Genomic DNA, 55044 nt, shown 5'->3' with positions numbered 1-55044 from the left:
TGTGACCACGTGGCGGTGATCACTCGGGGTCGGGTGGTGGCCAGTGGTCCGGTGGCGCAGGTGCGGGGGGATCAGTCGTTGGAGCAGGCGTTCGTGCATCTGGTGGGTGGGCGGACCGGTGGTGGGGAAGGGTTGTCGTGGTTGGCGTCCTGATCCGCATGAAACTGCGGGTGCTCTCACACTCGCTGACCGGTCCGAGGGTCTCCAGCCTGGTCATGGGCGCCCTCGTCGGCCTCGTCGCCGGCGTCTTCTCGCTGCGGTTCATCGCCACCGGCGGTCCGGCCGTCGCGGCCGCGCTGATTCTCGTGTGGACGGTCGGCTGGCTGGTCGGCCCCATCCTCATGGGCGGCGGCGACGAGACCCTGCGCCCCGAGAACTTCGCCCTGCTGCCCCTGTCTCCCACCAAACTGGCCTTCGGGCTGCTGGGCGCGTCCCTCGCCGGCGTGGCCCCCGTGGCCACGGCGATCGCTTTCCTCGGCCTGGTCTTCGGCACGACCGGAGTGCTGCCCGCTGTCATCGCGGTGATCGCCGTGGTGCTGGCGTTGGCGTTCACGGTGTTGCTGTCCCGGGTGGTCATCAGCATGATCGGCGCGGCCCTGGGATCCCGGCGCGGCAAGGACCTCGGCGTCCTGCTCGCGGCGATGGCCGGCCTGTCCTACCTACCGCTGCGCTACGCCGGGCAGGCCTTGCTTCCCACGCTGTCGCAGAACATTTCCGACCTGGCCTCCCCGTTGCTCTGGCTGCCGACCGGATGGGGCCCGGCGGCCGTCGACGCGGCCCTCAGCGGAAACTGGCTGATCGTGGCCGGCTCGCTACTCGGACTGACCATTGTGGATGGTGTTCTGCTGTGGCTCTGGGGACGGCTGCTCACCCGCCGCCTCACCACGCCGCCGACCAACATCGCGCCGTCCCGTCGTGCCAAGGCCGGCGGCCGGTCGGCGAAAACGCCGGTGGGCGCGGTGATCAGCAAGGAACTCCACATGTGGTGGCGGGACGCCCGCCGCCGGGCCATCCTGCTCACGTCCATCCTCATCGGACTGATCATTCCGGCCTTCACCGGCAGCGGAGCCCTGCTGCCGTTCGCCGGACTCTGGGTGGTCGGACTCTCCGTGCTCCAGCTCAGCAATCTCTACGGCTACGACGGCACCTCGGTCTGGCACACCATCGTCACCCCCGGCGCGGCCCGAGCCGACATCCGGGGCCGGCAGTGGGCGTGGGCGCTGATCGTCGGACCGGTCGCCATCCTGGCCGCGGTCATCCTGCCCGGCGTGACCGGCCGGGACTGGGCTTATCCGTGGGTGCTGGGCGTGCTGCCGGCGATGCTCGGCGCCGCGGCCGGCTTCATCGTCCTGCTCTCGGTCTACTGGCCTTTCCCGGTGCCCCAAGGCGAAAACCCGTTTGCCCTGGGCAACAACCGACCGGGGTTCTCGCGGGCCGCGGTGCGCTTCGCGGCCATCCTGACCCTGGCGGCCGTCGCGGCGCCGTCGCTGATCCTGCTGTTCGTCGGCGCCGGCTGGTTCGCCGTGCCGGTCGGCGTGCTCACCGGGGCGCTCGCCGCGTGGCAGCTGGGCCGGCTCGCCGAGCAGCGGCTGCTCGACCGGGGCCCGGAACTCCTGGCGCAGCTGGGTTCCTAGAGCACGCCGGCGCGCAGCGCGAAGGCGACGGCGTGCACCCGGTTGCGGAACTTGAAGCGGGTGGACAGCGTGTGCAGGACGTGCTTGATCGTGCTCTCGGAATAGGTCAGCTGCCGGGCGATCTCCGCGGTCTCCGCACCGTCGGCCAGCAGCCGCAGCACCTCGACCTCCCGTTCGGTCAACCCGACAGCGTTCAGGCCGAGCGGCGCCAGCGTCTCGCGCTGCATCGTGCGCACCAGCCCGATCAGCTTGCCCATCAACTCCTTGGGCAGCACGCTTTCCCGTGCGGCCGCGGCCAGCACGGCGTCGGTGAGCTCGACGCCGCTGGCCGTGCCGCGGTCGACGATCCCGACCACACCGCACTCGATCAGCGCCAGCAGCGAAGCCTCGCTGACCGTGTCGGCCAGCAGCACGATCGGCACGTCCGACCGGCCGAGGTCGCGCAGGCGCCGGATGGTGTCGGCGTCGACCCGCGTGGCCGAGAACACCACCACGTCGGGCCGGTCGGCGTCGACGATCCGGGGATGGCTCCGCAACAACAGGCTCAGCCCGGACGCGCCGATGGCGTCCGGGGCCACGACCCGCACGGCGATCTGGCCGGCGATCGGCTCCGGCCCGACGACACGGAGGGCGACCGGTTCCATGGCTCGACTCCCTGACTGTTCGCCGGCGATCGGCGGATTCCTGAGCACGGATCTTGGGCTACTGGCCACGGCGGCGGTGGGCGGCGGCCTTGCTGGTGTTGCCGCAGCGGGCCATCGAGCACCAGCGGCGGGGCCGGCCGCCGGCGCCATCGAGGAAGACCATGCGGCAGACCGCCGAGTCGCAGGTCCGCAACCGGGTCCGGCGGGCCGGGTCCAGCAGCAGGTCGATCGCGTCCCGGGCCAGCGCTCCGGTCAGCGCCGGGGCGGTCCATCGCAAGTTGTCGAGGTCTGGCACCAGTCGGGGCCTCGCGGCAGCGGCGTTGATCGCATCGACGTCGAGGGGCCGGCCGGCCATCGCGTCCGTGACGACGGTGAAGATCACATCCCGCAGGCGGCGCAGCTCGGCCAGCGTGTCGCCGGTCGCCTCGCCCTCGGCCAGCGGGTAGCCGATGCCCTCGGCCCAGGTCTTCAGCCGGGTGACGTCGGTGAGCCGCTCGATGCCCGCGCTGGGCCGGCGGCCGATCGTGGCCAGCAGGTTCAGCGCCGGCGAGCCCGCGTCGAAACGCAGTTCCCGCAGCTGGGCCGTTACCCGAACGCGCGGTAGCGTGTCACTCATAGTAACCTACTCTACGGTTACTCGATGCGGTGACGGTCACCAGCACCGCGACGACGCCAGCCGCCAGCACAAACACCAGCGCCGCCGGGGCGACGCTGGTGACCGCCGTGAACAGGTAGGGAGCGGCGAACCCGACGTAGGCCAGGCAGTAGAAGACCGCCGTCACGCCGGCCAGTTCCTCGGCCTCGGCCAGTGCCTCCACCCGGCTGAGGCCGCCGACCAGCAGCATGCCGTAACCCGAGCCGAACACGATCGCCGTCGGCGCCAGCAGGATCACCGCGGTCAGGGTCACCGACAGTGCCGACAGCAGGAATCCCAGGCCCGCCAACACCAGCCCATACGTCAACACCGAGCCCGCCCGTCGCCGTTCGAGCCGACGGGCCAACGGCTGGACCAGCAGGCCGCTGCCGAGCGTGAGGCCCGCGATCGCACCACTGCTGGCGATCGGCGCGCCCGGCACCGGCAGCACGCTCGGCAGCACCGCGAAGCTTGTCGTCGCCGCCCCGAACACCAACGGGGCGCTCGGCACCACTCGGCGTAGGAAATCCGGATGCCGCAACGCTTTCCTCAGCCTGACCGGCCCGGTTTTCGGCGGGCTCGTCTCCGGCGCATGCCAGGCCAACACCGCCGCTACCGCCACCACCACGAGGTGCGCCAGGTACGGCACCACCGCCGGCGCCGGCAGCCACTGCGCCAGCGCACCCGCAACCAGCGGCCCTCCCCCGAAGCCCGCCGACAACGCCCCCGCCGCCCTTCGGGCCCCCGCTCCGTCCTCCGACAGCTCCTTGATCCAAGCCGTTCCTGGCCCGAACGCCGCCCCCGAGGCCACCCCCGCCACCAGCCGCCCCGCCGCCAACGCCCACGTCGACTCCCCCGCGAAGATCAGGATCACGGTGGCCAGCGCCGACAACACCAGCACCGGCCGCATCACCCCTCGCCGCCCCAGCCGCGCCGACAGCCTCGCCCCCACCATCAGCGCCGGGAGTAGGCCCACCACATACGCCCCGAACACCGCCGTCACCAGCGCCGACGGGAGATGGTCCTGGTCCCGGTACACGATCAGCAGCGGCGAGAACTGGTTGGCGCCCCACCCCACCGCCACCACCGCCGACGCCGCCCGCACCCAGCTCCGCACCGCCCACCTCCTTAGTAACCGAATTCATGGTTACTCTGGGCAGAGGCCGTGGCAACCGTCATGCGGGATATCGATGGATGGCGACGGAAGACCGCATACCCCGGAGCCCGGCCCAACGCTGGGAAGGGGGCTTTCCCTGCGTTGAACGCGGGAAAGCCCCCTTCCCAGCAGCAGTTGTCAGGGGGTGAGGCCGGCTAGGGCGGCGTCGGCGATGGACTGGAGCACCGGTCGCCCGGGCTGGTTCTTGGCCAGCACGTTCATGCCCTGCACGACCGCCACCAGCAGGTCCGGCGAGGAGCCCGGGCGGATCTCGGCGGCGGCCTCGGCGCGGGAGAGGGCGGCGGCGAAGGCGGCACGGAGGTTGGCCAGGTGGAGCTGCATCAGACCGGCGAGCTCGGCGTCCCGGCCGGCGAACTCGACGAGGGAGTTGGTGATGAGGCAGCCCCAGCGGCGATCGCCGTCGACCATGGCGTCGACAAGGTGGGAGAAGTAGTCCCGAAGGCCGAGCAGGCCGGTGGGGGCGGCGGTGATGCGGCCGATGGCCTCGCTGGAGACGGTCTGCACATAGCGGCGAAGAGCGGCGCCGAACAGCTCCCGCTTGGTGCCGAAGGCGGCGTAGACGCTGCCGGGCTGAACGTCCATGGCCCGACAGAGATCCTGGATGGAGCTGGCCTCATATCCATGCTCCCAGAAGGTCCGCAGCGCGGCGTCGAGCGCGCGGTCGGTGTCGAAGCCCCTGGTCCGGCCCATCAGGCAATTCTAGGCGGCCCGTTCAAGAACGGTAATGGTTCGGTCATGGACAACCGGTCGACAGCGCCCGCATAGTTGTACGGGTATTCATCTATTGGAGGATGCATGCGGATCGCGGTGATGGGCACAGGCGGTGTCGGCGGCTACTTCGGCGCACGGCTGGCCGCGGGCGGGCACGACGTGGCGTTCATCGCTCGCGGTTCGCAGCTGGATGCCTTGCGCACCAAAGGGTTGCACGTGGAGAGCCCGCGGGGTGACCTGCATCTGCCCGAGGTGACCGCCACCGATGACCCCGGCACCCTCGACCCGGTGGACCTGGTGCTGTTCGGGGTCAAGCTCTGGGACACCGAGGCCGCCGCGGAGCAGATCCGCCCGCTGCTGCGAGCCGGGACGGCGGTGGTGTCGTTCCAGAACGGCGTGGTCAAGGACGAGATCCTGAGCCGCGTTCTCGGTCCCGAGCACGTGTTGGGTGGCGTCTGCTACATCGCGGCCACCATCGCCGAGCCGGGCGTGATCCAGCACTCGGGTCCGATGCAGAAGCTGGTGTTCGGCGAGTACGGCGGCAAGTCGACGCCGCGGGTCGAGGCTTTTCGGGACGCCTGCGTGGAAAGCGGCATCGACGTCGAGGTCAGCCCGCGCATCGAGCGCGCGGTCTGGGAGAAGTTCGTCTTCCTGGTCGGCCTGTCCGGCACCACCAGCCTGGCCCGCACGCCGATCGGCCCGATCCGCGCCAACGACAAGTCCCGGGCGTTCCTGCACGACGTGATGGAGGAGGTCGTCGAGGTGGCCCGCGCGTCAGGTGTGCCGCTGCCGGGCAGCTATGCCGACGACCGAATGGCCTTTGTGGACACCGTGCCGGCGACCATGACCTCCTCCATGCACCACGACCTGGAACGCGGCAATCGGCTGGAAGTGGCCTGGTTGAGCGGAGACGTCGTCGCCCGCGCCCGCAAGCTCGGCGTGCCGGCCCCGGCCAACCGGGCGATCGCCGACCTGCTGTCCGTGCACGCCGCCGGCCGGCCATGAGGGAGTGTCACCGATGAAGCAGATCGTCGAGATCGATGGCGTCGCGCAGGCGTACGAGGTGAGTGGGCAGGGACCGGTGGCGATCGTCCACTCCGGAGGGCCGGGCATCGACTCCGCGTACCTGCGAATGCCCTTGCTGGAACAGCATCTGACGATGGTGTACGTCGACCCGATCGGCACCGGGCAGAGCGGTCTCCTGCCCGGCGGCGGCTACAGCGTGGCCACCTACGCGGAGTTCTCCCGCAAGCTGATCGAACACCTGGGCGCCACCAAGCCGTACTTCATCGGGCACTCCCACGGCGGCTTCGTCGGACTGGAGCTGGCGATGGCCAATCCCGGACTGCTGGGCGGACTCATCGCCTACAGCACGGCCACCGTGTACGGGCCCGAGCTGTTCGTGGAGGCCGGCCGCCAGATGGCCGCCTTCGTGCGCCGCTGGCCGGACGAGCCGGACGCGGTGCGCGCCGGACAGGCGTGGACCGAGAACCAGGCCACCGGCGGCGAGTCGTCCGAGGGCGAGGCGGCGCACACCCGGTTCCTCCAGAACATCCTGCCGGCCTACTTCGCCAACTACTGGGCGACGGTCGCGGCCCGGGGCCCGTTGACGCTGCAGGTGCGCGACGATCCGGCGCGCAAGCCGGACAGCTGGGACGGGCGCGACCGGCTGGGCCGGATCGACGTGCCCACGCTGGTGGTGTCCGGCCGGTACGACTTCATCTGCCCGCGCCAGTGGTCCGACCAGCTCGTCGCCGGCATCCCCGACACCACCTATCTGCGGCTGGACGAGAGCGGCCACTTCGGTTACCTGGAGCAGCAGGACCTGTTCGTGTCGACGGTGGCGGAATTCGTCAAATGACGACCCTGCGGGCGCTGGAGTGCCTGGTGGCGCTGGTGGACGCCGGCTCGGTGACCGCCGCGGCGGCCTCGCTGCAGATGTCGCAGCCGGCGCTCTCGCACCAGATCGCGGCGCTGGAACGGGAACTGGAGACGCCGGTGATGCACCGGCTCGGCCGCGGCATCCGGGTCACCGCCGCCGGCCTGGCCGCCGCCGAGGAAGCCCGCAAGGCCCTACGGGCCGCGGCCGACGCCGTCCACATTGGACGCCAGGTCGGCGCGGGCGAGCACGGCCGGCTGCGGATCGCTTGCGCCGAGACGATGACCGCGTGGCTGCTGCCGGTGCTGCGGCAGTGGCGGATCCGGCGACCCGAGGTGACCCTGGAGTTGGCCGAGCACAGCAGCGCCGACCGGATGGTCGCGGCGATCGCCGCCGGCACGGTGGATCTGGCCGTCGGCCCACGGCCGACCGCGACCGACGAACACCTCGAACTGCTCGGCGAAGAGGAGATCGTGGTGGTGGCGCCGGAAGGGCACGCCTTCGCCGGCGCCGCCGTGACGATGGCCGACCTGGCCACCCAGCCGTTTGTCCACTACACCAGGGACAACGGCCTGTCAGCCTGGATCGACCAGCTCGCCGCGCACCACCGAGTCCAGCTGAAACCCGTGCTGCGCACCAGAAGCCCGCGCACGGCGGCCCAGCTGGCCGCGGCCGGCATCGGGGTGGCCATCGTGCCGTCCTCGGCGCTGACGTCCCGGGGATCGGGCGTGGTGTGCCGCCTCACGCCGCCGATCCGCCGGGACATCGTCGTGGTCGTCGCCTCGCCGTCCGACACGCTGGCCGCCCGCTTCGCCGCGGACCTCCGCCAGCGGGGCCGGCCGACCGAGCAGGGCCAGGGCGTGCCGGTCTAGAGCGCGCCGATCGCCTCGCACGCCTTGCGCACGCCGTCGCCGTAAGCGGGATCGGCCTTGGCGCAGTTGGCGATGTGCTTCTCGACCGTCTCCGGCCGGGCGCCCTTGATGGCCCGGGCAGTGTTGTCGAACAGGGCCTGCTGCTGGTCGCCGGTCATCAGCCGGAACAGGTCGCCGGGCTGCTGGTAGTAGTTGTCGTCGTCGGCCCGGAAGTCGAACCGGTCGGCGGTGGCGCCAACGGCCTGCGCCGGGTCGGCGTACGCCGGCTGCTCGGCCCAGCGGCCGAAGTTGTTCGGTTCGATGCCCGGCACGCCGCCCTGGTTGCCGTCCACGCGCATCGCGCCGTCCCGGTGGTAGGTGTTCACCAGGCCGGCGGCCCGCGGATAGTTCACCGGGATCTGGTGGTGGTTCACGCCCAGCCGGTAGCGGGCCGCATCGCCGTAGGAGAACAGGCGGCCCTGCAACATCTTGTCCGGGCTGAACGAGATGCCCGGCACCAGGTTGGCCGGGGTGAACGCGGCCTGCTCGACGTCGGCGAAGTAGTTGTCCGGGTTGCGGTTCAGGGTCAGCTCGCCGACCTCGATCAGCGGGTAGTCCCGCTTGCTCCACACCTTGGTCAGGTCGAACGGGTGGAACCGGTAGTCGTCGGCGTCCGCCTCGGGCATGACCTGCACGTGCAGCGTCCACTTGGGATGGTCGCCGCGCTCGATCGCCTCGTACAGGTCGCGCTGGTGCGACTCGCGGTCGCCGGCGATGACCCGGCCGGCCTCCTCGTCGGTGAGGTTCTGGATGCCCTGCCGGGTGCGGAAGTGGAACTTCACCCAGAACCGCTCGCCGTCGGCGTTGATCAGGCTGAACGTGTGCGAGCCGAAGCCGTGCATGTGCCGGTAGGACTTGGGGATGCCGCGGTCGCTCATCACGATGGTGACCTGGTGCAGGGCCTCGGGCAGGTTCACCCAGAAGCCCCAGTTGTTCTCCGGGTCACGGAGGTTGGTGCGCGGGTCGCGCTTGACCGCGCGGTTGAGGTCCGGGAACTTCAGCGGGTCCCGGAAGAAGAACACCGGGGTGTTGTTGCCGACGACGTCCCAGTTGCCCTCCTTGGTGTAGAAGCGGGTCGCGAAGCCGCGGATGTCCCGCTCCGCGTCGGCCGCGCCGCGCTCGCCGGCCACCGTGGAGAAGCGCATGAACAGGTCGCACTCGTTGCCGATCCGGTCGAACAGCGCCGCCTTGGTGTAGCGGGTGATGTCCCCGGTGACCCGGAACGTGCCGAACGCGCCCGAGCCCTTGGCGTGCATCCGCCGCTCCGGGATCACCTCGCGGTCGAAGTGCGCCAGTTTCTCCAGGAACCACAGGTCCTGCAACAGCATCGGGCCGCGCGGCCCGGCCGTCAGGCTGTTCTGGTTGTCGGCGACCGGCGCGCCGGCCGCGGTCGTCAGCGGCTTGGTGTTCTCTTCGAAAGCCATCACGCCTCCCTGGGGGTCACCGCCACCGAACCACGTACTCTGGAATGAGTCAAGAAAACGATCTGATCAAGACAGCGACCCCACGGATCGAGACACGGCCGCCCGGGCGAGGGCCACCCACGCCCGGACGGCAGGCCTCCCGGCACACCCCACGTCACGAAGGGTCCCTTCCTGACGTTGAACGAGAGGAAGGGGCCCTTCACAGCACAAGGGACACTTGAGGCGGGGCAGCCAGCTGGCTCACACTTGCCGAATTCCGCTCGCCCGGGTGACACTCGGGCGAGTATTCGCACCGCCGATCATGCCCGTTTCACCGCCGCCCGGAAACGGCTTTCACCCGATGGACCGCAATCCGTGTCCGTCGGCGCGAACAATGACCACGCGGCGTGAGCCGAGGGCCAGGATCAGCCGGCCGTCGGTGGCGCCGCACACCTCGAAGCCCTGCACCAGGTACTGATCGACCGCCTCGTTGACCTCGGCCGCCGACCGCAGCCGAATGACCCGCTCGTTGGACGGCGCACGCATGACGGGCTCGTTCACCGGGCTTTTCCTTCGTCTCGCATGGGTGTGCGCGGAAAGGTACCGCATCGCCGAAAGAATCGCTCGGTCCCATGCGGGGAACGAATGGCCGCCGACGGAACGGCGAATATGTGACGTCGATCCCGACAGCGGACCGACAGCCCACGCCCAGGAAACGCTCAAGATCACCGGCGACGGTGGAGGCATGAGCACCCGCGTCCGCACCCTGGGCATCGGCGCGCTGGCCGTCGGGGCCGCGCTGATCGCGCTGCTGGGCGTGCTGCCCTCGTCCGACGACGTCAGCGTGCTGCGGCAGACCATCAGCCAGTACGGGCTGACTGACAACAGTTGGCTCTTCAACCTCGCGGTGCTGCTGGTGGCGGCCGGGTCGGCGGCGATCGTCGCAGTGCTCCGCGCGCAGCGCCGGCTGCCGACAGCGTCGGTGGTGCTGGGCTCGCTGTGGACGGTGGGGCTGCTGGTGATCGTGGCGTTCCCCAAGACGAACTGGGCGGTCCAGGGCGCGGGCACGGTCGGCGGCACGCTGCACCGGAGCGCCAGCGTGATCGCCTTCGTGGCGTTGCCGATCGCCGTGTTGTGCGCGGCCGGCGCTGCTTTCCCGGACGCGCCGGGGCGGCGCACGCTGGCGCGCGTGCTGGGCTGGGCCTCGCTCGGGTGGTTCGTCGCCATCCTCGCCGCGGTGCCGGTGGGCATCGTGGTCGGCGGCAACTGGTGGGAGCTGATCCCGCTCGGGCTGATGGAACGCGGCCTTGCCTTCACCGAGGTGCTTGCCCTGGCGGCGCTGGCAGTGCCGGCCAACGCCGTCACAGTCCGGACGTGACCGCCAGGCCGGCCCGCACGTCCGCGATCCGTTGCCGCCACTCGTAAAGACAGCGGCTACCTGTCGCTGGGCGATTCGTCCTCACTTTCTGCTGGGAAAGGGGCTTTCCCTGCGTTCAATGCGGAGAAAGCCCCCTTCCCATCGAAACGGCGGCTAGGGGGCGACGAAGACGCAGAACGGGTGGCCGGACGGGTCGGCGTAGACGTACAGGGGCTCCCGCGGATCCGCCGATCGGTCCTCCAGCATCCGCGCCCCCAACGCCAGGGTCCGCTCGTGCACGGCATTGAGCTCGTCGATGGTCGACACGATCAGGTCGAGGTGCAGCTGCTGAGGCTGCTCGCCGTCCGGCCATGTCGCCGCCGGCAGCACGTCGACCTGCTGAAACGCGATCTGGGTGCCGCCCGGGTTGCGCAGCACCAGCCAGTCGTGGCCGTTCGGGTCGGGTTCGCCGGGGGCGGGCGGCTCGTCGCCCTGGCGGTAGTGCAACCCGAGCAGCTGGCGGTAGAACTCGGCCAGCCCGCGGGCGTCGGTGGTGTCGAGCACAACCTGACGGAGAATCGGCACGGTTTCCACACCACGCAGCCTGGCACGGTTCTACGCTGGCCAGGTGCCAGTCACCGAAGATGTCCGTGCCGCGGCGCGCCGGTTCCTCGATCCCGACGACGAGATCCGCTTCATCTTCCCCGCCTCCCTGGTGCTGAGCTCGCGGCCGTACGTGCTGGTCGTGGTCAGCCGCAAGGCGCTGAAAGTGCTGACCACCGGGCGCTGGAGCCGGCACATGCCCAAGGCGGTGGAGGCGGAGTACCCGCGGCAGACCCGGCTCGGCCCGGTCACCCTGCACCTGGGCGCGACGTTCCGGCTCGGCGGGCTCGAGTACGAGCTGGACGAGGAGTACGTCGCCGTGCTCAACGCCGCCGACCTGGAGCGCGGGGCCGGCGAGCTGCCGCCGGACCCGCTGCCCGACCTGTGACGGGGTTCGCCGGGCACGGCTAGATCCGCATCGCCGACACCGGGCTCTCCCGTGCGGCGCGGCGGGCCGGCAGCAGACCGGCGAGCATCGTCAGCGCGACCAGGCCGGCGGCCGCGGCCAGCAGGGTCGGGACCGGCACGGCCAGCGGCGCGCCGAGGCCGAGCGACAGCACCGCCAGCCACGCGTGCGGCACGCCGATGATCAGTCCGAAGAGGACTCCAATCACGCCGTGCAGCGCGGCTTCCGACACAGTCATGCCACCCAGCGCCAGCCGGGTGAGGCCGATCGCCCGCAGCATGCCGGATTCCCGCCGCCGCTCGACCACCGACAGCGCGGCGGTGGTGCCGACGCCGACGATCGCGATCAGCAGCGTGAGCGCCAGCACCGACAGACCGAGGATCTCCAGCGAGGCCACCAGATCACGCTGCCGGTCCCGGTCCTGGGACAGCACCTCCACCTGCACGCCGGGCCCGTAGCTCTGCGGATGGTCGGTGGTCAGCAGCACGTTGGTCGGCTGCTCGGGCACGCCGAGGTGGCTCAGGTCGTCATGGTCGAACACCATCAGTGTGCCGGCGATGTTCTCGCCGACGACGATCGCGGCGATGCGGATCTGCCGGTCGCCGGCCGTGATCGTGTCGCCGACCTGGGCGTTCAGCATGTGGGCCTCGGCGGCGGAGATGGCCGCCCGGCCGGGGCCGAGATCGTCCAGCGAGCCGGCGGCCGCCCGGATCTCGTTGAACAGCGGAAGCTTCGGGATGTCCACATCAGACACATTCAGGTTCCACTTGGCCCCGTTGACCACGATGTCCTGCCGCGAGACGCGGAACGACAGCCCGTGCAGCTGGGCCAGCACGTCGGCGGGAATCGGTTGGCCCTCCTGAGACGCCGTCACTTTGACGTCGGCCGGTAGTCCGGCCGCGACCTGGGCGTCGTTGAAGGTGCGCACGGTCTCGCCGCCGACCAGCACGCCGGTCAGCAGCCCGGTGCCCAACGCCACCACCGCCGAGACGGCCGCCGCTCGCCGGGGCGCGCCGCCAACTCCTTGCACGGCAAGGCGACCCGTCGGCCCCAGCGGGGCGAGCACAGCGCCGATGCCCCGCAGCATCGGCCGCAACAACACCGGTCCGAGCGCCAGCAGGGCGCAGAACGTCACCGTGCCGCTGGCGATGGTCAGCAGCAGGAAGTGCAACGTGCTGCCGCCCGGCCGCGAGGTGTCGGTGATGCCGTCACCGAACGCGGTGTTCACCACGAATCCCGACGCTGCCAACAACACCACGCCGATCCCGACTCGCAGCCAGCTCGCCGTCGACGAATCACGCTCGGTGTCGGTGACCCGCAGCGCCTCCAGCGGCGACACCCTGGTCGCGGAACGAGCCGGCGCCAGCGCGGCCAGCATGGTCACCAGGACGGACACCAGGACCACCAGCGGCGTGAAGGCCAGCACCGGCCCAGGCCCGCTCACACCGAGCAGGAACGCCACCAGGAAGCCGACTCCGATGGCCGCCGCGGTGCCGAGCAGGCCGGCGACGAAACCGACCACGGCACCTTCGGCGACGAAGGCGCGCACGAGCTTCCGTCGCGGTGCGCCGACCGCCCGCAGCAGCGCGGTCTGCCGGATCCGTTGCGCGAACACGATTCGGAACGTGGAGGTGGCGACCAGCAACGCGGCGATCACCGCTACGACCACGAACGCCGTCAGCACCGCCAGCAGTTGCTCGACCCTGCTGCCGGCCTTGTCGATCTCCGCCTGCCGGGCCTCGTCGGCGCTCCGCACCAACGGGAGGGTGGCCGATCCCTTGATGTCGATGCGGGTCAGCCGGGCCGGCGTCACCGCGAGCAGGTTGGTGTCGGTGATATAGACAGCCGGCCCGTCGGCCGACGGCGCGTCCACGATCGCCGTGACGGTCAACGACTTTCCGCCCACCGGCACCGTCGACCCGATCGCCAGCCCGGCGGTGGTCGAGGCGGCGATCTTGCCCGGTTCGGTCGGATACGTGCCGGACTCGACCCGGATCCGGCTCAGCGGGCCGGTTCCCGGGTCGGCGGTGAGCTGGAGCCGCCGGCCGTCCACGGTCAGCGGCGCGACCAGCCGGCCGGCGGCCTCGACGACACCGGGCGTGTGGCGGATCTTGTCCAGCTGGGTCGCCGGATCGTCGCCGGTGGCCTCGGCCACCTCGTCCACGCCGGGCGGAATGCTGGTGATCGTGCTGTAGGCGGCGGCCTTGGCGATGTCGTGGGTCAGCATGGCCGCCGTGGCGAAGAACGCGGCGACCGCGATGGCGATGCCGGTCAGGGCCAGCCGGGCCGGCTTGCGCAGCACGCCCCGCAGGTGGGTGGCGGTGAAGTTCATGCCGCCACCTGACCGTCACTCATGCTGACGATCTGGTCCGCGTACGATGCGGCGACCTGATCGTGGGTGACCAGGACAATCGTCTGCCCGAAGTCCCGCACCGCCGCCCGCAGCAGCTCCAGGACCTGCGCGCCGGCGGCCGAGTCCAGGTTGCCGGTGGGCTCGTCGGCGAAGACCACCTCAGGCCGGCCGAGCATGGCCCGCGCGATGGCCACCCGCTGCTGCTGGCCGCCGGACAGCTCGGACGGCAGGTGCCGCAGCCGGTCGGCCAGGCCGAGCAGGTCGACCAGCTCGCCGAACCGGCGTTGGTCGACGGACCGGCCGGCCAGGCTGGCCGGCAACAGGATGTTCTCCCTTGCGGTCAACTGGGGCAGCAGGTTGAAGGACTGGAAGACAAAGCCGACGCGGTCCAGCCGCAGCCGGGTCAACCGGCCGTCGGACAGCGCGGTGAGGTCGGTGTCGCCGAGCAGCACCCGCCCGGACGTGGGCGCGTCGAGACCGGCCAGGCACTGCATGAGGGTGGACTTGCCGGAGCCGGAAGGGCCGACGATGGCGGTGAGCCGGGCTCGGCCGAACTCGACGCTCACCCCGTCCAGCGCCCGAACTCGCGCCGCCCCGCGCCCGTAGACCTTGACCAGGTCGATCGCGCTGATCGCTGCTGACATGTCCTCAGCCTCGCCGTCACGACCGCCGGCCCGCCTCTGTCCTTGGACGGGTCCGGCTATGACTTTCGGCCGACCTGCGGACTCCGCCGGACTGGTTAGGCTGCCGGGCATGCGTTACCTGTGGGCACTGTGCTGGCTCGCCGGCGCGGCCCTGCTGCTCGTGCTGGGCGGCTTCGACTACCTCGTCGGCACCATCCGCGGCGACACCCTCGGCCTGGTCGAGCTCGGTATCGGCGTGCTGGCCGCCCTGGTCGCGCTGGCCGGCTCCGCACTGGGCCCGGTGACACTGCCGCTCATCACGTTGCTGCCGGCGGCGGGCATGTTCGTGGGCACGGTGATCACCGCCGCACAGAGCACCAGGCGTGCGCCGCTCGCCTTCGCCGCAACGGTCGCGCTCGGCTTCCTGATCATGCTGATCGCCTGGCGCGGCCGGACCGTGCTGGCGGTGATCACCGTGCCGCTCGTGTCGGCGGCCGTGGTGCTGCAACCAATCCTGCCGCGGTACAGCGACGTCAACGTGATCGCCGCGCTCGCGCTGTCGTTGATGCTGGTGGTGGCGGTCGCCGCCGGGGTGGCGGCCCGGCTGGTGGTGATCAGCCGGGAGCGCCAGGAAACGGCGATCCGGCTGTCCCAGCGGGCCGACTTCGCCCGCGACCTGCACGACTACGTCGGCCATCACGTCACCGGCATCGTGCTGCTGGCCCAGGGCGCCCGCGCGATGGCCGAGAAGAAGCCCGAACTGGTGCTGCCGGCGCTGGAGCGGATCGAGCAGGCCGGCACCGAGGCGATGGCCACCATGCGGCGCATGGTCGGCCTGTTGCGGGAGGGCGACGCCACGACCGACTTCAGTCCACTCGCGACAGTGGACGACGTGCGGACGCTGGTCACGGAATTCGGCGCGGGCGCGAATCTTGAGCTGGACGGAGAATTCGGCGACCTGCCGCCCGAACTTCAGTCCACTGTGCACAGAGTGGTGATGGAGGCGCTGACCAACGTGCGCAAGCATGCGGACGGCGCGCGGGAAGTCTCCGTGTCGGTGTCCAGGTCCGGCGAGTGGGTGCGGGTGCAGGTGACCGACGACGGCCGCGGCAAGCACACCGGGCGCGGCGGCTTCGGGTTGCGGGGGCTGCGCGAACGGGTGTCGGCGCTGGGTGGCAGCATCGAGGCCGGGCCGCGGGCCGCCGGCGGCTGGCTCGTCGCCGCAAGCCTGCCCGTGGGAAGGAACTGAGCTTGCCCATCAAGGTGCTGATCGCCGACGACCAGGCCATGATCCGCGCCGGCCTCGCGATGATCCTGGCCGCCGAGGACGACATCGAGGTCGTCGGCGAGGCGGTGGACGGCGTGCACGCCGTCGAGCTGGCGCGGAAGCTGGCCCCGGACGTGGTGCTGATGGACATCCGAATGCCCAAGATGGACGGTCTGCAGGCGCTGCGCCGGCTGACCCGGCCGGGCCTGGCCGCCGGGCCGAAGGTGGTCGTGGTGACCACCTTCGACAACGACGAGTACGTCTACCAGGCCCTGCGCGGCGGCGCGTACGGCTTCCTGCTCAAGGACTCCGGCTCGGCCCTGCTGGTCGAGGCGGTCCGCGCGGCCGCCGCCGGCGAGGCCCTGGTCAGCCCGGCGATCACGGTGAAACTGTTGCGGCAGCTCAGTTCCCCGTCCTCGACGCCGCTGTCGGCCGACCTGTCGGCCCGGGAGCTGGACGTGGTGCGGCTGGTGGCCCGGGGGCTGACCAACACCGAGATCGCCGAGCGGCTGTTCATCTCCGTCGGCACGGTGAAGACGCACCTGGGCAACGTGCAGACGAAGCTGTCCGCCCGCAACCGGGTGGAGATCGCCATGTGGGCCTGGCAGTCAGGAGTTGTCGACCGCTGAGGCGATGTCGGCCAGCAGCGCGGCCAGCTCCGACGGCATGGACAGGAACGGCGAGTGGCTGGCGTCGAGCCGGCGGACGTCGTCGGCCTGCCGGGCCATTTCCTCCTGGACGGCCGGCGGCACCGCCTTGTCCTGCTCGCACACGATGTATGTGGACGGAATGTCCCGCCAGCCGGCGCCGATCTGCCGGTCCCGGGCCGCCTGCGCGCTCTGCGGCCGCAGCCTGGCCACCGCGTCCCGGGCGACGTCCGCCGGCACGTCGGCGTAGAACGTGTCGATCGGATTGTCGAACGGCGGCACGAACTCCAGGTCGGCCGGCAGCTCCCGGCCGGACAGCGCCAATGGCGACTGGCCGTCATCGATCTGGAACGCCGCGAGGTAGACCAGCCGCGCGATGTTGCCGGCCCGCACGGACGCCTGCGACACCACCTCACCGCCGTAGGAGTGGCCGACCAGCAGCACCGGCCCGTCGATCGAGTCCACCTTCTCCCGGACCACCTTCGCGTCCGCCTCGACGCCGTACTGCGCACCCGTCATGCTCGGCAGGTCGACAACGTGCGTCACCCGGCCCAGCTTGTCCAGCTCCGGACGCAGCAGTTCCCAGCACCACGAGCCGTGCCACGAGCCGTGCACCAGGACTATCTCCACCGCGGGCATGCCTGTCCCCTATAGCTCTGTGCCGATATTCCGGCAACAACGGTAGGCCTGCCCTGATCGCGATCAATGTCCGGGTGTCACCGGCCGCCGCCCGCGCATGATGCCTGGGCGTCCGGACAATCTGCCCGATCAGCCCAGCGACGCGCTCGCCGCGCGCAGCTCGTCGAGGGCCGCCAAGAGATGGGCGACGAGCCCGTCCTCGACGGCACGGTCACCTTCGGACCATTCGGCGTACCCCCGCTTGAAGGCGAGGACACCGAGCTCACTGGCGAGGGCGGCGGTCGGATCGGGCACGCCGCGGGCGACCAGGGCAGCGGTCATGGCGGCCGCGAGGCTGACGCTCTTGAGCGCGTCGCGCTCCTGGAGTTCGCGGCAGGCGGCGACGGCCGCCTTCAGCCGGGGGGCGATCTCCCGGCTCATCGGGCCCATCGCGGTCGAGGCGCGCTCCAGACCGGCGGCGACCGCCTCGAGCGGGCTGGCGTCGGCGGGCGCCTCGGCGATGCCCTCGGTCAGCAGTTGGCTCAGCGTCTCCTGCCCGGCGACCAGCAGCTCGCGCTTGTCGGGGAAGTGCCGGAAGAAGGTGCTCTTGGTGACCCCGGCGCGCTCGGCGATCTGCGCCACCGTCGTGGCGTCGTAGCCCTGCTCGGTGAACAGGTCGACGGCCGCCATGACGAGGCGCTCACGCGCGCCCGGCTCCCATCGACCCATGGGACCATCATATGCGACGGGATCTTTGTCCCATCACTCTGCTACGGTGATGAGACAAGAGTCCCATCACTCACGGGAGAGCGCCATGCGCGTCTTCATCACCGGCGGCACCGGGCTGATCGGGTCCGCCGTCGTCGCCGAGCTGATCGGCAACGGCCACACCGTCCTCGCCCTCGCCCGCTCCGACGCCTCCGCGCGGGCCGCCTCGACGGCCGGCGCCGAGCCGATCCGGGGCGGCCTGGCCGACCTGGACGTGCTGCGGGCCGGCGCCGCCCAGGCCGACGGCGTGATCCACCTGGCCTTCGCGAACGACTTCAGCAGCCCCGCGGCCCTGGCCAACGCAGTCGCCGAGGAGAGCACCGCGTTAGCCACGCTCGGCGAGGCACTCGTCGGCAGCGACCGGCCCTTCGTCGCCTGCTCGGGCACGCCCGCCGTGCCAGGCCGCGCCTCCACCGAGACCGACCCCATTCCGACCGAGGGACCGGTCGGCGGTCGCGGCCGTGCGGTCGCCGGAGTCCTGGGCCTGGCCTCGCGCGGGGTGCGGAGCTCGGCCGTCCGCCTGCCACGGACCGTCCACAACGAGGGAACGGGCGGATTCGCCGGCGTGCTGACCGGGATCGCGCGTCAGAGCGGGGTGTCCGGCTACCCGGGCGACGGCACGCAGCGCTGGCCGGCTGTGCACGCCCTCGACGCCGCGGTCCTGTTCCGGCTCGCCCTGGAGCAGGCGGAAGCCGGCACCTCCTGGCATGCCGTGGACGACGAGGGCGACCAGGTGCGCGACATCGCGGCGGTCATCGGCCGACGGCTGGGCCTGCCCGTCGAGTCCGTGCCGGCGGAGACCTACGGCCCGCTCGGCGTCATCTTCGCCGCCGACCAGCCGGCGTCCAGCGCCCACACCCGGCAGGTGCTCGGCTGGCAGCCGAAGCACCCGAGCCTGCTGGCCGACCTCGAAAACATCCAGGCCTGAGCGGAGGTTCTCGTCATGACGACAGTCGTCTTCGGCGCTCGCGGCAACGTGGGCCGGCACGTGGTCGACGGCCTGCTGGCCGCCGGCGCGCAGGTCAGAGCAGTCAGCAGAACCCCCGGGCCGGACACCGTCCAGGCCGACCTCGATCACCCCGAGACGCTGCCGGCGGCGTTCGACGGCGCGGACCGGATGTTCCTGTACGGAATGCTCGATCCCCAGCAGCCGTACGACACCGAAAAGGTCCTCGCGGCGGCCGCGGCCGCGGGGATCCGGCAGGTGGTGCTGCTGTCGTCGGTGTCGGTGCTGGACCCGGACGCCGACCACCCGGTCCCCCGCGTGAACCGCGCGATCGAACAGGCCGTCCAACGAGCCGGACTGGACTGGACGTTCCTGCGGCCGGGGAGCTTCGCCACCAACACTCGCACCTGGTGGGCCGGCTCGATCCGCGCCGACAACGTCGTCCGCCTGCCCTATCCACTGGCCCGGACGGCGCCGGTGCACGAGAAGGACATCGCCGCGCTCGCGGTGGCCGCCCTGACCGAGCCGGGCCATTCGCACCAGGCGTACACCATCTACGGGGCCGAATCCCTGACCCTGCAACGCCAGGTCGAGCACATCGGTGACGCCATCGGACGCACCATCGGGATCGAGCACGTCTCCGAGGATGAGGCCCGCGCGGAGGTCGGCCGGACGATGCATCCGGTTGTGGCGGCGGCGATCGTGGGCCAGTGGGCGGCCGCCGCCCGCGTGCCGGCCCCGACCTCGTCCATCGTCGAGAAGATCACCGGTGCGCCGGCGCACAGCTATGCCCAGTGGGCCATCAGCCACGCTGACGATTTCCGCTGAGAATCATCAGTTGGCCGTGCTCTCGGTGATGTCGGCGTCGCACTTGGCCGTGCCCTTGACCGGGGTGTCCTTCTCCACGGTGATCGCACAGCTGACCGGCTTGCCGTCGGCGGACTTGGCCGCGACGGAGACGTGGCCGAGGCCGGCGGCGAGCAGCATGCGGTGGAACGGCAGGGTTTCGGTGGTGGTGGCGGTCGTCGGGGTGCTGGCCGGGGTCTTGTTGTCGGAGTTGCCGGGCTGAGTCGGGTACTCGATGGTGATCTGCGCGCTGCCCTGGCCGTCGACCTGGACCGCGACCTCGTAGGTGTAGCTCTTGCCGCCGCAGGCCGCGAGCAGGCCGCCGGTCGCGAGCAGGGCCAGCGCGGGGAGCAGGCGAGTGTTCGTCATGACCGGAATACTCGTCCGCCCCGTGCCGGCCCCGCCTCTGCCTGCAGCCAGACCCGGCTATGACTTTCGGCCGATCAGCCCTTCACCGAACCGCTGAGGCCGCCGACGATGCGGCGTTCGGCCAGCACGAACACGCCCAGCGCCGGCACCATCGACAGGGTGGTGAAGGCCAGGATCCGAGCCGTGTCCTGGGAGTACTGGGACTGGAAGGTCGCCACCCCGAGCGGCAGCGTGAAGTGCGACTGGTCGTTGAACACCAGCAGCGGCAACAGGTAGGCGTTCCAGCTGGTGACGAAGGCAAGCACTGTCACGGTGCTCAGCGCCGGCATCGACAGTGGCAGCAGGATCCGCCAGAAGAACCCCATCCGCGACGCCCCGTCCAGGACCGCCGCGTCCTCTACCTCCTGGGGTATCTCCAGCATGAAAGGCCGCAGGATGAGGATCGTCACCGGCAGCGAGAAGGCCGCCTCCGGAATCGCCACTCCCAGCGGGTTCTCCAGCAAGCCGATCTGCCGCAGCAGGAGGTAGAGCGGCAGCGACGCCACGGCCAGCGGGAACAGCAGGCCGATGGTGAACAGACCGTACAGCGCCTCCCGGCCGGGAAACCGGTAGCGCGACAGGGCAAATCCCGCCATCGCCCCGAACCCCACCGCCAGCGCCGTGGCGATCACGGCGATCACGGCGCTGTTCCACAGGAACTGCCAGAACGCGGATGCCCCGAGGATGGCGGTGAAGTTGTCGACCACCCAGGGACTCGGCCAGCCGACCGGGGCGGCGTTGACCTGGGCGGTGGTGCGGAAGCCGCCGATCACGACGAACAGCAGTGGCACCACGGTGATGCCGAGGACGAGGACGGCGGCGAGATAGGCGATGACGGTGGCGGGTTTGGTCATCGCAGCGCCCCTTCCGTGTCCCGCCGCAGCGCGAACCGCTGGTACACCAGGGCGAACGCGAAGCAGATGATGAACAGCACCACCGCGACCGCGCTGCCGTAGCCGAACTCGTAGCGTTTGAAGCCGTGGTCGATGAGGTAGGTGGCCATGGTCGTGGAGGCGTTGGCCGGGCCGCCGAGGGTCATGATCCAGACGACGTCGAACAGCTGGAGCGACCCGATCACGCTGAGGAAGATCCAGATGCGGACGGTGGGGCCCAGCAAGGGAAGCACGACCCGACGGGTGGCTTGCCAGGCCGAGGCGCCGTCGAGGGCGGCGGCCTCGCGGAGCTCGCGGGGGATGCCCTGCAGACCGGCCAGCAGCAGGATGATGCCGAAGCCGATGTACTTCCACGTGATCACCACGAACAGGGTGAGCAACACGACCCGGGGATCGGCCAGCCACTGATGGATCAGGCCGTGCAGGCCGAACGCCGACAGCACCTGGTCGACGAAGCCGCCGGGTTGCAGGATGAGCAGCCAGATGACCGCGGTGGTGGCCTCGGACAGCACGTACGGGGCGAACACCACCAGCCGCAGGACGGCCCGGCCGCGCAGCTTTCGGTTGAGCAGCAACGCCATCGACACGCTGATCGGCAGCTGGACGACCAGCGACAGCACGACGATCACCAGGTTGTGCAGAACGGCGCCCTGGAACACGGCGCCGGTCAGCACGTCCCGGTAGTTGCCGAGGCCGACGAAGTCGGTCAGCGAGCCGAAACCCTGCCAGTCGTAGAGGCTGTAGTACGCGGCGACGCCGATGGGCGCAAGCACGAAGCCGACGAACAGCAGCAGCGCGGGACCGAGCAGCAGGGCCAGTTCGAGCCTGCGGGTCACCGGTCCCCCGTCGCCGCCTGGCCGACCGACTGCACGATGCCGGCCGGGGTTCCCTTGCCCGCCATGAAGTTGGCGATGGCGTCGTTGAGCGCCTGCCCGACGGCGGTCGGCATGGCCACGTCGAAGTAGGTCTGCACATAAGTCGCCTTGCGGCTGTAGTCGAAGACCGCCTTGAGGGTCGGGTCCTTCAGCGCCGAGGCGGCGTCCGGGTTGACCGGCAGCCCGATGCCGGCGGCCGCCAACTTGGTCTGCACGTCCGTGCTGGCGATGTACTTGAGGAAGTCGGGGCAGGCCGGCGGGGCGGCCGTGGTGCAGGAGAAGCCGTCGCCGCCGCCCAGGGTCACGCCCGGGTCGCCGGCTCCGCCTTCGACCGTGGGGAACGGGAACCAGCCGAGCTTGCCGGCGAAGTCCTTGTCCTCGGTCAGCGACGCCATGGTGCCGGGCTCCCAGTCGCCCTGGAGCTCCATCGCGGCCTGCCCGTTGGCCACCATGCCGGCCGAGCTGCCGGCCCCCTGCTGCGCCGGCGTGCCGAGAAAGCCTTGCTGGAACGGGTTCTTGGCCAGCAGCGCGGCCAGGTCCTGGCCCGCCTTCAGCCAGCACGGGTCGTCCAGCTTCAACGTCTTGACCGACTGCTTGAGCACGTCGGTGGCGCACTCGCGGACCGCGAAGTAGTCCCAGTAGAAGGCGTCCGGCCAGCGGTCCTTGCTGCCGATGGCCACCGGCGTGACACCGGCGGCGCGCAGCTTGTCGATGGCCGCGCCGAAGTCCGCCATCGTCGCCGGCGGCGCACTGATGCCCGCCTGGGCGAACAGGTCCTTGCGGTACCAGAAGCCGACGACGTGCTGGTCGTAGGGCACGCCGTACTGCTTGCCGTCCACCTGCCAGCCGGCGGCGGCCTGGCCCAGCTGCCCGATCCAGCCCGACACCGACGAGGTCAGGTCCAGCACCTTGCCGGACTTGATCTGGCTGGCCTCCTGCCCGCCGCCCCACTGCTGGTAGAGCCCGGGCGGCGAGTCGGACTGCAGGGCCAGCGGCACCTTGGTCTGGAACTGCTCGTTCTGGATCGGGTCGACGGTGACCGTGACGTCCGGGTGCGCGGCGTGGTAGCCGTCGGCCACCGACTGCCACAGGCTCTTGAGCGGGTCGGAAGTGCCGTTGTGCCACCAGGTGAGCGCGCCGGAACCGGTGGTTCCGGTCGAGCCGCACGCGGCGAGCAGCAGCGCGGCGGCCAGGGCAGCTAACGGCCGGATGCTTCGCATGACAGGTCCACTCCTGACGACGTCGGCCGGCGGGACCGGGCTCGTTGGCCCAGATGTGGTGCCACAGTCTGCGACGGCCCCGACCTCGTGTCAATCGTTGTCGATAACGTTTTACATCGCTATCGTCGGAGCCGTGCAGCCGAGCTCACGGGTCACCATCCGGGACGTCGCCGCCCGCGCCGGCGTGTCGGTGGCGACCGTCTCCAAGGTCATCAACGACCGCTACGGGGTGTCCGCCGACACCATGGCGAAGGTCCGCGCGGTCATCGCCGAACTGGGCTACGAGGCCAGCCTGGTGGCCCAGAGCCTGCGCAACCACCGGACCAACGTGATCGGCATCCTGGTCGCCGACATCGAGCCGTTCAGCACCGAACTGCTCAAGGGCGCGGCCGACGCGATCCGGGACACCGGCTACGAGCTGGTGGTCTACTCGGCCGGCGGCCGCACCGGGGACAAGCTCGGCTGGGAGCGGCGCTACCTGTCCCGGCTGTCCGGCACCCTGGTCGACGGGGCCGTGCTGGTCACGCCGAGCGTGCTCGACGTGCGCTTCGACGCCCCGGTGGTGGCGGTCGACCCGCACACCGGCCCGTCCGGCCTGCCGACCGTCGACTCGGACAACCTGACCGGCGCCCGACTGGCCGTTGAGCACCTGCTTTCGCTGGGGCACAGGCGAATCGCGATGCTCACCGGGCGCGAGGACCTCCAGTCGGCCCGGCTGCGCGAGCGCGGCTTCCGGGAGGCGATGGCCGACGCCGGCGTGCCGGTGGATCCGGCGCTGGTGCTGCCCGGCGACTACGACCCGGTGGTGTCCGCGGCGGCGGCAAGGCGGCTTTTGTCCCATGAGACGCCACCGAGTGCGGTTTTCGCGGCGAACGACGTGTCGGCGATCGCCACCGTCGACGTGGCCGCGGAGCTGGGCCTGGCCGTGCCCGAGGAGCTGTCCGTGGTCGGCTTCGACAACATCCCCGAGTCGGCGCTGAACATGCCGCCGCTGACCACCGTGGACCAGCCGATCAAGGTGATGGGCCGGCAGGCCGTCGAGATGCTGGTCCGGCTGGTGCGCGGCGAGGAGATCGACAAGACCCACGTCACCCTGGACACCCATCTCGTCGTGCGGGGGTCGACATGCGCCCCGCGGTAGAGCCGCCGGACCGGGTCCGCGATCTGCTGGCGCGGCTGACCGTCGCGGAGAAAGTGGCCCAGTTGCAAGGCATCTGGGTCGGCGTGGACGAGGGCGGCGGCGTGGCCCCGCACCAGCACGACATGGCGGCCGAGCCGGTCGACTTCGACACCGCCACCCGGCACGGCATCGGCCAGCTGACCCGGGTTTTCGGCACTCGGCCGGTGGATCCGGAGCTGGGCGCCCGCGCGCTGGCCCGCAGCCAGCGGCGGATCATGGCGGCCAACCGGTTCGGCATTCCGGCCATGGTGCACGAGGAGTGCCTGACCGGACTGACCGCGTGGCAGGCGACGATCTTCCCGGCACCGCTGTGCTGGGGCGCCACCTTCGACCCGGAGATCGTGGAGCGGATGGGGGCGGCGATCGGCCGGGGCATGCGGTCGCTCGGCGTGCACCAAGGGCTCGCGCCTGTCCTGGACGTGGTGCGGGACCTGCGATGGGGTCGGGTCGAGGAGACCATCGGCGAGGATCCCTTCCTGGTCGGCGTGATCGGCAGCGCGTACGTGCGCGGCCTGGAGTCGGCCGGGATCGTGGCCACCCTCAAGCACTTCGTCGGCTACTCGTCGTCCCGGGCCGGCCGCAACTTCGGGCCGGTGTCGATGGGCCCGCGTGAGCTGGCCGACGTGCTGCTGCCGCCGTTCGAGATGGCGCTGCGGGCAGGTGCGCGGTCGGTGATGAACGCGTACACCGACAACGACGGCATCCCGGCCGCCGCCGACGAATCCCTGCTGACCCGACGACTCCGGGAGGAGTACGGCTTCACCGGCACCGTCGTCGCCGACTACTTCGCCGTGTCGTTCCTGGAGACGTTGCACAAGGTCGTCGGCACACCGGGGGAAGCCGCCGGTCTGGCGCTGCGGGCCGGCATCGACGTCGAGCTGCCGACCGTGAACTGTTTCGGAGCACCGCTGCTGGCCGCCATCGACGACGGGACCGTCGACATCGGACTGATCGACCGCGCGGTTTCCCGTGTGCTGACGCAGAAGTGGGAACTGGGCCTGCTCGACGACGACTACTCCCCCGAGCCCGCCGGCCCCGTCGACCTGGATCCGGCGGAGTCCCGGTCCTTGGCCCTGGAGCTGGCCCGACGGTCGATCGTGTTGCTGCACAACAAGGGTGAGTTGCCACTGCCGCCCGGCCGGCGGGTCGCCGTGATCGGCCCACGGGCCGACGACCCGCACGCGGTGATGGGCTGCTACTCGTTCCCGGTGCACGTCGGGCAGCACCATCCTGATGTGCCCCTTGACCTTTCCGTGCCGACCCTGGCCGAGGCGCTGCGCCGCGACTACGACGTCACCTATGCCCTGGGCTGTCCGGTGCTCGGCGGCGAGGACGCCGACATCGCCGCGGCCGTGGCAGCCGCCCGGGACGCCGACTGCTGCGTTGTGGTGCTCGGCGACCGGACCGGCATGTTCGGTGCCGGCACCTCCGGCGAGGGCTGCGACGCCGCCGACCTCCGCCTGCCCGGACGGCAGGAGGAACTGCTGGAGGCCGTGCTCGACACCGGCACGCCCGTGGTGCTGGTGCTGCTTGTCGGCCGTCCCTACGAGATCTCCCGGCAGGTCAACCGCCTGGCCGCCACTGTGTGCGGCTTCCTGCCCGGGGAGGAGGGATCGACCGCGCTCGCCGACGTGCTCAGCGGGCGGGTCGATCCCTCCGGCCGGCTGCCGGTCAGCTTCCCGCGTGCCGGCACCAGCCACCCTTCCACCTACCTGTCCTCGGTGCTGGGTCAGCGCAGCGAGGTCAGCAGTGTCGACCCGACGCCGCTGTTTCCCTTCGGGCACGGGCTTTCCTACGCCTCGGTCAGCTGGCTGGACGTCTCGTGCCCGCCGGTCTGGCCGACCGGTGGCGAGTGCCGGCTGTCCGTGACCCTGCACAACGGCAACGACCGGCCGGCGACCGAGGTCGTCCAGGTGTACCTGCATGACCCGGTCGCCGAGGTGGTCCGCCCGGTGCAGCAGCTCATCGCCTTCGCCCGGGTCAGCCTGCCGGCCGGTGGCACGGTCCGGGTCGACTTCGCCCTGCACGCCGATCTCACCTGCTACACCGGGCTGTCCGGACAGCGACAGGTCGACCCCGGCGTGGTGGAGCTCCGCATTGGACGGTCCAGTGCGGACATCCATGCCGCACTGCCGGTGACACTGTCCGGCCCGCGACGGTTGGTCGGGTTCGATCGCGTGCTGCGGCCGGTGATCACTCAGGTGGCGATCCCCACACAGTGACCGATCGACGACGGATCATCCAGGCAGGCCAGCATGTAGTGCGCGACATCGGCCCGTGAGATGGTCGCACCGGAGCGGATGTTCTGCTCGTGAGCGAGGCGGTACTGGCCGGTCAGCGGCTTGTCCGTGAGCTTCGGCGGCCGCACCGACGTCCAGTCCAGACCGCTGGCCCGCAGCGCGTCCTCCATGATCGCCAGATCCGTGTAGTGGTCGTGGAAGAGCCGCCGAATGCCCGGCGTCAACACGTTCCGCATGATGAAGCCCTCCGCCGGGTCGTGCCGCGGCGGGTTCGGCCGGTCCGGGGACGGAGTCGTGGACACCGGCGCGGCGCTCACCACCACGATCCGCCGCGCGCCAGTGGCCTTCATCGCGCTGATGATCGCCTTGGTCCCGGCGGAGGTGATCGCGTTGGGCTGCCGGGCGTTGCGTGGCCCCAGGCCGGACAGCACGGCGTCCGCCCCGCCGACGGCCGTCTCCAGCACACCAGGCTCCACAGTGGACAGATCGGCCCGCACCGTGTGCACGGTAGACGGCACCTTGCTGGGGTCCCGCACCACCGCCGTCACCTCGTGGCCGGCGGCCAGCGCCTGGTCGAGGACACAGCGTCCAATTCCCCCGGTCGCCGCGAAAACAGTGATCTTCATGGCCTCTCCCCGAAGACATAGGCGTTGTCGGCGGCCCAGCGGGCGAACGTCAGCGCCGGCCGGCCCAGGATCCGCCGCACCTCGTTGGTGACCGGCGCCGGCACGCCCACCGAGCGGGCCTGCATGGCCAGCAGTCGGGCGGCGAACTCCGCCGGGAGCCCCTGCGCCACCATCGCCTGCCGGGCCAAGTCCGGCGGGGCCTCCACGTAGTTGAGCTCTCGGCCGATCGCGTCGCCGATGGTCCGCACCATCTGCTCCTGGGTCAGCGACTCCGGCCCGGTCAGCACCGGCCGCATGCCGAGCAGGTTGTCGTCCAGGAACGCCCGTACCGCCACCTCGGCGATATCGCGTTCGTGGATCGGCGACCAGGTTGCCTTCGCGTACGAGCCACGCACTTCGTCGCCGCGCCGGATCTGCTCGGCCCACAGCCCGAACGAGTTGGCCGCGAACGTCCACGGGCGCAGCGCCACCCAGTCCAGGCCGCTGGCCGTGACCGCCCGCTCCACCTCACGATTGCGGTCGCCTCGCCAGCGTGACGGCTGCCGGTCGAGATCGTCGTCCACGTTCGCCGCCGACAGTGCCACCACCCGGCGTACGCCATGCTCTTTCGCCGCCCCGACCAGGTCGGCCCCGATCGCGCGGGGATTGGCGAACAAGCCGGTGACTCCCTCCAGCACCGGCTTGTCCACCACCTCTACGATGCGCGGCAGGCCGGCCGGGTTCCGTGCCACCGCCCGCACCTTGAGGCCGGCGGCCACCAGCAGTTCCACGAGTGGGCGGCCGACCGTGCCGGACGCCCCGGTTACCAGGATCATGCTTCCTCGACGACACAGCCGCCGCGAAAGTGACATGTCACTTTCCGACGGGCCGTATCGTCGTAACCGCTGTGACTGGCTTCGGTGAGGTGTGGCGGGCCAACCGCCCGTACCTGGTGAACCTGGCGTACCGGATGCTCGGCGACATCGGCGCGGCCGAGGACGTCGTGCAGGAGGCGTTCGTCCGCTGGTCGGCCGCGTCCGGCGTGGACGACGACCGGGGCTGGCTGACCGTCGTGACCAGCCGCCTGTGTCTGGACCAGCTCAAGTCCGCCCGGTCCCGCCGCGAGCTGCCGGGCGAGGTGCCCGAGCGGCCCGGCTCCGTCGACCCGGCCGACCGCATCACCCTCGACGACGAGGTCCGGCTGGCGCTGCTGGTGGTGCTGGAGCGCATGCCGCCGGCCGAGCGGGTCGCCTTCATCCTGCACGACGTGTTCGGCACACCCTTCGAGTCCGTCGCCGAGACTCTGGGCCGGCCCGTCGCCACCTGCCGCCAGCTGGCCCGCCGGGCCCGTCAGCACATCGCCTCGGAGCGGGCCCATCCGGTGGCCGCCGACGAGCACCAGCTGGTCACCGAGCGCTTCATCGCCGCCTGCGCCAACGGCGACCTCGACGCCCTGCTCCAGGTGCTGCACCCGGATGTCTGGGGCACCGGCACGTTCCGCGGCGGCACCACCGAGCGGCACGGTGCCGAGGACATCGCCACCAGCTTGCTCCGCCGGCTGGGGCACGCCACCCTCGTCGCCGCGCCGCCCTTCCTGCTGGCCTACGCCAACCGCCGCGAGTTCGCCGTGCTGGAGCTGACCATCGCCGACGACCTGGTCACCAAGATCGTCGCCCGCCCCGGCCGCGACCTCCGCCCCTAGCCCACTCCACTCCCCCGCCGCACCCGAGTGGCTCATGTGCCCCCGCTGCCCAAGTGAGCCACTCACATACGCCCCCACCAGCCCTCACCCGACCGAGTGATCCATGTATTTCCACCCCCGTTTGGAAAGCCCCTTTCCTCTACTCCAACGAGAGGAAAGGGGCTTTCCGAGCATCAAAATAGGGAGGCGGGGGTGGGGCGGGGTCGCTCGACCGGGTGGTTTGAGGCCCTGGCTGATGATCATGGGGCACGGGCGGGACTCACGCGCGGCGGGCGTCAAGTGAGCCACTCGGGTGGAGGTCTCAGCCGCCCATGGGGGCGCCGGTCTCCAGGTAGGTCTTGAGGTCGCTGAGCAGGTGCGGCCAGCCGCCGCCGGCGTTCTCGACGTTGCCGCTGGTCATGGCGGCGGTGAGCGGGGCGTCGGGGGTCTCGTGGGTGACGGTGAGGCGGGTGGCGCCGAACTGCTCCGCCAGCTCCCAGGTCAGCGTGGTGACGGCCTCGGCGGCGATCTCCGGGCTGAACATGGCGTGCCAGGTCTGCTTGAGGCGGTGCGGCGGATCGCACTCCAGCACCTCGCCGTCGATGATGACCTCGGGGGCGCCGTGCGCGGCCATCTCCTTGCTGGCCAGGGCGCGGAAGGCGCCGCCGACCTTGAGGTCGTACTCGCTGACGCAGCGGAAGCCGTACTTGTCGTTGAACTCGGAACTGGTGATGGCGTCCCAGACCTGCTGCGGCTTGGCGTGGATGAAGATCCGGTTGACCTGCACGCTCATGTTCACTCCTCGGATTCGAGCTGGGCCTTGAGATCGGTGAGCGCCGACAGGCGGGGCTCGGTGTACTTGTCGATCCAGCGGTCGTGGATGAGACGGATCGGCACCGGATTGAGGTGGTGCAGCTTCTCCCGCCCGACCCGCCTGGTGACAACCAGTCCGGCGTCCTCCAGCACCTTGAGGTGCTTGGCCACGCCGAACCGGCTCATCTCCAGCTCCGCCTCCAGCTCGGACTGCGTTCGACCGTCCCGGGCGAACAACAGGTCGAGCAGGAAGCGGCGGGTCGGGTCGGCGAGGGCCTTGAAGACCCGGTCGTCGTCCGTCACGACGGCGAGAATAGGTGACCATTTGGTCACATGTCAACGCATGCGAGCGAGAACGCCGCCAAGACAGGAGAGAGCGAGGCCCCGCCGCTACCTGGAGCGGTTGCTGGATTTTTTGAGGGCCGCCACCCGACGCGCCCTACCATCCAGTCATGCGGCCCTCGAGAAATCCAGCAAGTGAAGGCAGCGGCCCCGAAGGGGCCGAGCCCCGCGCGGCACGCGCGGCAAAAGCACAGTGTCCTTGTGGGCTGGGTGGGCCCTACGACGAGTGCTGCGGCCGGTTCCACCAGGGCGGCAACGCCCCGACGGCGGAGCTGCTGATGCGCTCCCGCTACGCGGCGTTCGCCGTCGGCGACCGGAAGTACCTGCTGCGGACCTGGCACAGCACGACGAAGCCCCGCCGGCTCACGCTGGACGACACGGAGTGGACGGGGCTGGAGATCGTCGACCGCGACAAGGGCGGCCTGTTCGACAAGGAGGGCGTGGTGGAGTTCAACGCCCGCCACGCCGGCGGCGTCCTGCACGAGCGCAGTCGGTTCGTGCGCGAGGACGGCAAGTGGGTCTACCTGGACGCCGCCGGCTGAGGGGTCAGATGTTGGTGCTGTTGGGAATCAGGGACGGCTGGAGATAGGTGTAGGGCCGCGACCGCCGGCGGTTGCGCGCGACGATCTCGTCCTCGATGGCCGCCAGCTCGGTGCGGAAACGCTTGTGCGGAGCGGAAACGGCGGACTCGGCGAAGTCGGAGCCGTAGTCGCCGAGCGTGGTGTGGTGCACCGAGCCGAGGAAGGTCATCACGCAGAACTGCTGCACGGCGACGTCCAGCGGCGGCAGGTTGGCCAGCCAGTCGGCCTCGCCGTGCCCGAGCCCCTTGGGCTCCTCGGTGTAGCCGGCCAGCGGATTGGCCGGCAGGAAGGCCATGTGGTCGGCCTGCGTGAAGTTGACGGCGGCGTGCTGCGGCCCGGCGGTCCACACGACCATGGTCAGGATCTCGACCAGGTCGTGCCGGTCGAGGATCTGTCCCGGCGTGGCCCCGAAGTCCCGCACCTGCCCGCCGTCGGCCGCGGCCACCTCGGTCGCCCAGGCCTGGAGTTCGTAGTCGGCGGCGACGTCCACATCGGACTTGTAGTACGCGCCGACGAAGTCGCTGACCCAGCGGTAGATCGAGTTCCACACCAGCAGGCCGTCGTCCCGGTACGGGTGGTGCGGCAGTGCCGACACGCTGTCGGTGCCCGAGGAGGCCAGCATCGTCGGCAGGTAGTTGCCCCGGAACGAGCGCTGGGACCGGTGCTCGGCCAGCCACGGATAGGTGCTCTTCAGGTCCGAGCCGATCAGGTACTCGACCGCCCGCCCGGGCTGGATCAGCAGCTCCACGGCCAACTTGTTGATGGACATCGTGCCCTCGAAGTGCCGCCGCAGCAGCACCGCCACCGGGTGGTTGACGGCGAGGTTGCGCACGGCGGCGATCAGCACCGGCTCGCTCATCAGGTGTGTGAAACCCAGGTGGGTCAGCACCTCGTGGTACGTGTTGTGCGCGGCCAGCACGCAGTTGCGGGCCAGCCGCCAGGAGTAGCCGTCGGCCGGGGTGTAGATGTCCCGGCCGACCGGGTCCTGTCCACATTGGATCGCGAACGGCTTCAGCGCGCCGCCGCCCGGAGGCACCACGAACGCCACCATCGGGGAGTACATGTACTTGGGCGACTGCGGATGCGTGCCATTGTCCAAAGCGGACATCGCCACGTAGTCGATCCAGTACACCCGGCCGGCGGCGATCGCCTGGCCCAGGTCCTCACCCAGGTGTGCGCTGGTCAGCGGGAACTTCTCGGGCACCCGGTCCATCCGCACCAGCCGCGTCGGGTCCGGGCCGGCCACCATGACCTCGGCGAAGTACTCGTCGGACTCGAAGTCGGCGGTGGCCGCCGGCTGCTCGACCCGGGCGAACACGTCCTGGAAGGCCCGCACGGTCTTCTCGTGGTGGTCGCCGGTGACCCCGCCGGGCAGCGGCATGAAGTACTCGACGATGCCGGCCATGTCGTTCTCGCGCACCAGGGCGGCCAGCTTGTGCGGGGCCAGCGGCGGCAGGTCGTTGACGAAGTTCCACCTGCCCTGGCGCTTGAGCCGCAGCAGGTTCAGCCGCAGCTCCTCCTGCTTGGCCAGCGCCTTGAGCCGCCAGGCCGGCGACGGCTCGTGCTCGGCGCCGAGCGTGGAGGACACCGGGAAGCCGAAGTCCATGGTGTAGCGGTACTCACGCCGCGCGGCGGCGAGCTGGTCGGCTCGCTCGCCGCGCGGGTCGTGCTGGGAGATCAGGTAGTCGGGCAACGCGGGCGCTCCTCGGCAACGGTGTCTGCTGCCACCAAATCAGGAGTGACAGCGCCCGAACCTCCCGGCTGGACTATCAGGCACCCAAGTGTGCACTCAGGAGCCGTAGACCTGCATCTCGTAGAGCGAGTAGCCGTAGCTGGTGCCGCGGGCGGTGCCGTTCATCCGCACGTACCGGCCGGAGCCGGCCAGCCCGGTGAGGTCGTCGGTGCCGCCGTTGCCGGTCGTGGTGCTGTATACAGTCGACCACGTGCTGCCGTCGGTCGACGTCTGGATGGTGTACGACTTTCCGTACGCCGCCTCCCAGGTCAGCTTGACCTCGGTGACCGAGTGCACGGTGCCCAGGTCGACCTGGAGCCACTGCGGATCCGAGCCTTCCTTGCTGCCCCAGCGGGTGGAGGTCAGGTTACCGTCGAAGGCCTTGCTCGCGGCATAGGTGGAGGACTCCACAGAGGACGCGGTGGCGGTCTTGCCCTGGGACAGCAGCGAAGACGAGCCGCCGGTGCCCACGGTCAGCGCGAACGTCGCGGACTTGCTGTCCGAGCCGGCGGCGCCGACCACGGTGAAGGTGCCGGACTTGGCGGTGTCCGAGGCGGCCACGGTCATCGTGGAGTTGCCGCTGCCGGAAACCGAGGCGGGGTCGAACGTCACGGTCACGCCGGCCGGCACGCCGGTCGCGGACAGCGCCACGGTCCCGGTTCCTCCGGTCACCGCCACGGTGGCGGTGGTCGAGGCGCCGGCTTTGACCGTGGCCGAGGCCGGGTTGACCGCGACCGACAGGCCGGCCGGACCGGCCGGGCTGAAGGTCCACTTGCTCTGCGTGCCGGAGCAACTGGCGGCGGTCAGCGTGCCGGACGAGTCACGGAAGCACTTCTTGCCGGTCTGGATGTCGTTGATGGTGCCGTCCGGGTTGATGGACAGCTGGCTGTTCGGGCCGCCGTCGCACTTGCCCAGCTTGACGCTGCTGCCGGAGATCGTCGCGCACTGGTTGTTGATGATCAGGAACGCGCCGTGGAAGGTGAAGGTCTGCTCGGCCGAACCGTTGCAGGCCGCGGTCTTCAGTGTGGTGCCGGAGGAGGAGCTGTTGTTCGGGTCGTCCAGGCACAGCCCGGTCGAGTTGTTCTTGTACGAGCCGACGGTCTGGTTCGGCTTGGCCCCGCCGTAACAGGCCCCGGTGCTGGTGTTGAAGATCGGCGTCGAGTCGTAGTCCTCGTTCGACGGCGGGTCGACGACCACCGGCTCCATGGTCGGCGTGTTGTCGGCGTTGTAGTGGGTGAGGGCGTCCTCGCAGTCGATGGCGTCCATCGCGTTGCCGCCCTTGCCGCCCAGCCACAGGTCGAGGTGGCGCAGCTTGGGGCCGCCGTTGGGGCCCTTGCCGTTCCAGTCGGCGCTGCACTCCTCGCAGCTGTCCTCCATGATGAAGTACTTGCGCACCCGCGGCACCCACACCTTGGTGCCCGGCTTGAGCTCGCCGCTGTCGGTGGCGAACGTGATCGGGTCGCTGTAGCTGCCGGAGCCGCCGGCGGTGTCGTGGATCTGCGGGTACGAGATGTCCCCGCCCGGCGGGGTGTTGTCCCACCAGCCGTAGAAGGTCAGGAAGGTCTGATCGGTGGTCGCCGCGTCGGCGGCCGCGCTGCTGAACAGCGTGGCCAGCGCCGACAAGACGACGAGGACAGCGGTCGCCACGGACGTGGCGAGCCTGCGCCGACTCATGTGGTGCCTCCGGGGTCAGTGTTGACGTCTTTGGGCAGCCGCGGCGGCGGGGTGGGGGAAGACTCCGCTCCGGCCGGGGGCGGCGTCAATATTGTTAGGAAAGTTCTCTAACAATTACGCCGACGCCACTCGTTCGGAGCAGTGGTCCCCGGGAACCCGGTTCGGCCCGTCGGGCAAGAACCGGGTGAGAGGGAGGACCCATCATGGCTACGTGCCCCCGAGGTCGCGGATGACCACACCCCAGGTCGAGGCGCAGGACCGGCTGAGCGTGCTCACCACCGCCGGCGACGCCGAGGTGATCCGCCAGTCGCTGACCCGACCAGAGCTGTTCGCGCTGGTCTACGACCGGCACGCGATCACCGTGCACCGTTTCCTGGCCCGCCGCGTCGGCGGGCAGCTGGCCGACGATCTCGCCGCCCAGACCATGCTCGCCGCGTTCGACAGCCGCCGGCGCTTCGACCCGGCCCAGGACTCGGCACTGCCCTGGCTCTACGGCATCGCCACCAACATGCTGCGCCGGCATGCCCGCGCCGAGTCCCGGCACCTGCGGGCGCTGTCGAAGCTCGATCCCTATCCACTGGAGCAGCCGCACGACGACACCGTGACCGACCGGGTCACCGCCGAGGCCGCCGGCCGTGAGCTGGCCACCGGCCTGGCCCGGCTCAACCCCCACGAGCGGGACGTGCTGCTGCTGGTGGCGTGGGAAAGCCTCAGCTACGAGGAGGTCTCGCACGCCCTGGACATCCCGATCGGCACCGTGCGCTCGCGCCTGCACCGTGCCCGAACCAAGATGCGCACCGCTCTGTTGGAGGTGTCAGATGACTGACCTGGATCAGCTGAGCCGGCTGCGCCCGGACGTCAGCGACCCGACCCCCGAGTGGCTGGCCGCCACCCGCCAGGCCCTGCTGGAACACGCCGAGGGCACACGCCCCCGCCGCGCGCGGAGCAATCGCGGCACGCTGATCGCGCTGGCCGCAGGAGTAGCGGTGCTGGCCGTGATCGCCCTGGTCATGCCGGCCAGCTCGACGCTCACCCCGAGCAACCGGCACGACCAGTTCGTCTACGTCAAGGAGGGCTTCGCCGACGAGAAGAACGGCCAGCTCACCCTGTCCGAGGGCTGGTACCGGACCGACAGCGGCAAGCCGCAGCTGCGACCCACCGCCAAGCCGAACTGCCCGACGGGGTCCATAGTGACGTCCCCGTCGTCGGCGGCCCCGTCGTCGAGTGGTCCCTACACGGGCTGCTCGGGTCCGTTCCCGTCTCCCGGCCAGGTGCGCGACCTGCTCGTGCCCAGCTACCCCGAGCCGGGCATCATCGGCTGGTCGCGCCAGCAGCTGGAGACCCTGCCGACCGACCCCGAGGTGTTGCGGTCGCGGCTCTACGACATGGCCAAGGACATCATCGTCCACGCGCCGAAGAGCCCGCCCGACAGCCAGGACTACGCCGCCGCCCCCGATGAGCAGGTCTTCGCCCTCATCATGGGGACGCTGCTCAAGGCCATCGCACCGCAGCCGGTCGTCACCGCCCTCTACCAGGTGGCGCTCACCATTCCGGGCGTCACGGTCGACCAGAACGTCGCGGACGCCGCCGGCCGCTCGGGCGTCGGCGTCACCCGGAGCCCCGACAACGGGAAGGGCTACCGCGAGACGCTGGTCTTCGACCGGGACAGCCGCCGCTTCCTCGGCTCCAACGGCGTGGCCATCGGCTGGTCGGACTATGTGCCATCGATCGTCATCCTGAGCTCCGGGCTGGTGGACCACCTCGGCGACCGGCTCTGAATACCCGCCTTGCGTTATATAAGCGGCCGGTGGAATCGTCGGGGACGTGCACGCGTTCGACGTCCTCGGCGATCCGGTCCGCCGCCGCATCCTGGAGCTGCTGGCCGACGGCGAGCTGAGCTCCGGGCAGGTCACGGCGGTGATCCGGGAGGAGTTCGGCATCTCCCAGCCGGGCGTGTCCCAGCACCTGCGGGTGCTGCGGGACAACGGCTTCACCACGGTCCGGGCCGACGGAACCCGTCGACTGTATGCGGTCGACCCCACACCGCTGCGGGAGATCGACGGCTGGCTGGACCGGTACCGCCGCTTCTGGCGGCCGCCGCTGGACGCCCTGGCCACCGAGATCGCCCGGGGTAAACACCAGAAACATCGCCCTCCGATAGAGTGAACCGACCGGTCGGTATGGGAGGTCGCCGCCCGGCACCACAGCATCAACGCGGAGGCTGAACACATGACACTGGGGCGCAAGGCCTGGCAGGCGATCGAGCCGCTGCACAGCTTCATCTATTTCGCGCCGGAGGCGGCTGAGCGCTTCCAGGCCCTCGGACTGGAGGGCGGGTCCGGCTACTTCGCCTCCCGCTCGGCGGCGTTCGGCCCGGCCACGGCCGAGACGGTCATCGCCACCTTCTTCAACTTCAACCCGGCCTTCGTGCGGCAGAGCATGGCCGCCGTCTGGACGAAGGTCACGCCGGAGCAGGTGCTCGCGGCCCGGCTGGAGGCCGCGGACGCGGCCCTGCGCCGCGGGCTCGGCGACCTGATCGGCACGGACGCGATCGCCGAGACGGCGGCGCTGACCCGCAAGGCGGCCGAGGCGGCGACCGAGCGGCTGGAAGGCCGGCCGCTGTTCGCCGCCCACGCCACGCTGCCCTGGCCAACCGAGCCGCACCTGGAGCTGTTCCACGCCCAGACGCTGCTGCGCGAGTTCCGCGGTGACGGCCACATCGCCGCCCTGGTCACGGCCGAGCTGACCGGCCTGGAGGCGTTGGTGGTGCACGCCGCGACCGGCTACCTGGCGACGAAGGTGCTGCGCAACACTCGGCAGTGGAGCGATGAGCAGTGGGCCGCGGCCGCCGACGGGCTGCGGGAGCGCGGCATCCTGGCGCCGGGCGAGGACGAGGTGCTCACCGAGGAGGGCAAGGCGCTGCGGCAGCGCATCGAGGACCAGACCGACCGGCTGGCCGAACCGGCCTACGAAGCGCTCGGCGAAGAGGGCGTGAACCGGCTCGTCGAGGTGGGCAAACCGTTGTCGGACGCGGTGATCGAGGCCGGACTGCTCCCGTTCCTCAAGAAGAAGTAACGTCCGGACAGGAAACCGGACAGATTCTTGACATCGATGTCACACCCGGTTGAGCTGTCGCCCAGGCAACGGCGCTCCGGGAGGGTTCGACGTCATGAGACGACTGTGGTTACTGCTGCTCAGTTCGGCGTTGATAGCAGGGCTCACAGCGACAGTACCGGCGGTGGCGTCGGCAGCCGGCGCCACCGACTTCTCCTCCTCGTTCGAATCGAGCGATCCGCAGCCGACCTGGACCGACACGGTCGAGACGGACGCGAGCGGCACGCCGCGGGCCTCGGGTGTGAACGGCGCGGACGCCTCCACCATCCCGGGCAACATCGATGACAAGGTTGTCGACGTCCAGGCCAACTCGCAGAACGACGCCGGCGGCGAGGTCAAGGAGAACCTGGTCGACGGCAACGTCAACACGAAGTGGCTGACGTTCACCTCCACCGGCTGGGCCCAGTTCCAGCTGTCCCAGCCGATCGCGGTCATCCAGTACGCGCTGACCTCGGCCAACGACGCGCCCGGCCGCGACCCGCAGCAGTGGACGCTGTCCGGCTCGCAGGACGGCAAGACCTGGACCGCGCTGGACACCCAGAACAACCAGGACTTCCCGAACCGGCAGCAGACCAAGTCGTACCAGATCGGCAACACCACGCCGTACCTGTACTACCGGCTGGACATCACCCAGAACCACGGCGACCCGATCGTGCAGCTGGCCGAGGTGCAGCTGATCCAGGCGGTCGGCTCCACCCCGCCGCCGCCCAGCATGCGCAGCTTCGAGGGCAAGGGCCCCACCGGCGGCTACAACTCCAAGGCCAACGCCGGCTTCACCGGCGTGAAGTCCTTCCGCTACGCGGGCAGCCACCTGGTCGCCGGGCACGCCTACTCGTACAACAAGATCTTCGACGTCGACCTCGCGGTCACGAAGAACACCCAGCTGTCGTACCAGATCTTCCCCGAGCTGGTCGGCGACGACCCGGACTACACCAGCACCTACGCGGCGATCGACCTGGCCTTCAGCGACGGCACCTACCTCAGCCAGCTCGGCGCGCTCGACCAGCACGGCTTCGTGCTCTCGCCGCAGGGCCAGGGCGCGTCGAAGTCGCTGTACACCAACCAGTGGAACCACATCGCGTCCACCATCGGCACGGTCGCCGCGGGCAAGACGATCAAGCGCATCCTGATCGGCTACGACAAGCCGACCGGCCCCGGCGCGTTCAGCGGCTGGGTGGACGACATCAAGGTCACCGGCAACCCGGCGCAGCCGAACCGCGCGCACCTGACCGACTACGTCAGCACCATCCGCGGCACCAACGCCAGCGGCTCCTTCTCGCGGGGCAACAACTTCCCGGCCACCGCGGTGCCGCACGGCTTCAACTTCTGGACGCCGATGACCAACGCCGGCTCCCAGGACTGGCTGTACCAGTACGCGAAGGCCAACAACGGGCAGAACCTGCCGACGCTGCAGGCCTTCGCCGCCAGCCACGAGCCGAGCCCGTGGATGGGTGACCGGCAGACCTTCCAGGTGATGCCCGAGAACGGCACGCCGACCGCCGACCGCAACGCCCGGGCGCTGGCTTTCAGCCACGACGACGAGACCGCCCAGCCGGACTACTACTCGGTCAAGTTCCAGAACGGCATGAAGACCGAGATCACCCCGACCGACCACGCGGCGGTGTTCCGGTTCACCTTCACCGGCGACCAGTCCACTGTGGACTTCGACAACGTGAACAACTCCGGCGGGCTCACCCTGGACCCGGCCAGCGGGGTCGCCACCGGCTACTCCGACGTGAAGAGCGGCCTGTCCACCGGGGCCACCCGGATGTTCGTCTACGCCACCTTCGACAGGCCGGTCACCGCCGGCGCGAAGCTCACCGGGACCGGCCGGGACAACGTGACCGGCTACTTCCAGTTCGACACCAGCGCGGACAAGACGGTCACGATGCGGATCGCCACCTCGCTGATCTCCGTGGACCAGGCCAAGAAGAACCTGGACCAGGAGATCTCCGCGTCCGACACGTTCGACTCGGTGCGGGCCCGGGCCCAGCAGGCGTGGGACAAGCAGCTGGGCGTGATCACCGTGCAGGGCGCCAGCCAGGACCAGCTGGTGACGCTGTACTCCAACCTGTACCGGCTGTTCCTGTACCCGAACGAGGCGCACGAGAACACCGGCACCGTCGCCAGCCCGAAGTACCAGTACGCCAGCCCGGTGTCGCCGGAGGTCGGCCAGGACACGCCGACCCAGACCGGCGCGAAGATCAGCGACGGCACCATGTACGTCAACAACGGGTTCTGGGACACCGCCCGGACCACGTGGCCGGCGTACTCGCTACTCACGCCTTCCATGGAAGGCAAGATGATCGACGGCTTCGTGAACCAGTACAAGGACGGCGGCTGGACCTCGCGCTGGTCCTCCCCCGGCTACGCCGACCTGATGACCGGCACCAGCTCGGACGTCGCCTTCGCGGACGCCTTCGTCAAGGGCATCAACAACTTCGACGCGCAGGCCGCGTACGACGCCGCGGTGAAGAACGCCACCGTCGCGCCGACCAGCTCCGGCGTCGGCCGCAAGGGCCTGGACACGTCCAACTTCCTCGGCTACACCTCGACCGACACCGACCAGGGCTTCTCCTGGGCGATGGAGGGCTACGTCAACGACTACGGCATCGCCCAGATGTCCAAGGCGCTGCTGGACAAGGCCAAGCCGAACGACCCGCGCCGGCAGGAGTACTCGGACAACTACACGTACTTCCTCAACCGCGCGCAGGACTACGTCAACCTGTTCGACCCGTCGGTGAACTTCTTCCAGGGCCGCAACCCTGACGGCAGCGAGCACAATCCGGGCGCGAGCTTCGACCCGCGGGTGTGGGGCGGCGACTTCACCGAGACCGACGGCTGGAACATGGCGTTCTCGGTGCCGCAGGACGGCCAGGGCCTGGCCAACCTGTACGGCGGCAAGGACAAGCTGGCGGCCAAGCTGGACCAGTTCTTCAGCACGCCGGAGACGGCCAAGTTCCCGGGCAGCTACGGCGGCACCATCCACGAGATGGTGGAGGCCCGTGACGTCCGAATGGGACAGTACGGGCACAGCAACCAGCCCTCGCACGGCATCATCTACATGTACGACGCCGCGGGTCAGCCTTCCAAGACGCAGCAGTACGTGCGGGAGGCGCTGTCGCGGCTCTACATCGGCAGCGAGGACGGCCAGGGCTACCCCGGTGACGAGGACAACGGCGAGATGTCCGCGTGGTACATCTTCAGCGCGCTGGGCTTCTACCCGCTGACCATGGGCAGCGGCGACTACGCCGTCGGCTCCCCGCTGTTCACCCAGGCGACGATCCACCTGGAGAACGGCAAGTCGCTGGTCATCAACGCGCCCAAGAACAACGCCAAGAACATCTACGTGCAGGGCCTGAAGGTCAACGGCAAGGCGTACGACAAGACGTACCTGTCCAACAGCCTGCTGGCCAACGGCGGCACCCTGGACTTCGACATGGGCCCGAACCCGTCGAAGTGGGGCAGCGGCAACGGCGACGCGCCGGTGTCGATCACCCAGGGCACCGCGGTCGCGCAGCCGCTGCACGACCTGACCGATCCCAAGCAGGGCGCGCTGTTCGACAACAGCTCGGACACGCAGTCCACTGTGGACGCCCCGGTGGCCATGCAGCCGTCCGACGCGACCCAGCGGGTGCAGATGTACACACTGACGTCCGGCTCCTCGGCGGCCGCCGCGCCGACCTCGTGGGCATTGAAGGCGTCCTACGACGGCAAGACGTGGACCACGATCGACCAGCGCAGCGGTGTGAAGTTCACCGACGCCCGGCAGACCAAGGCGTTCAGCGTGGCCAAGGTCGGGCGGTACAACTACTACCGCCTGGAGCTGGGCTCGACCGCGACACTGTCCGAAGTGGAGCTTCTGGGCAAGCCGAACCCGGTGTGCGCCACCACGATCGACGGCTCGGTGAACGGGCCGCTGACCGTGAAGGGCGTGACCTGCCTGACCGGCACGGTGAACGGCCCCGTCACCGTGTCGCCGGGCGCGTCGCTGTACGCCTTCGGCGGCGCCGTCAGCGGCCCGGTGTCGGCTTCCGGCGCGGCGGCCGTCGTGCTGCTCGGCACCCACGTCTCGGGTCCGGTCAGCATCGTCGGCACCACCGGTGAGACCAGCATCGAGACCGCCCGCGTCGACGGTCCCGTGTCGCTGACCGGAAACGCCGGCGCGGTCGTGACGTCGACCTCGGTCGGCGGACCGCTCGCGTGCACCGGCAACACCCCCGCGCCGGCCAACAACGGCCTGGCGGACTCGGTCGGCGGTCCCGCCGCCGGCCAGTGCGGCACCTTGACCAACTGACGCTCTCCCAAGCGAGTGGCGCCCACCCTCACCCCGGGTCGGGCGCCACTCGCGTGTCTGCCGCCGGAAAAACCGGTTGCCCTCCGGTCTTCCGGCTGACCACCATGGCAGGCATGTTCCCGTAGCCAATGGCGCTCACACCCCGCACCCCGTGACCGGTGCGGGTTTTCCTCACGCGACGTGATCTGCCACGTCGTGCCGGCCCTTGCTGGCCGTACGCCATTGGATCCGGGGGCAGTCCAGGCTGCTCCTCCGCATTCCGGGAGACAGCCCAAACCATGAGTGAATTTCGCGCGCCCGCCGACCGGAAGTCGTTGTGGGTGGTCCGGGAGCTCGGCCTGCCCGTCATCGTCCGACCCTGTCCGTCGTGCCGGTCCACGCGGCACCGACCCACCGGCAAGTTCCGGGTCAACGCCAGCGGCAAGCTGCTCGACGTCTGGCTGCTGATCGGCTGCGAGCAGTGCGGCCGCACCTCGAAGATCCCGCTGTACGAACGCGTCCACGTGCAGGCGCTCGACCATCGGCGGCTGCTGATGTTCGAGCGCAACGATCCGGCCATGGTGCGGCAGCTGGTGATGGACACCGCGCTGGCCGGCCGGTCCGGGTACCAACTGGACTGGACCGGCACCTGGGCGCTGGACACCGACATGCCGTTCTACGACATGGAACCGCTGGAGGTCTTCGTCCGGTTCGAGCTCCCGGCTCCGATCCGCGTGGTGAAGCTCCTCATGGCCGGGTTCGGCCTGAGCCGGTCGGCCGTGCGCGGCCTGGTCGACTCCGGGCGTCTCCGGCTGCCCGTGGACGTGGATGCCCGGGTCCGCGAGGACTTCAGCCTGTTCGTCGGCTAGACCACCTGGGCCGGCTCACGAACCTCGGTCGCCGCGCGGACGAACGCCGCCACCGCACGAGATCGGGAGCGCTCCGACCAGGACAGCATGATGGTGCTCGGCTCCGCGTCCAGGACCGGGATGGCCACCAGGTCCGCCCGCAGGTTGACCCGCACCGACTCCGGCAGCAGCGCGGTCATCCGGCCCAACGAGATCAGCTGCATCAGCTCCGCCGTGTGGAGGACGCGGTTTCCGTTGTCCAGCGACCAGTTCGGCATCGGCTCGTCGGCCAGCTCCGCCAGTTGCAGGCTGCGCCGGCGGGAAAGCCGGTGGCCGCTGGGCAGCACCGCCACCGTCCTGAGCGTCAACAGCTCCTCCGTGTCGAAGCCGCTCAGGTCTTCGTACGGCGTGTGCAGGAAGGCCAGATCCGCCCGCCCGTCCCGGAGCAGCCCCGACGCCTCCCCCGGTCCGCTGAACTCCAGGTCCACCGGTATCGCGTCCGGCTCCCTTTCGTACGCCTCGAGAATCCCGTTCAGCAGGCCCGCGTCCCCGCCCGGCTTCATCGCCACCACCAGCCGCGGCTCCGCCTTGCCGGCCCGCTGCGTCCTCCTCGCCGCCGCCGACACCGCCTCCAGCGCCTTGCGCCCCTCGTGCAGCAGCACCTCGCCCGCCGCCGTCAGCCGCACTCCCCGGCTGTTGCGGATCAGCAGCTCCGTGCCCAGCCGCTGCTCCAGCTGCCGAATCGCCCTCGACAGCGGCGGCTGCGCCATCCCCAGCCGCTCCGCCGCCCGCCCGAAGTGCAGCTCCTCGGCCACCGCCACGAAGTAGGCCAGCTCCCGGGTCTCCAACCGATCCATACCGCCAGGGTATCGCTGAATGCCTCGACACCCCTCCGAGACCTCGATCATCAACGACGCCCGCACGTAGGACTCAAAGCCGAACAGATGCAAAACACACCGAACTCCTCCCTATTTTTAGGGACTCAAGCCCTCCCATACACCACAGGCAACCTGAATCTTTCACACTTTCAGGCGATTGAATACGCAGGCAGCACTCTCTACCGTCCCTAACGTCCGCGCGACGGGATAGCGAGTGACTACAGTGCCGCCAGCAGAAAACAGCGAAACGCACATCGACGCAAACATCGCAGAGTTCAACCAGACCGACTCCGTAATACAAGCCAATCACATAAAGCGCGTCTATATAAACAAATCCTCAACCGAAGCCTTACCCACTCCTCGACAACTACCGAGCAATACGTCAATCTTCATCGGCCGAGAATCGGAAATAAGCCACCTCACTTCCGTTTTGGACAGCTACGAAGACGATCACAGAAATGAAGGGAATTTCACCCATGCAATCATAATATCGGCGATCTCAGGAACGGCAGGAGTGGGAAAGACGACGCTGGCGGTACACTGGGCACACCGAGTCCGTCAACGCTTTCCCGACGGAGATCTGTACATCAACCTACGAGGTTTCGACCCGTCCGAGCCACCCATCACACCGAGCGCGGCACTGGAAGGTTTTCTCCAGTCGCTCAACGTTCCGTCGGATCGAATTCCCCACAACACGGATGCCATGGCCAGCTTGTTCAGGTCGGTCGTACACGGACGCAGAATGTTGATCGTACTGGACAACGCGTCCACAATCGACCAGGTGCGGCCACTAATACCCGGCACAAACACGTGCCTCGTGCTGATCACAAGCCGAAACTGGCTGCCAGGACTTACCGCGCATGCGGGCGCGAGCCGACTGATGCTGGACATGCTACCGACACAGGAGGCGGTGACGCTGCTGCGGCAAATCATCGGCACCGAACGCGCCGACACCGAGCCGTACGCCCTACCGGAACTCGCCCGGCTGTGCGCAGGTCTGCCCTTGGCGCTGAGCATCGTGGGAGAACGGATAGTCAGCTCCCGCATGCCTCTAACAACACTGGTCGACGAACTGTCTGATCGACAGAAGCAGCTCGAAGCGTTCAGCATGGGACTGGACAGCGAGTCCAATGCAATCCTGTCCGCGTTCTCTTGGTCGTATCAAGCCCTCAACCCCGACGCCGCTCGACTCTTCCGCCTACTCGGCGTACACCCAGGGCCCGAGTTCAGCGTCGCAGCTGCCGCCGCGCTCGTCGGCCTGACCACGGATGCCACGCAGAAAATGCTCGAAACACTGTTCAGGGCCAGCTTGATCGACCAGCCGACGAACGGACGCTACCGATTCCACGACCTCCTGCGTTCGTACGCCATCGGTCGAGCGAGCCAGGATGAGAGCAGGGACGGAGTCCAAGCGGCACGCCGGCGCGTCCTGCACTGGTACCTCCATTCATCGGACGCCGCCGAAGCGGTCATAGACCCCGGCTACAGGAGGATTCCACTCGAAAGTGCAGACCGTGCCGTCATTCCGGCCACCTTCGCGGATTACCAACAGGCAATGGACTGGTACATCAGCGAACGCTTCAACCTCATCGCGGCAACCAACGACGCAGCGACTCATTCTTTTCCCGATCTAGCCTGGAAGATCGCAGCAGCGACCAGTAGATTCTACTTCCACAGACAGTACTTTAACGACTGGCTGGAGACACACCAAATCGGACTAAAAGCGGCTCAACAGATCGGAAACCTGTACGGGGAAGCAGAAATACTCAACAGCCTGGGCATCGCGCACGTTCGACTGCGAGAGATACCAAAATCCCTTGACTGCCATCAACGAGCACTGAGCATCCGCCGCGAAATAGGTGATCGCCACGGCGAAGGCGTGTCGCTCAACAATCTAGGATTCCCCTACCAGTACATGGGCCAACTGGACGAGGCGTACAACTGCTTCAACTCAGCACTGAATATCGCCCGGGAATCAAAGAACAAGAACAGGCAGACGATCTCCATCATAAATCTGTCCATGGTTTGCCTACGGCTGGAACGATGGCCCGAGGCCCTCGATCGAGCACGGGAGTCGCTCGCCTTCGCACGGGAACTAGGGGCGAAGGATCTGGAGTGCTCGGCATACGACCTCATCGGCGAATCCTTGCACAACCTCGGCTACCCGATCGAAGCGATCGAGTACCACACACGGGCCCTGGAGACGGCACGCAAGTTCCTTAGGCAATCATACGTACAGGGCTCTCTTCACCAACTGGGCCGCATCTACCGAACGCTGGGCAATCCAGAGAAAGCTGTGACATATCACAGGCAGGCATTGTCCATGGTCCGGGAGTCGGGAAACCGATCACAGGAGGGCGAGTTCCTCGACGACCTAGCCGAAGCCTTGAAGGACTGCAACGAAACCGAAGAAGCAACGAGTTGTTGGCGGGAGTCCTTGGTGATCTTCGGCGAACTCAACCCTCCCGCCGCCGCGAAGATCCAAGCCAAACTTGACGAGATGGCAAGCAGCAGCAAACCAAACAATCTTCATAGAGAAGAATCCGAGTAAACATCTGACTGATGTCCCACGAGGTCAACCTCCGCTCTGCGGGGGCAACACACGCTCGACTCACCAATACCCTACAGGTATCGCCGGGTATCGAAGCGGTCCTGGCCTGGCCGACCAGGCGGCGGTTGACTCGGGGTATGACCGAGAACAACACCATCGCTCTGGTGACCGGGGCGAACAAGGGCATCGGGCGGGAGATCGCGGCGCAGCTGCGGGGGCGCGGCGTGACGGTGCTGCTGGCCGGGCGCAACCCGGAGCTGGTGGAGCCGGCGGCGCAGGAGCTGGGGGCGCGGCCGGTGATCGTGGACGTGTCTGACGACGCGAGTGTGGCGGCGGCGGCGAAGCTGGTGGAGGCGGAGTACGGGCGGTTGGACGCGCTGGTCAACAACGCGGCCATCACCGGGGGCGGCGCGAACGACGTCGAGACGATGCAGAAGGTGTACAACACCAACGTGTTCGGCGTGATCCGGATGATCGACGCCTTCGTGCCGCTGCTGCAGCGCTCGACCAATCCGCGCATCGTCAACGTGTCCAGCACGGTGGGCTCGCTGGCCTACACGACCTCGCCGGACTACGCGCTGCCGTTCCTGCTGCCCTACCCGACCTCGAAGACGGCGCTGAACGCCGTGACCGTGCAGTACGCGCGGGAGCTGGGCAAGCAGGGCATCAAGATCAACGCGATCTGCCCCGGCTACTGCGCCACCGACCTGAACGGCTTCACCGGCACCCGCACCCCGGCCCAGGGCGCGGAGATCGCCGTCACCATGGCCATGATCGGCGAGGACGGCCCCACCGGCGGCTTCTTCGACGAGAACGGGCCCGTCGCCTGGTGATGCGTGAAAGGACCATTCCTCACGTTGAACGAGAGGAATGGTCCTTTCCAAGCATCAAGGGGTTGACAAATCACCAGCCGATCTTGAAGGTGTGGGTGGCGCCGAGGGAGCCGGTGACGTCCACGGTGTGGCTGCCGACGCCGGCGACCTTGACAGTGATGGACGTCTGGAGCTGGGTGGGGTCGGACAGGGCGAAGGTCCAACCGCCCCATCCCCGCGACCAGAGCACGGAGGCCGGGGCGGACACGGAGACCCGGCCGACCGAGGCGGCGGCCCAGAAGTTGGCGGCGATGATGTCGGAGTCGAGCTGAACCGCTTGCACCGCAGCGGTGTTGGCCAACACCTGGAAGCGGCCACACGCCCCGGCGGTCTCCCACGGCGTCGCGCCGGGCAGCACGGCGTAGGCGTAGGAAGCACCCTTGGGGTTCGGGCCGTGGTCGATGAGGATCTTCTGGAACCGCCGCGTGTACGGCACGGTGGTGCCGTGCGTGTTGGCCCCGGTGTCCACGCCGAACCAGGTGCCGGTGCGGTCTTCCCGTGACGTCACAACGGAAGCGCCGTCGAGCAGGGCGTAGCCGGCGACGCCTTCGAGGTGCAGCCAGTGCCGCTGGGCGGTGAGCCGCTTGGTGCCGTTCTCACCGAGGCTGCGGTTCTCGATGGTGGTCCGCACGTGCGCCCCGGTGGCGTCGGTGATGCCGGCGCCGAGGCAGACCACGCCGTCGGGGGTGAAGAACCAGGACTTCTTGGCCGACAAGGTGCCGTCCTGGGAGATGAAGTCCAGCCCGAACGCGCCGTGGCGGTCGTCCCAGCGCGAGCCGCCGACCCACGGAGTGGTGGTCAGCGGCGTGGTGGCCAGCAGCGGCGGCGGGGTGGAGTCCTTCTCGGTGGTGCCGGGCAGCAGCAGGGGATCGACGGTCGGCCAGTAGGCGTCGCTCCAGTTGGCCTGGTCGCCGGGCAGGAACGTGTACAGCACACCGTCGCCCGTGTACCAGCCGTGCTGGTTCTGGCCGTTGATCGCCTCGTACCGGGTGATCCGGGTGGAGCCGACGCCGAGCGAGGCCGACCAGGTCGGCGTGACGTGCACCATCCGGTCCTGCTGGGGGAAGATCCGGTGCACGGACACGGTGTGCGCGGCGTCCCTTGTGGACAGTTCCTTGGCGTACTCCACCTCGGGCACGCCGACCATCTGCAGGCCGCCGGAGAACCGGACCAGGTTCTCCACCTTGAAGTACGGGGCCCACTGGCCTTCCTTGATCCACTTGGTGGCCAGGGAGACGAGTTGCCTGCGGGTGTCGCCGGTGGCGTGCCGGGCCAGCAGCACGGTGGCGGCGGTGAGCTGGTGGCCGGCGTCGTAGCCGGTCTCGCCCTGCCGGGACAGCATGCGGCCGCGAACGGGCTCCATCATCGCGCCGGAAGTCACGAAGGGCGCGTACACGTCGGCGACGGTCTCGTAGAACTTCTGCTTCACGTCCGTGGCCAGCTGGGTCGCGGTGCCGTCGGTGACGTGGATGATGCCGGCCGCGGCGGTCAGCAGCACCAGGCCGTAGTGGCCGGGATAGGGCACGACGCCGTGCTGGATGAACGAGCCGTCGGTGTGATAGCCGTCGTTGACGGTCACCCGCGCGACCAGGTTGGCCGCGCCGCCGCCGGCCTGGTCGGTGACGGCCGCGATGGCGTTCACGATGCGCTGCGAGTCGCCGGCCAGCGCGCCGGCCACGATGCTGATCAGCGACTTGTCGGCGCGGTTGGCGCCGGTCTCGACCAGCCCCTTGGTCGCGGTGCGGAAGTTCGGGTCGTTGTTGAAGCGCAGCACCGGCCGCAGGTAGCGCTGCAGGTCGGCGTCGGCGAGCTGGTCCCGCATGCACACCAGGATCTGGATCACCCAGTACGGCACGCCGATCTCGTACGAGTACCAGTTGCCGATCTCGCCGGTGTTCTCGTTGTACTCGGTGCGGTACAGCGTCTCCAGCGCGGTGGCGATGCGGGCGGCCTGACCGGGCTTGGCCGACAGCGCCGAGCCGGGCGTCGCGTAGTCCACCGCGATGGTGCGCAGCCGGTAGTACATCGTCGGGAAGTAGTCGCTGCCCGGGCCGACCTTGAGGTCGGTCCACAGCTGGTCGCCGGAGACGTCCATGGTCGAGTCGTACTGGACGGCGACCTCGTCGAGCGCCTTCACCGCACCGGTTCTCTCCGGCGAGGGCTGGTTGCGTCCGACCTGGAGCTCCCGATAGGCGGCGATGATCTTCTCAGCGTCGGTGACCGGCGCGGTGGTGGCCGCGGCGGCCACTCCGGTGCCGACCGACAGCGTGCCGACCGCCGCCGTGGAGACGCCCGCGGCGACGCCGTATCGGAGCAGATCCCTGCGGTTGATCGACATCCCCGCCTCCAGTTTCACATATCTGAACCAGCTTCACATTCTCGAATACGACGGGAAAATTAGTGTGACCGGCGGCACGTGTCAACGGCGTGACCGAACCGCACTTGAGTGGCTCATTTGCGTCCTGGGGCCAAACAAGCCACTCAGGTACGGGAGGAGTCAGTTACGGGGCAGGGCCAGCAGGGCGACGCCGGCGGCGGCGAGCAGGCCGGCGACCTCGATGATCGGGTCGACCTGACCGGCCGGCAGCAGCACGGCGACGGCGACCAGGGCCAGCACGCCGATCTGGATGAGCAGGTAGCGGCGCAGCGGCCGGCGGAACGCGGACAGGTGCAGCCGGGAGTCGATCGGCAGCACGCCGGCGATGGCCGAGAGCACATGTCCCAGGTGCAGCACCGGGATCAGCAGCACAGCCTCGACGCTGACGTCGGTCCCGTCCATGAACGCGGTGGCAATGGCGGCGCCGCCGATCAGCACGGTCATGGCCGGTGAACTGGGCAGCGCAGCGGCCACGGCGACCACCACGCCGAACACGATCAGCATGGAGAAGCCCAGCCCCTGTGCGGTGAGCAGCACGAGTACCAGCACACCGAGCAGGCCGATCACGACCCGCAACCACCAGCCCGACACGCCCGGGCGCAGCTCCAGGGTCATCGGCGAACCCGCCGCAACAGGTCAGCGACCGAGCCGCCATCCGACCAGGACATCACAGCCACGCCCCGATCCCGCAGCGCGGTGAGGCGGGCGGCGTGCTCCAGCAGGAGAACCCGCCGCACGACCTCGCCCCAGCGGTCGGACCGGTCGGCGATCAGGCCGGACGGCAGCACATCCACGGCCAGCACCCGGTTTCCCCGCCGAGCGGCGTGCACGGCCGCCTGCACGATGGTGTCGTCGAGAAACGGCGACAACACGATCACCACGGCTCCCGACGGCACCTGCCGCTCGGTCAGCACCGGCATCGGGGACCAGCCAGCATTGGCCGCACACACGACGATCTGGTTGCGCAGCCGCAGAAGTTGCCGGCGGCCGACGGCGGGAGCCAGCCCGAGCTGGGGCCGGCCGAGGTCGACCAGCCCGACCCGGTCCCCCAGCCGAAGGTAGCTGGCCGCGAGCGAGACGGCGGCCCGCACGGCGGTGTCGAGGCTGCCACCGGGACGGACCGTCGCACCGAGCAGGGAGGTGGGCCACTCGGACATGTCCGGCACCACATCGGATCGGGTGTCCAGCGCCAGCACGATGTCCGCGTCGGCGGTCGCGTGTCGTTCGCGTACGTACAACTCGCCGTTGTCGCTGCGCAGGGAAACCCGCCAGTCGATGCCGCGCAGCCGGTCCCCCGGCTGGAACCGGCGGATGTCCCGCAGCTCGACGCCGTCGCCGGGGCGGCGGGAGCGGTGCGCGCCGACCAGGCCAGCCGGCCGCGGCGGCATCGGCCCGACCGGCAGTTTGTCCAACGGCGGCAACACGGTTCGGCTCATGTCGCTGCCGACCATCGGGCCGTGCACGACCATCGCGTCCGGCCCGGCCAGCAGGTGGTCGACCCGCACGTCGACGCCGACGCCCCAGGCGGACCGGCGCAGCGGCGCGGACACCCGCCGCGCCGACGCCGGCAGCAGGTGCACCAGGCCGGGACCGCTGATTCCCTTGGTGGGCAAGCGAATCGCCAGCAGCTCGGCGTTCTCGCCCGGCTCGATCTCGACGATCACCGACGTCGTGTCCGTGGTCTCAGCCGTACGCGGCGGCCGCGTCACCTTCACCGCGGGCACACCCGAGGGCGCGGCCAACACGGCCAGCACGCCGGAGATCAGCAGCGGCGCGCCGACCAGCACCAGCTCGACCTTGTGCATGATCACGCCGACCACGACCAGCCCGACCCCGAGCAGCAGGGCGCGGCGCATGGTCTCCGTGCTGTGCCAGGTCTCGTTGCGGCCGCCCCGCAGCGCCTGGCGGATCCGCTCCGCTCGCATGCTCATCGCGTGCTCGCCGGCCCCGGGACCTTGCCCAGCAGCTCCGTCACCACCTGCACGCCCGTGACGCCCGAGGTCCACGTCTCCGGCCGCAGCACCAACCGGTGCGCGAGCGCCGCGACCGCGCACTCCTTGACATCCTCCGGCAACACGTGATCCCGACCGTCCAAAACGGACAGTGCCCGGGCCACCAGCGTCAGCGCGAGCGAGCCGCGCGGGGACGCGCCGACCTCCACCGCCGGGTGGGCCCGGGTGGCCGTCACGAGATCCACGCAGTAGCGCAGGATGTCCTCGTCGACTGCGGCCTTCTCCACCTCGGCCTGGAGTTCGGCCAGCCCGGCGGCGTCCACCACCGGCGCGACCTCGGTCTCCTCGCGCTGCCGGGCCAGCCGCCGGCGCAGCACCTCGATCTCCTCCGCGGCCGGCGGGTAGCCGACGTCCAGCCGGAGCAGGAACCGGTCCAGCTGCGCCTCCGGCAGCGGGTAGGTGCCCTCGTACTCCACGGGGTTGGCGGTGGCCAGCACGTGGAACGGCCTGGGCAACGGGAAAGTGCGGCCCTCGACGGTGACCTGCTTCTCCTGCATGGCTTCCAGCAGCGCCGACTGCGTCTTCGGCGGCGTGCGGTTGATCTCGTCGGCCAGCAGCAGGCCGGCGAACACCGGGCCCGGGCGGAAGGCGAACTCCCGGGTCGACGGGTCATAGAGGAAGGAGCCGGTGACGTCGGCCGGCAGCATGTCGGGCGTGCACTGGAGCCGGCGGAACTCCAGGCCCAGCGCCTGGGCCATGCTGCGGGCCAGCAACGTCTTGCCGAGCCCGGGCACGTCCTCCAGCAGCACGTGACCGCCCGCCAGCACCGCCGCCAGGGCGAGCCGCAGCGTGCGGCGCCCGCCGACGACAACCTGTCCGACGGCGTCGAGCACCGCTTCGCTCGCGGCGGCCACACCGATCACAGTTCCTCCAGTCGGGTCAGCAGTTCCGCGAACCGCGCCGGGTTGGGCATGGTCGCGGTGCGGTCGGTGAGCAGCCGGTGCAGGTCGGCGCCGAGCAGCTCACGGGCCACCGGGTCGTCCAGTCCGAGGTCGCCGCAGCCGGGACGGCGGCGGATCCGGCCCAGCGCAAGCGCTTGCAGCCGCGGGCGGACCCGGCTGGCGAAGCGGGTCGGGTCGGTCTCCGCGTCGGCCAGCCGGGCGCCGAGCGAGCTGGCGTGCGTGGCGATCGGGGCGGACGAGCTGGCGGGCAGCGGCTGCCAGCTCGGGTCCACCGGCGGCAGCAGCCGCACGCCCAGGAACACCAGGGCCGCGATGGCCAGCGTGATCAGCAGCGCCCACGGCACCAGCGGCACGCCGATCACGATGTACTGGAACAGCAGCGCGACCACGGCCGCGGCGCCGGTGACTAGCCAGGTCAACGGGCCGCCTCCAGGTCGGCGATGATCCGGTCGAGCGCGTCGCCCGCCGCCTCGGCGTCCGCGTCGGTCATCGCGCCGGCGCGGCCGAATCGGGCCCGCCCGTACAGTCGGCGCAGGTCGTCGAGCGCCCCGGGGTTCACGTCGTGCCCGGCCAGGACCGCGCCGGTGAACTCGGTCGGCGTCTCGTGCGGCTGCCGTCCGGTGCCGGTCTCGGTGGCCGCCTCCTCCAGCGCCAGCCAGGCCGCGATCACCCGGTCCGACGGCGGGCCGCCTTCGCGGGCCCGCAGCCCGACGAGCGCTCGCTTTCCGGCCTGCACCAACGATCCCAGCGACCCGTAGGCCACGCCCTCGGTCTCCTGGTCGCCGTTGTGCGGGGCCACCAGCGTCCGGGTTCGACGGCGCAGGCGGATCAGGCTGAGCAGGGCGATGACCGTGGACACGACCAGCAGCAGGCCGACGGTCCCCAGGAGCAGGCTCAGCCAGGCCAGCGAGCCGCCGGTGCCCAGCTGCGGCGGCGGCGTGTTGGTGGGCGGCGCAGTGGTCGTGGGGGGCGCGAAGGGTGTCATCCGCAACGGCTCCAGCGCGAACGACGCCGCGCCGCGGGCGGCGACCACCGCGAGCAGCAGCAGCGCCGCCAACGCCAGGATCCGGGGCGCGACACGCGACATCCTGGAAGGATGCACCATCTGCCAGGCTGGTCGCATGGGATTGTTCACCTTCGGGCAGGCGCGGGACGAGCTGGCTCGGCTTTTGCCGGTTTTGGACGAGATCGTCGCGCTGCGGGCCGACGCCGCCGAGGTGGCCGCCTCGCTCGCGCCCGGTGGCCGGCCGACCTCGATCGGCGGGCTGCCCGAGTGGAAGGCCGCGCAGGCCCGGCTGGACGAGCTGATGACCGTGGTGCAGCAGACCGGGGCCGAGCTCAAGGGCCTGGCGCCGCTGCTGGTCGACTTCCCGTCCGACCTCGACGGCGTGCCGGTGCTGCTGTGCTGGCTGGAGGGCGACCGGGAGCTGGCCTGGTACCACCGCGACGACCTGGGCTTCGCCGGCCGCCGACGGCTTGGTAATTGAACGTTCGCTCAATTAGGCTGGCGCCATGGCGACCCGCGACCCCGAGGCCAAGCGCCAGCAGCTGCTCGACGCCGCCCTGATCGAGTTCGCCGCGCACGGCATCAGCGGCGCGCGGATGGACCAGGTCGCCAAGCGGGCCGGGTGCAGCGCCGGTCTCGCCTACAGCTACTTCAAGGGCAAGGACGAGCTGTTCGACGCCGTCTACGAGCAGATCGTGCGGCAGACCGTCAGCACCGTGCCCATCGACCCGGAGGACCTGCCCGGCTACGCCGCCCGGCTCTACGACGCCAACCAGGCCAACCCCGAGGTCGTCCGCCTGATCACCTGGTACCGCCTGGAGCGCGGCGAGGCCGCCCTGGCCACGCCGCTGGCAGTGCAGTCGACCCGGTCCAAGATCGACGCCGTGCGGGCCGCCCAGGTCGCCGGCACGGTCTCCGACCGCTTCCCCGCCGAGACGCTGGTCGCCCTGATTCAGCACATCGCCATGCTCTGGTCGGTCAACGAGCCGCGGGGGCGGATGCGCGACACCGTCGCCGAATCCGTGCGCCGGTTGGTGGAACCGTAACCCCGAGTCCGAAGTGGACGGTGCCGACCGGTCTCAGCGGAACGCGGCGATGTTGCGGGCGGCCCAGTCGGCGAAGGAACGCGGCGCTCGGCCGAGGACCCGCTGGACGTCCGGGCTGACGCGCAACTCGGCCGGGTTCGGGGAACCGAGGATGTCCAGCGTGTCGTCGGCGAGTTCGGCCGGCATGCTCCGGATCATGCCGGCCTTGGCCTCCTCGCGGGTGAGCTCGTGAAACCGCACCGGCGAGCCCAATGCGGCGGCGATGGCCGCCGCCTGCTGGCGCGGCGTGATCACCTCCGGCCCGGTCAGCTCGTACACGCCGCCGGTGTGCCGGTCCTCCACCAGGCAGGCCGCCGCGACCTCGGCGATGTCCACCGGGTCGACGATCGGCACCCCGGTGTCGCCGAAGGGCGCGGCGACGACCTGCCGGGTGCGAACGGATTCGGCCCACCACAAGGCGTTCGAGGCGAAGCCACCCGGCCGCAGGACGGCCCAGTCCAGGCCGGACTCCCGCAGCACGTCCTCCAGCGCGAGCATCGCGATCCGCGTCGGGCCGAAGGGCCTGGTCGTCACCCCCTGCGAGGACAGCAGGACGACCCGGCGGACCCCGGCGGCCGCGGCTTTGCCGATGACGTCGGCCGGGTTGGCTCCGACGGCGTGCAGGTCGCCGGAAAGCAGCAGGAACAACGCCTTCGCCCCGGCCAGCGCTGGTTCGAGGCTCGCCGGCTCGGCCAGGTCGGCCACCACGTGGCGGACGCCCTCCGGCACCGCCGTGGCGTGCCGCGACACCGCCGTCACCTGCGCGCCCGCCTCGGCCAGCGCCTGCGTCAGCGGTCGGCCCACATTCCCGGTAGCCCCGGTCACCACGATCATGAACAGCTCCTTCGTCCGAACGTTCTCCGTGGTCAGGACGCTAGGAGACCGGGCTAACTCTTGGTAAGGACATACCTGGAGGTAAGCTCAGTACGTGACGGGAGGCGTGCAGTTCACACGAGCCGAGGTCGGGGCGCGGTATGAGGTGTTTCACACCGACTGCCCCGCGCGCGACGTGGTCGACCACGTGACCAGCCGGTGGGGCATCTGGGTGCTGATCTCGTTGCAGAGCAACGATCTCCGGTTCTACGAGCTGCGCGAGAGCATTCACGGCATCAGCGAGAAGATGCTCGCCCAGACGCTGCGCGCGCTGGTCCAGGACGACCTGGTCTGGCGGCGGGTCGAGCCGACGACGCCACCTCAGGTCACCTACGGGTTGACCGAGTTCGGCCGGGACGTCGGCGAGCCGCTGGCCGACCTGTTCGGCCGGATCACCCGGCGACTGCCGCCACGCGACACGGACCAGCCCGCTACGTGGACTCGGTCTCAGCCAGGCGCTTGAGGCCGAGGAGCCGGCGGTCCCAGACCGAGGCGAGGCCGGCCAGGTAACGGGAAGCGGCCTCAAGCGGGCCGGGCTCCACCTGGTAGAGCACCTGGCGGCCGTCGCGCCAGCCGCTG

56 protein-coding genes (2 of these 56 cut by a window edge) are annotated in these 55044 nt (G+C 69.9%); 26 read left to right on the top strand and 30 right to left on the bottom strand.

Going from position 1 to position 55044, the window contains the following annotated elements; translation table 11 throughout:
• Window positions 1-153 carry the 3' end of an ABC transporter ATP-binding protein gene (locus tag JJ691_RS50450; RefSeq protein ID WP_249227561.1) on the top strand. 660 nt of this gene lie to the left of the window's left edge, so 153 of the gene's 813 nt are visible here — the last part of the coding sequence; its start codon lies off the left edge, out of view; its stop codon occupies window positions 151-153.
• On the top strand, window positions 138-1634 hold the full coding sequence (locus JJ691_RS50445) for a hypothetical protein (protein WP_211766457.1): 1497 nt from the start codon (window positions 138-140) through the stop codon (window positions 1632-1634). The genes JJ691_RS50450 and JJ691_RS50445 overlap by 16 nt, the downstream gene beginning before the upstream one ends.
• Here the strand turns inward: JJ691_RS50445 and JJ691_RS50440 are convergent.
• From JJ691_RS50440 to JJ691_RS50425, 4 genes are all read right to left on the bottom strand, one after another.
• Window positions 1631-2278, bottom strand: coding sequence for a response regulator transcription factor (locus JJ691_RS50440; protein ID WP_211766456.1), 648 nt, complete (start codon window positions 2276-2278; stop codon window positions 1631-1633). The two genes, JJ691_RS50445 and JJ691_RS50440, sit on opposite strands and share 4 nt — an antisense overlap.
• A 58-nt stretch (window positions 2279-2336) precedes the next feature.
• Entirely contained in the window at window positions 2337-2894 is a 558-nt protein-coding gene (locus tag JJ691_RS50435) for a CGNR zinc finger domain-containing protein (protein WP_211766455.1), read from the bottom strand.
• Window positions 2887-4029 (bottom strand): MFS transporter, encoded by a 1143-nt coding sequence (locus JJ691_RS50430; RefSeq protein ID WP_211766454.1) that lies wholly within the window; start codon window positions 4027-4029, stop codon window positions 2887-2889. The genes JJ691_RS50435 and JJ691_RS50430 overlap by 8 nt, the downstream gene beginning before the upstream one ends.
• A gap of 177 nt (window positions 4030-4206) precedes the next feature.
• Window positions 4207-4779: a TetR/AcrR family transcriptional regulator gene (locus JJ691_RS50425; RefSeq protein ID WP_211766453.1), complete on the bottom strand. Its 573-nt coding sequence runs from the start codon at window positions 4777-4779 to the stop codon at window positions 4207-4209.
• A gap of 105 nt (window positions 4780-4884) precedes the next feature.
• Between JJ691_RS50425 and JJ691_RS50420 the strand changes: the two genes are divergently transcribed.
• Genes JJ691_RS50420 through JJ691_RS50410 form a run of 3 tightly spaced genes read left to right on the top strand, consistent with a single transcriptional unit; the run spans window position 4885 to window position 7551 of the window.
• Entirely contained in the window at window positions 4885-5805 is a 921-nt protein-coding gene (locus JJ691_RS50420) for a ketopantoate reductase family protein (RefSeq protein WP_211766452.1), read from the top strand.
• Window positions 5806-5818: 13 nt separating this feature from the next.
• Window positions 5819-6661, top strand: coding sequence for an alpha/beta fold hydrolase (locus tag JJ691_RS50415; RefSeq protein ID WP_211766451.1), 843 nt, complete (start codon window positions 5819-5821; stop codon window positions 6659-6661).
• Window positions 6658-7551, top strand: coding sequence for a LysR family transcriptional regulator (locus JJ691_RS50410; RefSeq protein ID WP_211766450.1), 894 nt, complete (start codon window positions 6658-6660; stop codon window positions 7549-7551). Before JJ691_RS50415 ends, JJ691_RS50410 begins: the two co-directional genes overlap by 4 nt.
• On the opposite strand, the gene JJ691_RS50405 is transcribed toward JJ691_RS50410, so the two are convergent.
• Together JJ691_RS50405 and JJ691_RS50400 are read right to left on the bottom strand one after the other, a co-directional pair.
• Entirely contained in the window at window positions 7548-9014 is a 1467-nt protein-coding gene (locus JJ691_RS50405) for a catalase (protein WP_211766449.1), read from the bottom strand. The two genes, JJ691_RS50410 and JJ691_RS50405, sit on opposite strands and share 4 nt — an antisense overlap.
• A 333-nt stretch (window positions 9015-9347) precedes the next feature.
• Complete coding sequence (locus tag JJ691_RS50400; protein WP_211766448.1) at window positions 9348-9554, bottom strand: hypothetical protein; 207 nt, start codon at window positions 9552-9554, stop codon at window positions 9348-9350.
• A 184-nt stretch (window positions 9555-9738) separates the two neighbouring features.
• On the opposite strand from JJ691_RS50400, the gene JJ691_RS50395 reads away from it, so the two are divergent.
• Window positions 9739-10371 (top strand): DUF998 domain-containing protein, encoded by a 633-nt coding sequence (locus tag JJ691_RS50395; protein ID WP_211766447.1) that lies wholly within the window; start codon window positions 9739-9741, stop codon window positions 10369-10371.
• Between the two features lie 153 nt (window positions 10372-10524).
• On the opposite strand, the gene JJ691_RS50390 is transcribed toward JJ691_RS50395, so the two are convergent.
• Window positions 10525-10944 carry a VOC family protein gene (locus tag JJ691_RS50390; protein ID WP_249227560.1) on the bottom strand — a complete coding sequence of 140 codons (420 nt, stop codon included), beginning with the start codon at window positions 10942-10944 and terminating at the stop codon, window positions 10525-10527.
• 34 nt (window positions 10945-10978) lie between these two features.
• Between JJ691_RS50390 and JJ691_RS50385 the strand changes: the two genes are divergently transcribed.
• On the top strand, window positions 10979-11341 hold the full coding sequence (locus tag JJ691_RS50385; protein WP_211766446.1) for a hypothetical protein: 363 nt from the start codon (window positions 10979-10981) through the stop codon (window positions 11339-11341).
• 19 nt (window positions 11342-11360) lie between these two features.
• On the opposite strand, the gene JJ691_RS50380 is transcribed toward JJ691_RS50385, so the two are convergent.
• Window positions 11361-13691, bottom strand: a complete 2331-nt coding sequence (locus JJ691_RS50380; protein WP_211766445.1) for an FtsX-like permease family protein — start codon at window positions 13689-13691, stop codon at window positions 11361-11363.
• Window positions 13688-14356: an ABC transporter ATP-binding protein gene (locus JJ691_RS50375; protein WP_211766444.1), complete on the bottom strand. Its 669-nt coding sequence runs from the start codon at window positions 14354-14356 to the stop codon at window positions 13688-13690. The genes JJ691_RS50380 and JJ691_RS50375 overlap by 4 nt, the downstream gene beginning before the upstream one ends.
• A gap of 109 nt (window positions 14357-14465) precedes the next feature.
• Here JJ691_RS50375 and JJ691_RS50370 point away from each other — a divergent pair, with 109 nt between their 5' ends.
• Together JJ691_RS50370 and JJ691_RS50365 are read left to right on the top strand one after the other, a co-directional pair.
• Window positions 14466-15584 carry a sensor histidine kinase gene (locus JJ691_RS50370; RefSeq protein WP_211766443.1) on the top strand — a complete coding sequence of 373 codons (1119 nt, stop codon included), beginning with the start codon at window positions 14466-14468 and terminating at the stop codon, window positions 15582-15584.
• A 2-nt stretch (window positions 15585-15586) separates the two neighbouring features.
• Window positions 15587-16231: a response regulator gene (locus JJ691_RS50365; RefSeq protein ID WP_211766442.1), complete on the top strand. Its 645-nt coding sequence runs from the start codon at window positions 15587-15589 to the stop codon at window positions 16229-16231.
• On the opposite strand, the gene JJ691_RS50360 is transcribed toward JJ691_RS50365, so the two are convergent.
• Together JJ691_RS50360 and JJ691_RS50355 are read right to left on the bottom strand one after the other, a co-directional pair.
• Complete coding sequence (locus JJ691_RS50360; protein WP_211766441.1) at window positions 16211-16888, bottom strand: alpha/beta fold hydrolase; 678 nt, start codon at window positions 16886-16888, stop codon at window positions 16211-16213. The two genes, JJ691_RS50365 and JJ691_RS50360, sit on opposite strands and share 21 nt — an antisense overlap.
• 129 nt (window positions 16889-17017) lie before the next feature.
• Complete coding sequence (locus JJ691_RS50355; protein WP_211766440.1) at window positions 17018-17596, bottom strand: TetR/AcrR family transcriptional regulator; 579 nt, start codon at window positions 17594-17596, stop codon at window positions 17018-17020.
• An 85-nt stretch (window positions 17597-17681) separates the two neighbouring features.
• Here JJ691_RS50355 and JJ691_RS50350 point away from each other — a divergent pair, with 85 nt between their 5' ends.
• Both JJ691_RS50350 and JJ691_RS50345 read left to right on the top strand, forming a co-directional pair.
• Entirely contained in the window at window positions 17682-18563 is an 882-nt protein-coding gene (locus JJ691_RS50350; RefSeq protein WP_211766439.1) for an SDR family oxidoreductase, read from the top strand.
• A gap of 15 nt (window positions 18564-18578) precedes the next feature.
• Window positions 18579-19409 (top strand): NAD(P)H-binding protein, encoded by an 831-nt coding sequence (locus JJ691_RS50345; protein WP_211766438.1) that lies wholly within the window; start codon window positions 18579-18581, stop codon window positions 19407-19409.
• A 6-nt stretch (window positions 19410-19415) separates the two neighbouring features.
• Here the strand turns inward: JJ691_RS50345 and JJ691_RS50340 are convergent, their stop codons facing one another.
• From JJ691_RS50340 to JJ691_RS50325, 4 genes are all read right to left on the bottom strand, one after another.
• The gene (locus JJ691_RS50340; RefSeq protein WP_211766437.1) at window positions 19416-19796 is read right to left on the bottom strand and encodes a hypothetical protein; all 381 of its coding nucleotides are present in this window, start codon (window positions 19794-19796) and stop codon (window positions 19416-19418) included.
• 74 nt (window positions 19797-19870) lie between these two features.
• Window positions 19871-20689: a carbohydrate ABC transporter permease gene (locus JJ691_RS50335; protein WP_211766436.1), complete on the bottom strand. Its 819-nt coding sequence runs from the start codon at window positions 20687-20689 to the stop codon at window positions 19871-19873.
• Window positions 20686-21564: a carbohydrate ABC transporter permease gene (locus tag JJ691_RS50330; protein ID WP_211766435.1), complete on the bottom strand. Its 879-nt coding sequence runs from the start codon at window positions 21562-21564 to the stop codon at window positions 20686-20688. The genes JJ691_RS50335 and JJ691_RS50330 overlap by 4 nt, the downstream gene beginning before the upstream one ends.
• Complete coding sequence (locus tag JJ691_RS50325) at window positions 21561-22823, bottom strand: extracellular solute-binding protein (protein WP_211766434.1); 1263 nt, start codon at window positions 22821-22823, stop codon at window positions 21561-21563. The genes JJ691_RS50330 and JJ691_RS50325 overlap by 4 nt, the downstream gene beginning before the upstream one ends.
• A gap of 133 nt (window positions 22824-22956) precedes the next feature.
• Between JJ691_RS50325 and JJ691_RS50320 the strand changes: the two genes are divergently transcribed.
• A complete protein-coding gene (locus JJ691_RS50320; protein ID WP_249227559.1) occupies window positions 22957-23964 on the top strand; it encodes a LacI family DNA-binding transcriptional regulator in 1008 nt (335 codons plus the stop codon).
• Window positions 23949-26225 carry a beta-glucosidase family protein gene (locus JJ691_RS50315; RefSeq protein WP_211766432.1) on the top strand — a complete coding sequence of 759 codons (2277 nt, stop codon included), beginning with the start codon at window positions 23949-23951 and terminating at the stop codon, window positions 26223-26225. Before JJ691_RS50320 ends, JJ691_RS50315 begins: the two co-directional genes overlap by 16 nt.
• Here JJ691_RS50315 and JJ691_RS50310 read toward each other — a convergent pair.
• The gene (locus JJ691_RS50310; protein WP_211766431.1) at window positions 26201-26869 is read right to left on the bottom strand and encodes an NAD(P)-dependent oxidoreductase; all 669 of its coding nucleotides are present in this window, start codon (window positions 26867-26869) and stop codon (window positions 26201-26203) included. The genes JJ691_RS50315 and JJ691_RS50310 overlap by 25 nt on opposite strands.
• On the bottom strand, window positions 26866-27684 hold the full coding sequence (locus tag JJ691_RS50305) for an NAD(P)H-binding protein (RefSeq protein WP_211766430.1): 819 nt from the start codon (window positions 27682-27684) through the stop codon (window positions 26866-26868). The genes JJ691_RS50310 and JJ691_RS50305 overlap by 4 nt, the downstream gene beginning before the upstream one ends.
• A 71-nt stretch (window positions 27685-27755) precedes the next feature.
• Between JJ691_RS50305 and sigI the strand changes: the two genes are divergently transcribed.
• A complete protein-coding gene (gene sigI, locus JJ691_RS50300; RefSeq protein ID WP_211766429.1) occupies window positions 27756-28550 on the top strand; it encodes an RNA polymerase sigma factor SigI in 795 nt (264 codons plus the stop codon).
• Window positions 28551-28851: 301 nt separating this feature from the next.
• Here sigI and JJ691_RS50295 read toward each other — a convergent pair whose 3' ends face one another.
• Together JJ691_RS50295 and JJ691_RS50290 are read right to left on the bottom strand one after the other, a co-directional pair.
• Complete coding sequence (locus JJ691_RS50295) at window positions 28852-29322, bottom strand: SRPBCC family protein (protein WP_211766428.1); 471 nt, start codon at window positions 29320-29322, stop codon at window positions 28852-28854.
• Window positions 29323-29324: 2 nt separating this feature from the next.
• Window positions 29325-29645, bottom strand: a complete 321-nt coding sequence (locus JJ691_RS50290) for an ArsR/SmtB family transcription factor (RefSeq protein WP_211766427.1) — start codon at window positions 29643-29645, stop codon at window positions 29325-29327.
• A 149-nt stretch (window positions 29646-29794) separates the two neighbouring features.
• Here JJ691_RS50290 and JJ691_RS50285 point away from each other — a divergent pair, with 149 nt between their 5' ends.
• Complete coding sequence (locus JJ691_RS50285) at window positions 29795-30226, top strand: YchJ family protein (RefSeq protein ID WP_211766426.1); 432 nt, start codon at window positions 29795-29797, stop codon at window positions 30224-30226.
• Window positions 30227-30230: 4 nt separating this feature from the next.
• Here JJ691_RS50285 and JJ691_RS50280 read toward each other — a convergent pair whose 3' ends face one another.
• Entirely contained in the window at window positions 30231-31958 is a 1728-nt protein-coding gene (locus JJ691_RS50280) for a lipoxygenase family protein (RefSeq protein ID WP_211766425.1), read from the bottom strand.
• Between the two features lie 96 nt (window positions 31959-32054).
• Window positions 32055-33671: a discoidin domain-containing protein gene (locus JJ691_RS50275; RefSeq protein WP_211766424.1), complete on the bottom strand. Its 1617-nt coding sequence runs from the start codon at window positions 33669-33671 to the stop codon at window positions 32055-32057.
• A gap of 229 nt (window positions 33672-33900) precedes the next feature.
• On the opposite strand from JJ691_RS50275, the gene JJ691_RS50270 reads away from it, so the two are divergent.
• The 6 genes from JJ691_RS50270 (at window position 33901) to JJ691_RS50245 (ending at window position 41930) form a co-directional block, all read left to right on the top strand.
• Window positions 33901-34497, top strand: coding sequence for an RNA polymerase sigma factor (locus tag JJ691_RS50270; protein ID WP_211766423.1), 597 nt, complete (start codon window positions 33901-33903; stop codon window positions 34495-34497).
• Window positions 34490-35449 carry a hypothetical protein gene (locus JJ691_RS50265; RefSeq protein WP_211766422.1) on the top strand — a complete coding sequence of 320 codons (960 nt, stop codon included), beginning with the start codon at window positions 34490-34492 and terminating at the stop codon, window positions 35447-35449. The genes JJ691_RS50270 and JJ691_RS50265 overlap by 8 nt, the downstream gene beginning before the upstream one ends.
• Window positions 35450-35495: 46 nt before the next feature.
• Complete coding sequence (locus JJ691_RS50260) at window positions 35496-35837, top strand: ArsR/SmtB family transcription factor (protein ID WP_211766421.1); 342 nt, start codon at window positions 35496-35498, stop codon at window positions 35835-35837.
• A 63-nt stretch (window positions 35838-35900) separates the two neighbouring features.
• Entirely contained in the window at window positions 35901-36746 is an 846-nt protein-coding gene (locus tag JJ691_RS50255) for an SCO6745 family protein (protein WP_211766420.1), read from the top strand.
• A gap of 94 nt (window positions 36747-36840) precedes the next feature.
• Window positions 36841-41082 carry a GH92 family glycosyl hydrolase gene (locus JJ691_RS50250; protein WP_211766419.1) on the top strand — a complete coding sequence of 1414 codons (4242 nt, stop codon included), beginning with the start codon at window positions 36841-36843 and terminating at the stop codon, window positions 41080-41082.
• Window positions 41083-41360: 278 nt separating this feature from the next.
• A complete protein-coding gene (locus tag JJ691_RS50245; protein ID WP_211766418.1) occupies window positions 41361-41930 on the top strand; it encodes a DUF1062 domain-containing protein in 570 nt (189 codons plus the stop codon).
• On the opposite strand, the gene JJ691_RS50240 is transcribed toward JJ691_RS50245, so the two are convergent.
• On the bottom strand, window positions 41927-42766 hold the full coding sequence (locus JJ691_RS50240) for a LysR family transcriptional regulator (RefSeq protein WP_211766417.1): 840 nt from the start codon (window positions 42764-42766) through the stop codon (window positions 41927-41929). The two genes, JJ691_RS50245 and JJ691_RS50240, sit on opposite strands and share 4 nt — an antisense overlap.
• A gap of 235 nt (window positions 42767-43001) precedes the next feature.
• On the opposite strand from JJ691_RS50240, the gene JJ691_RS50235 reads away from it, so the two are divergent.
• Window positions 43002-45338 (top strand): ATP-binding protein, encoded by a 2337-nt coding sequence (locus JJ691_RS50235; protein WP_211766416.1) that lies wholly within the window; start codon window positions 43002-43004, stop codon window positions 45336-45338.
• Window positions 45339-45475: 137 nt separating this feature from the next.
• Window positions 45476-46171, top strand: a complete 696-nt coding sequence (locus JJ691_RS50230; RefSeq protein WP_211766415.1) for an SDR family NAD(P)-dependent oxidoreductase — start codon at window positions 45476-45478, stop codon at window positions 46169-46171.
• 70 nt (window positions 46172-46241) lie between these two features.
• Here the strand turns inward: JJ691_RS50230 and JJ691_RS50225 are convergent, their stop codons facing one another.
• From JJ691_RS50225 to JJ691_RS50200, 6 genes are all read right to left on the bottom strand, one after another.
• Complete coding sequence (locus JJ691_RS50225; protein ID WP_211766414.1) at window positions 46242-48548, bottom strand: polysaccharide lyase 8 family protein; 2307 nt, start codon at window positions 48546-48548, stop codon at window positions 46242-46244.
• Between the two features lie 159 nt (window positions 48549-48707).
• On the bottom strand, window positions 48708-49202 hold the full coding sequence (locus JJ691_RS50220) for a hypothetical protein (protein ID WP_211766413.1): 495 nt from the start codon (window positions 49200-49202) through the stop codon (window positions 48708-48710).
• Complete coding sequence (locus JJ691_RS50215; RefSeq protein ID WP_249227558.1) at window positions 49199-50518, bottom strand: DUF58 domain-containing protein; 1320 nt, start codon at window positions 50516-50518, stop codon at window positions 49199-49201. Before JJ691_RS50215 ends, JJ691_RS50220 begins: the two co-directional genes overlap by 4 nt.
• A complete protein-coding gene (locus JJ691_RS50210) occupies window positions 50515-51462 on the bottom strand; it encodes an AAA family ATPase (RefSeq protein WP_211766412.1) in 948 nt (315 codons plus the stop codon). Before JJ691_RS50210 ends, JJ691_RS50215 begins: the two co-directional genes overlap by 4 nt.
• The gene (locus JJ691_RS50205; RefSeq protein ID WP_211766411.1) at window positions 51459-51920 is read right to left on the bottom strand and encodes a hypothetical protein; all 462 of its coding nucleotides are present in this window, start codon (window positions 51918-51920) and stop codon (window positions 51459-51461) included. Before JJ691_RS50205 ends, JJ691_RS50210 begins: the two co-directional genes overlap by 4 nt.
• Window positions 51917-52588: a DUF4129 domain-containing protein gene (locus JJ691_RS50200; protein WP_211766410.1), complete on the bottom strand. Its 672-nt coding sequence runs from the start codon at window positions 52586-52588 to the stop codon at window positions 51917-51919. The genes JJ691_RS50205 and JJ691_RS50200 overlap by 4 nt, the downstream gene beginning before the upstream one ends.
• Window positions 52589-52622: 34 nt before the next feature.
• On the opposite strand from JJ691_RS50200, the gene JJ691_RS50195 reads away from it, so the two are divergent.
• Together JJ691_RS50195 and JJ691_RS50190 are read left to right on the top strand one after the other, a co-directional pair.
• Window positions 52623-52988 (top strand): DUF2203 domain-containing protein, encoded by a 366-nt coding sequence (locus tag JJ691_RS50195; RefSeq protein WP_211766409.1) that lies wholly within the window; start codon window positions 52623-52625, stop codon window positions 52986-52988.
• A gap of 25 nt (window positions 52989-53013) precedes the next feature.
• Entirely contained in the window at window positions 53014-53553 is a 540-nt protein-coding gene (locus JJ691_RS50190; RefSeq protein WP_211766408.1) for a TetR family transcriptional regulator, read from the top strand.
• Between the two features lie 33 nt (window positions 53554-53586).
• Here JJ691_RS50190 and JJ691_RS50185 read toward each other — a convergent pair whose 3' ends face one another.
• Entirely contained in the window at window positions 53587-54426 is an 840-nt protein-coding gene (locus JJ691_RS50185; RefSeq protein ID WP_211766407.1) for an SDR family oxidoreductase, read from the bottom strand.
• A 106-nt stretch (window positions 54427-54532) separates the two neighbouring features.
• Between JJ691_RS50185 and JJ691_RS50180 the strand changes: the two genes are divergently transcribed.
• Entirely contained in the window at window positions 54533-54928 is a 396-nt protein-coding gene (locus JJ691_RS50180) for a winged helix-turn-helix transcriptional regulator (RefSeq protein WP_249227557.1), read from the top strand.
• Here JJ691_RS50180 and JJ691_RS50175 read toward each other — a convergent pair.
• A protein-coding gene (locus tag JJ691_RS50175; RefSeq protein ID WP_211766405.1) for an ArsR/SmtB family transcription factor crosses the window boundary here: on the bottom strand, window positions 54897-55044 show its 3' portion. 170 nt of this gene lie beyond the right edge of the window; only the last 148 of its 318 coding nucleotides appear in the window; the start codon falls outside the window, past its right edge; it ends in the stop codon at window positions 54897-54899. The genes JJ691_RS50180 and JJ691_RS50175 overlap by 32 nt on opposite strands.

Origin of the sequence: Kutzneria sp. CA-103260, assembly GCF_018263855.1 — a bacterium.
In the GTDB taxonomy this organism is placed as follows: Bacteria; Actinomycetota; Actinomycetes; order Mycobacteriales; family Pseudonocardiaceae; genus Kutzneria.
Note: the sequence above shows the minus strand (reverse complement) of the source record. Positions and strands in the feature narration are given on the sequence as shown.

Bases quoted from the DNA above. Each gene is read 5' to 3' on its own strand.
- JJ691_RS50440 (WP_211766456.1), bottom strand. From the start codon at position 2,278: ATGGAACCGGTCGCCCTCCGTGTCGTCGGGCCGGAGCCGATCGCCGGC.
- JJ691_RS50435 (WP_211766455.1), bottom strand. From the start codon at position 2,894: ATGAGTGACACGCTACCGCGCGTTCGGGTAACGGCCCAGCTGCGGGAA.
- JJ691_RS50425 (WP_211766453.1), bottom strand. From the start codon at position 4,779: ATGGGCCGGACCAGGGGCTTCGACACCGACCGCGCGCTCGACGCCGCG.
- JJ691_RS50420 (WP_211766452.1), top strand. From the start codon at position 4,885: ATGCGGATCGCGGTGATGGGCACAGGCGGTGTCGGCGGCTACTTCGGC.
- JJ691_RS50415 (WP_211766451.1), top strand. From the start codon at position 5,819: ATGAAGCAGATCGTCGAGATCGATGGCGTCGCGCAGGCGTACGAGGTG.
- JJ691_RS50410 (WP_211766450.1), top strand. From the start codon at position 6,658: ATGACGACCCTGCGGGCGCTGGAGTGCCTGGTGGCGCTGGTGGACGCC.
- JJ691_RS50405 (WP_211766449.1), bottom strand. From the start codon at position 9,014: ATGGCTTTCGAAGAGAACACCAAGCCGCTGACGACCGCGGCCGGCGCG.
- JJ691_RS50395 (WP_211766447.1), top strand. From the start codon at position 9,739: ATGAGCACCCGCGTCCGCACCCTGGGCATCGGCGCGCTGGCCGTCGGG.
- JJ691_RS50380 (WP_211766445.1), bottom strand. From the start codon at position 13,691: ATGAACTTCACCGCCACCCACCTGCGGGGCGTGCTGCGCAAGCCGGCC.
- JJ691_RS50375 (WP_211766444.1), bottom strand. From the start codon at position 14,356: ATGTCAGCAGCGATCAGCGCGATCGACCTGGTCAAGGTCTACGGGCGC.
- JJ691_RS50370 (WP_211766443.1), top strand. From the start codon at position 14,466: ATGCGTTACCTGTGGGCACTGTGCTGGCTCGCCGGCGCGGCCCTGCTG.
- JJ691_RS50360 (WP_211766441.1), bottom strand. From the start codon at position 16,888: ATGCCCGCGGTGGAGATAGTCCTGGTGCACGGCTCGTGGCACGGCTCG.
- JJ691_RS50355 (WP_211766440.1), bottom strand. From the start codon at position 17,596: ATGGGTCGATGGGAGCCGGGCGCGCGTGAGCGCCTCGTCATGGCGGCC.
- JJ691_RS50350 (WP_211766439.1), top strand. From the start codon at position 17,682: ATGCGCGTCTTCATCACCGGCGGCACCGGGCTGATCGGGTCCGCCGTC.
- JJ691_RS50345 (WP_211766438.1), top strand. From the start codon at position 18,579: ATGACGACAGTCGTCTTCGGCGCTCGCGGCAACGTGGGCCGGCACGTG.
- JJ691_RS50340 (WP_211766437.1), bottom strand. From the start codon at position 19,796: ATGACGAACACTCGCCTGCTCCCCGCGCTGGCCCTGCTCGCGACCGGC.
- JJ691_RS50335 (WP_211766436.1), bottom strand. From the start codon at position 20,689: ATGACCAAACCCGCCACCGTCATCGCCTATCTCGCCGCCGTCCTCGTC.
- JJ691_RS50325 (WP_211766434.1), bottom strand. From the start codon at position 22,823: ATGCGAAGCATCCGGCCGTTAGCTGCCCTGGCCGCCGCGCTGCTGCTC.
- JJ691_RS50315 (WP_211766432.1), top strand. From the start codon at position 23,949: ATGCGCCCCGCGGTAGAGCCGCCGGACCGGGTCCGCGATCTGCTGGCG.
- JJ691_RS50310 (WP_211766431.1), bottom strand. From the start codon at position 26,869: ATGAAGATCACTGTTTTCGCGGCGACCGGGGGAATTGGACGCTGTGTC.
- JJ691_RS50305 (WP_211766430.1), bottom strand. From the start codon at position 27,684: ATGATCCTGGTAACCGGGGCGTCCGGCACGGTCGGCCGCCCACTCGTG.
- JJ691_RS50295 (WP_211766428.1), bottom strand. From the start codon at position 29,322: ATGAGCGTGCAGGTCAACCGGATCTTCATCCACGCCAAGCCGCAGCAG.
- JJ691_RS50285 (WP_211766426.1), top strand. From the start codon at position 29,795: ATGCGGCCCTCGAGAAATCCAGCAAGTGAAGGCAGCGGCCCCGAAGGG.
- JJ691_RS50275 (WP_211766424.1), bottom strand. From the start codon at position 33,671: ATGAGTCGGCGCAGGCTCGCCACGTCCGTGGCGACCGCTGTCCTCGTC.
- JJ691_RS50270 (WP_211766423.1), top strand. From the start codon at position 33,901: ATGACCACACCCCAGGTCGAGGCGCAGGACCGGCTGAGCGTGCTCACC.
- JJ691_RS50265 (WP_211766422.1), top strand. From the start codon at position 34,490: ATGACTGACCTGGATCAGCTGAGCCGGCTGCGCCCGGACGTCAGCGAC.
- JJ691_RS50255 (WP_211766420.1), top strand. From the start codon at position 35,901: ATGACACTGGGGCGCAAGGCCTGGCAGGCGATCGAGCCGCTGCACAGC.
- JJ691_RS50250 (WP_211766419.1), top strand. From the start codon at position 36,841: ATGAGACGACTGTGGTTACTGCTGCTCAGTTCGGCGTTGATAGCAGGG.
- JJ691_RS50245 (WP_211766418.1), top strand. From the start codon at position 41,361: ATGAGTGAATTTCGCGCGCCCGCCGACCGGAAGTCGTTGTGGGTGGTC.
- JJ691_RS50240 (WP_211766417.1), bottom strand. From the start codon at position 42,766: ATGGATCGGTTGGAGACCCGGGAGCTGGCCTACTTCGTGGCGGTGGCC.
- JJ691_RS50230 (WP_211766415.1), top strand. From the start codon at position 45,476: ATGACCGAGAACAACACCATCGCTCTGGTGACCGGGGCGAACAAGGGC.
- JJ691_RS50225 (WP_211766414.1), bottom strand. From the start codon at position 48,548: ATGTCGATCAACCGCAGGGATCTGCTCCGATACGGCGTCGCCGCGGGC.
- JJ691_RS50220 (WP_211766413.1), bottom strand. From the start codon at position 49,202: ATGACCCTGGAGCTGCGCCCGGGCGTGTCGGGCTGGTGGTTGCGGGTC.
- JJ691_RS50215 (WP_249227558.1), bottom strand. From the start codon at position 50,518: ATGAGCATGCGAGCGGAGCGGATCCGCCAGGCGCTGCGGGGCGGCCGC.
- JJ691_RS50200 (WP_211766410.1), bottom strand. From the start codon at position 52,588: ATGTCGCGTGTCGCGCCCCGGATCCTGGCGTTGGCGGCGCTGCTGCTG.
- JJ691_RS50195 (WP_211766409.1), top strand. From the start codon at position 52,623: ATGGGATTGTTCACCTTCGGGCAGGCGCGGGACGAGCTGGCTCGGCTT.
- JJ691_RS50190 (WP_211766408.1), top strand. From the start codon at position 53,014: ATGGCGACCCGCGACCCCGAGGCCAAGCGCCAGCAGCTGCTCGACGCC.
- JJ691_RS50185 (WP_211766407.1), bottom strand. From the start codon at position 54,426: ATGATCGTGGTGACCGGGGCTACCGGGAATGTGGGCCGACCGCTGACG.